This is a genomic window from Neobacillus vireti, from assembly GCF_036962465.1.
Classification (GTDB): domain Bacteria; phylum Bacillota; class Bacilli; order Bacillales; family Cytobacillaceae; genus Neobacillus; species Neobacillus vireti_B.
The window spans coordinates 5,641-49,756 of sequence record NZ_JBALNF010000030.1 but is presented as its reverse complement, the minus strand read 5'-3'; the positions used below and the strand labels follow the sequence as shown (position 1 = coordinate 49,756).

At 40.4% G+C, this 44,116-nt stretch carries 37 protein-coding genes; 31 read left to right on the top strand and 6 right to left on the bottom strand.

Annotated elements, in window-relative coordinates; translation table 11 throughout:
* Positions 1–124 precede the first annotated feature (124 nt).
* The gene (locus V7077_RS13260; RefSeq protein ID WP_335502242.1) at positions 125–973 is read left to right on the top strand and encodes an MBL fold metallo-hydrolase; all 849 of its coding nucleotides are present in this window, start codon (positions 125–127) and stop codon (positions 971–973) included.
* Positions 974–1,123: 150 nt separating this feature from the next.
* Positions 1,124–2,041, top strand: a complete 918-nt coding sequence (locus V7077_RS13255) for an ArsR/SmtB family transcription factor (RefSeq protein ID WP_335502240.1) — start codon at positions 1,124–1,126, stop codon at positions 2,039–2,041.
* A gap of 72 nt (positions 2,042–2,113) precedes the next feature.
* On the opposite strand, the gene V7077_RS13250 is transcribed toward V7077_RS13255, so the two are convergent.
* Positions 2,114–4,669, bottom strand: a complete 2,556-nt coding sequence (locus V7077_RS13250) for a LamG-like jellyroll fold domain-containing protein (protein ID WP_335502238.1) — start codon at positions 4,667–4,669, stop codon at positions 2,114–2,116.
* Between the two features lie 321 nt (positions 4,670–4,990).
* On the opposite strand from V7077_RS13250, the gene V7077_RS13245 reads away from it, so the two are divergent.
* The 3 genes from V7077_RS13245 to V7077_RS13235 all read left to right on the top strand — a co-directional run bounded on the left by V7077_RS13245 (position 4,991) and on the right by V7077_RS13235 (position 7,194).
* Positions 4,991–5,932: a family 43 glycosylhydrolase gene (locus tag V7077_RS13245; protein WP_335502235.1), complete on the top strand. Its 942-nt coding sequence runs from the start codon at positions 4,991–4,993 to the stop codon at positions 5,930–5,932.
* 147 nt (positions 5,933–6,079) lie between these two features.
* A complete protein-coding gene (locus V7077_RS13240) occupies positions 6,080–6,784 on the top strand; it encodes a DsbA family protein (protein ID WP_335502233.1) in 705 nt (234 codons plus the stop codon).
* Positions 6,785–6,786: 2 nt separating this feature from the next.
* Positions 6,787–7,194: a disulfide oxidoreductase gene (locus V7077_RS13235; RefSeq protein WP_335502231.1), complete on the top strand. Its 408-nt coding sequence runs from the start codon at positions 6,787–6,789 to the stop codon at positions 7,192–7,194.
* Positions 7,195–7,267: 73 nt separating this feature from the next.
* On the opposite strand, the gene V7077_RS13230 is transcribed toward V7077_RS13235, so the two are convergent.
* The gene (locus V7077_RS13230) at positions 7,268–7,357 is read right to left on the bottom strand and encodes a YjcZ family sporulation protein (protein WP_144566239.1); all 90 of its coding nucleotides are present in this window, start codon (positions 7,355–7,357) and stop codon (positions 7,268–7,270) included.
* 232 nt (positions 7,358–7,589) lie between these two features.
* On the opposite strand from V7077_RS13230, the gene V7077_RS13225 reads away from it, so the two are divergent.
* Positions 7,590–7,868: an AbrB/MazE/SpoVT family DNA-binding domain-containing protein gene (locus V7077_RS13225; protein ID WP_335502227.1), complete on the top strand. Its 279-nt coding sequence runs from the start codon at positions 7,590–7,592 to the stop codon at positions 7,866–7,868.
* Between the two features lie 75 nt (positions 7,869–7,943).
* The gene (locus tag V7077_RS13220; RefSeq protein WP_335502225.1) at positions 7,944–9,623 is read left to right on the top strand and encodes an ABC1 kinase family protein; all 1,680 of its coding nucleotides are present in this window, start codon (positions 7,944–7,946) and stop codon (positions 9,621–9,623) included.
* 65 nt (positions 9,624–9,688) lie between these two features.
* Here the strand turns inward: V7077_RS13220 and V7077_RS13215 are convergent, their stop codons facing one another.
* Positions 9,689–10,135, bottom strand: a complete 447-nt coding sequence (locus V7077_RS13215; RefSeq protein WP_335502223.1) for a Dps family protein — start codon at positions 10,133–10,135, stop codon at positions 9,689–9,691.
* A gap of 379 nt (positions 10,136–10,514) precedes the next feature.
* Here V7077_RS13215 and V7077_RS13210 point away from each other — a divergent pair, with 379 nt between their 5' ends.
* The 13 genes from V7077_RS13210 (at position 10,515) to thrB (ending at position 27,224) form a co-directional block, all read left to right on the top strand.
* Positions 10,515–11,111 (top strand): cell wall hydrolase, encoded by a 597-nt coding sequence (locus tag V7077_RS13210; RefSeq protein WP_335502221.1) that lies wholly within the window; start codon positions 10,515–10,517, stop codon positions 11,109–11,111.
* A 345-nt stretch (positions 11,112–11,456) separates the two neighbouring features.
* Complete coding sequence (locus tag V7077_RS13205) at positions 11,457–12,809, top strand: APC family permease (RefSeq protein ID WP_335502219.1); 1,353 nt, start codon at positions 11,457–11,459, stop codon at positions 12,807–12,809.
* A gap of 240 nt (positions 12,810–13,049) precedes the next feature.
* A complete protein-coding gene (locus V7077_RS13200) occupies positions 13,050–14,333 on the top strand; it encodes a Glu/Leu/Phe/Val family dehydrogenase (RefSeq protein ID WP_335502469.1) in 1,284 nt (427 codons plus the stop codon).
* A 25-nt stretch (positions 14,334–14,358) separates the two neighbouring features.
* Positions 14,359–14,655 carry an SAV0927 family protein gene (locus V7077_RS13195; RefSeq protein ID WP_335502218.1) on the top strand — a complete coding sequence of 99 codons (297 nt, stop codon included), beginning with the start codon at positions 14,359–14,361 and terminating at the stop codon, positions 14,653–14,655.
* A gap of 11 nt (positions 14,656–14,666) precedes the next feature.
* Positions 14,667–14,915 carry a biotin/lipoyl-binding protein gene (locus V7077_RS13190; protein WP_335502216.1) on the top strand — a complete coding sequence of 83 codons (249 nt, stop codon included), beginning with the start codon at positions 14,667–14,669 and terminating at the stop codon, positions 14,913–14,915.
* Between the two features lie 103 nt (positions 14,916–15,018).
* Entirely contained in the window at positions 15,019–17,142 is a 2,124-nt protein-coding gene (locus V7077_RS13185; protein ID WP_335502214.1) for a sigma 54-interacting transcriptional regulator, read from the top strand.
* Between the two features lie 178 nt (positions 17,143–17,320).
* The gene (locus V7077_RS13180; protein WP_335502212.1) at positions 17,321–18,814 is read left to right on the top strand and encodes an aldehyde dehydrogenase family protein; all 1,494 of its coding nucleotides are present in this window, start codon (positions 17,321–17,323) and stop codon (positions 18,812–18,814) included.
* 55 nt (positions 18,815–18,869) lie between these two features.
* Positions 18,870–20,243 (top strand): putrescine aminotransferase, encoded by a 1,374-nt coding sequence (locus V7077_RS13175; protein WP_335502209.1) that lies wholly within the window; start codon positions 18,870–18,872, stop codon positions 20,241–20,243.
* An 80-nt stretch (positions 20,244–20,323) separates the two neighbouring features.
* Entirely contained in the window at positions 20,324–21,694 is a 1,371-nt protein-coding gene (gene gabT / locus V7077_RS13170; RefSeq protein ID WP_335502207.1) for a 4-aminobutyrate--2-oxoglutarate transaminase, read from the top strand.
* A 40-nt stretch (positions 21,695–21,734) separates the two neighbouring features.
* The gene (locus tag V7077_RS13165) at positions 21,735–23,156 is read left to right on the top strand and encodes an NAD-dependent succinate-semialdehyde dehydrogenase (RefSeq protein WP_335502466.1); all 1,422 of its coding nucleotides are present in this window, start codon (positions 21,735–21,737) and stop codon (positions 23,154–23,156) included.
* A 425-nt stretch (positions 23,157–23,581) separates the two neighbouring features.
* A complete protein-coding gene (locus tag V7077_RS13160) occupies positions 23,582–24,706 on the top strand; it encodes an HAD family hydrolase (protein WP_335502205.1) in 1,125 nt (374 codons plus the stop codon).
* Between the two features lie 220 nt (positions 24,707–24,926).
* Positions 24,927–26,222, top strand: coding sequence for a homoserine dehydrogenase (locus tag V7077_RS13155; RefSeq protein WP_335502203.1), 1,296 nt, complete (start codon positions 24,927–24,929; stop codon positions 26,220–26,222).
* Positions 26,223–26,315: 93 nt separating this feature from the next.
* The gene (gene thrB, locus V7077_RS13150; RefSeq protein WP_335502201.1) at positions 26,316–27,224 is read left to right on the top strand and encodes a homoserine kinase; all 909 of its coding nucleotides are present in this window, start codon (positions 26,316–26,318) and stop codon (positions 27,222–27,224) included.
* A gap of 26 nt (positions 27,225–27,250) precedes the next feature.
* Here the strand turns inward: thrB and V7077_RS13145 are convergent, their stop codons facing one another.
* Both V7077_RS13145 and V7077_RS13140 read right to left on the bottom strand, forming a co-directional pair.
* Positions 27,251–29,797: a putative bifunctional diguanylate cyclase/phosphodiesterase gene (locus tag V7077_RS13145; protein WP_335502200.1), complete on the bottom strand. Its 2,547-nt coding sequence runs from the start codon at positions 29,795–29,797 to the stop codon at positions 27,251–27,253.
* A 65-nt stretch (positions 29,798–29,862) separates the two neighbouring features.
* Complete coding sequence (locus V7077_RS13140) at positions 29,863–30,006, bottom strand: hypothetical protein (RefSeq protein ID WP_335502198.1); 144 nt, start codon at positions 30,004–30,006, stop codon at positions 29,863–29,865.
* Between the two features lie 158 nt (positions 30,007–30,164).
* On the opposite strand from V7077_RS13140, the gene V7077_RS13135 reads away from it, so the two are divergent.
* The 11 genes from V7077_RS13135 to V7077_RS13085 all read left to right on the top strand — a co-directional run bounded on the left by V7077_RS13135 (position 30,165) and on the right by V7077_RS13085 (position 43,050).
* The gene (locus V7077_RS13135) at positions 30,165–30,917 is read left to right on the top strand and encodes a glucose 1-dehydrogenase (protein WP_335502196.1); all 753 of its coding nucleotides are present in this window, start codon (positions 30,165–30,167) and stop codon (positions 30,915–30,917) included.
* A 106-nt stretch (positions 30,918–31,023) separates the two neighbouring features.
* On the top strand, positions 31,024–34,272 hold the full coding sequence (locus V7077_RS13130; RefSeq protein WP_335502194.1) for a BTAD domain-containing putative transcriptional regulator: 3,249 nt from the start codon (positions 31,024–31,026) through the stop codon (positions 34,270–34,272).
* Between the two features lie 316 nt (positions 34,273–34,588).
* Positions 34,589–35,764 carry a substrate-binding domain-containing protein gene (locus V7077_RS13125; RefSeq protein ID WP_335502462.1) on the top strand — a complete coding sequence of 392 codons (1,176 nt, stop codon included), beginning with the start codon at positions 34,589–34,591 and terminating at the stop codon, positions 35,762–35,764.
* 86 nt (positions 35,765–35,850) lie between these two features.
* On the top strand, positions 35,851–36,624 hold the full coding sequence (locus tag V7077_RS13120) for an ABC transporter ATP-binding protein (RefSeq protein ID WP_335502192.1): 774 nt from the start codon (positions 35,851–35,853) through the stop codon (positions 36,622–36,624).
* Complete coding sequence (locus V7077_RS13115; protein ID WP_335502189.1) at positions 36,602–37,309, top strand: ABC transporter ATP-binding protein; 708 nt, start codon at positions 36,602–36,604, stop codon at positions 37,307–37,309. Before V7077_RS13120 ends, V7077_RS13115 begins: the two co-directional genes overlap by 23 nt.
* A 16-nt stretch (positions 37,310–37,325) precedes the next feature.
* Positions 37,326–38,195: a branched-chain amino acid ABC transporter permease gene (locus V7077_RS13110; protein WP_335502187.1), complete on the top strand. Its 870-nt coding sequence runs from the start codon at positions 37,326–37,328 to the stop codon at positions 38,193–38,195.
* Complete coding sequence (locus V7077_RS13105; RefSeq protein WP_335502185.1) at positions 38,192–39,190, top strand: branched-chain amino acid ABC transporter permease; 999 nt, start codon at positions 38,192–38,194, stop codon at positions 39,188–39,190. Before V7077_RS13110 ends, V7077_RS13105 begins: the two co-directional genes overlap by 4 nt.
* A gap of 12 nt (positions 39,191–39,202) precedes the next feature.
* Positions 39,203–39,382, top strand: coding sequence for a hypothetical protein (locus V7077_RS13100; protein ID WP_335502183.1), 180 nt, complete (start codon positions 39,203–39,205; stop codon positions 39,380–39,382).
* 17 nt (positions 39,383–39,399) lie between these two features.
* Positions 39,400–40,410, top strand: coding sequence for a 3-oxoacyl-ACP synthase (locus V7077_RS13095; RefSeq protein WP_335502181.1), 1,011 nt, complete (start codon positions 39,400–39,402; stop codon positions 40,408–40,410).
* Positions 40,410–41,306: an intracellular short-chain-length polyhydroxyalkanoate depolymerase gene (phaZ, locus tag V7077_RS13090; protein WP_335502179.1), complete on the top strand. Its 897-nt coding sequence runs from the start codon at positions 40,410–40,412 to the stop codon at positions 41,304–41,306. The genes V7077_RS13095 and phaZ overlap by 1 nt, the downstream gene beginning before the upstream one ends.
* A 244-nt stretch (positions 41,307–41,550) precedes the next feature.
* Positions 41,551–43,050 carry an acyl-CoA synthetase gene (locus V7077_RS13085; protein ID WP_335502177.1) on the top strand — a complete coding sequence of 500 codons (1,500 nt, stop codon included), beginning with the start codon at positions 41,551–41,553 and terminating at the stop codon, positions 43,048–43,050.
* 62 nt (positions 43,051–43,112) lie between these two features.
* Here the strand turns inward: V7077_RS13085 and V7077_RS13080 are convergent, their stop codons facing one another.
* Positions 43,113–43,997: a selenium metabolism-associated LysR family transcriptional regulator gene (locus V7077_RS13080; protein ID WP_335502174.1), complete on the bottom strand. Its 885-nt coding sequence runs from the start codon at positions 43,995–43,997 to the stop codon at positions 43,113–43,115.
* Between the last annotated feature and the right edge of the window lie 119 nt (positions 43,998–44,116).

Genomic DNA, 44,116 nt, shown 5'->3' with positions numbered 1-44,116 from the left:
GGAAAACTGTCCAATAGCAGGCTTTCTATTAGACAAAATCAATAGGCCCCCAAAGTAATTTGTCCAATAGAAGTGGACCTCTCAATTGAGCAACAAGACTAAAATAGGAAAAAAGGTGGAATCTATGACAGCCAATTATAAGAGTGAAGAAGAATTAATAAATGAGGTAAGGAAGACAAAGATTTATGGAGAATCTGTTTCCTTTTGGAATTTAGGACAGGCGGGAATCCTCCTAAAAGGAACAAAAGAGGATGGGCTTATTTGTATTGATCCTTATTTAAGCAGCAGTATTGAAGAAAGGGACCCGAAGACTGAATTCAAGAGAGCTTTTCCACCGGTTGTTGCCCCGGGAATGCTTCAAGATTTAGACGGTGTTTTAGTTACACATGGACACGATGATCATTTAGATCAATTAAGCATTAAAGAGATTGCAAGAGCGTCTGACTCCATGTTTGCAATCCCGGCACCGCTCATCTCGTTAGTCCAAGAACATGTAGAAAAGAAATATATACACTCCGCTAAAGATGGTGAATCATTTACCATTAAAGGCTTTACAATTACACCTATTCCTGCAGCCCATACGGAATATGAAAAAGATTCATTAGGGAACCATGCATTTTTAGGCTATTTGATAGAGGTTAACGGAATTCGTCTTTTTCACGGCGGGGATACAGTAGTTACACCTGAGTTGATTGAAAAAGTAAAAGCGTTTAGACCACATGTTGCTTTCTTGCCAATCAATGGGGGAGACTATTTCCGCACTGCACGGGGAATTGTCGGAAACATGAGTTTTAGAGAAGCAGCGGACCTTTCGGCAGCCGTTGGGGTAGATCTGATTGTTCCGATTCATTATGATCTGTTTCCAAATAACCGCGAGAACCCTGCTTATTTTGTCGATTACTTATTTCATCAATATCCTAACCAAAAATTCCACATGATGGTTCCGGGTGAACGATTTATTTATCATAAATAATTTTCAAAAAAGGGCATGCAGCCATTTGCATGCTTTTTTCATTAGACAAACTAAATAAATTTACAGTCCTGTATTGTAAGTATAGGAAATTAGTAGTAATGTTATAATTGTTAATAAATTTATTAATGATTATTAAGGTGGAAGAACTACATGAATTTAGATATATCGGAACAATCACTGCCTGTTTTCGAGGCCCTAGCCAGTAAGGTAAGAATGAAAATTATTCACCTTTTGGCGGAACAGCCTCGAAATGTAAAGGAACTCGCCCAAAGCTTAGAGCTCACCAGCGCAATCATGACCATGCATGTAAAGAAATTAGAGAAAGCGGGAATCATCCAGTCGGAATTAGTCTCTGGTAAAGGCGGATTGCAAAAAAAGTGCTATCTGGTAACTGAAAAAATGGAAATATTATTTCCTTCAAAGGAACGGGAACTAAAGAAATTTCACGAAACAGAAGTGTCAGTTGGTCACTATACTGATTTTTCCATCGAACCAACCTGTGGTATTGCAACCACGGATACGATTATTGGGGAATTTGATGATCCAAGATATTTTCTCTATCCTAACAGAATGAATGCTAAGATCTTGTGGTTTGGGAAAGGGTACGTGGAATATAAGCTGCCAAACTTTCTGCTGGGCAATCAAGAACCAAGCGAACTGGAAATATCTGTGGAGCTGTCTTCTGAGGCGCCATTTACGAATAGTAATTGGCCATCAGATATCCATTTTTACCTAAATAATGTCGTATTGGGTAAATGGACTAGTCCCGGAGATTTCGGCGATAGCAGGGGCAATTTCACACCTGACTGGTGGCCGAGTGAAGTCAATCAATATGGATTGCTTAAACGGCTCCGTATTACATCAGATGGTACCTATATTGATGGACTAAGGATTTCAGATGTTACTCTCGAGGATGTTGACATTCGTGAGAAGCAATGGACGTTTCGGATTGCCGTCCTTGAAGAAAGTCAAAATGTCGGCGGGGTCACCCTTTTTGGGACAGGCTTTGGGAATTATAACCAAGATATACTATTCCGCCTCTATTATAACGATAGTGAAATAAATTAAGAAGACTAGAAAAAATTTCAAACCAATAAAAAAATCGTATGGATATCGGATATCCATACGATTTTTTGTATCCTATTTTGCTAAGTTCGTTACTTGAGAAGGAGTAAGGGCGCCATTATATATTTTCAATTCATCCATTAAGCCTTTGAATGGAGGATCCCACCAGTTAACTCCCAAGCTGAAGCTGGCATTGTTTGTCGTAAAAATATTCGAGAAGTTGGTGCCTGTAAACTTTTCAACACCGTTCACATAAACCTTAATCGTCCCGTTATCAACCGTAAATGCTAAATGTGTCCATTCACCAGTCTTAATCGTTAAACCTGAAGAAGCGTCGTACCATTTGGCGCTGCCAGACCAGACCATCGTATTCCCGCCAACTGGACCATTTGGAACAAGGCTGACCCAGCTATTAGAGTTTGCAGCCCCAAAGAAGGTGGTTGTATACATGGTTAATTGTTCAGGTTTTAACCATAAAGATACAGAATATTGGTTGCTTGAAATTAATCCGTTTGGTAAACGAATACCTGAGGCACCATTAAAGACAGCCGCTTCGCCGCTTTTACCAGCAGCGTAAGAAATAGTCCCGCCCGTATTATCAATTCGATTACCAGTAATGCTTCCTGACCCAAATGTACCCGTTTTCTCATTCAGGTTATTTTCAAAGGAATATTGAGCGGCTAATCCAGCCTCTTGGTAAGGCAATACCTTAATCGTAAAGACTTTTTTGTCGGTTATATCTCCTTTGGTAATTGTTGCCGTAAGGGTAGCTGCCGCAGGTTCTGAACCAGCTTGCGGGCGAGTAATAACCCCAGTATTCGTTACAACATTTGCATTTGTAGTTTCCCAAGAAATCGTTGTATGGCGAGTACCTTCGGTTGGGAGTGATAAATTGGAAATTACATTTTCTGTATCACCGAGATTTAGGTCACCCACAACATCTGCTACTACTTCCTGATCAGTTTTATCTGCTAGTTTACTTCCCCAAACCGAAATACCTTCATTTGAAAGGGCTGTAAATGTCATTACATTACTTTTTGAAACAGGATCCCATTCTCTAACGAATACTCCGTTATAAGTATGTCCATCAACAGTTATTGCCGCTTGATTATGGCTGGTTTTCTTCCAAGTACCAGTTACATCGCCAGTAATTGTACCATCCTCATTTAATCGAATGTAAACAGATTTATTAATTGCAGCCGAATAATCTTTTCCTTGGTTAATAAATAGATAATCGCCAATTAGGTCTTGTCTATTTACCTTGTCTAACGTTTCACCTGTATAGCGATACGGTGCAACCACTGGCCAGCCGTCGTTATTCATAAACATTTGGTGAACACGAACTTCATGATACTCTCCTGATTGTGGAAACCGGCTATGGAAAACCAAAAATTGCTGCCCCGTTTTTGGATCTAAGTAAACAGAGTTGTGTCCTGGAGAAAGATAGCCTACACCAATTCCTGTACCAGGGTCGCCCACTTTTCGTTCAAACAAGAAGTTGCCCATGATTTTATTTCCATAAGGAGTATTGGCGACATCACTTGGTAAAACAGCATTTTGACCTGAAGCATCCAAATAAGGGCCATCTGGGCTCTTAGAGCGGAACTGTCTCATGTTATAGCCTCCGTCAGCCCCTAACCATCCATACGTGACATATAAATAATAGTAGCCAGTGCTCTTATCATAAATCACATAAGGTCCTTCGCCGGATTTGTAATATCCGCCGGCAATTTTTGTTCCAAAATAACGGTCAACCAGACGACCGTCTACGGTTTTTCCATCCTTGCCAGGATAAATCGCTTTCCCTGTTTTTTCATCAATCTGCAGGACATAAATGCCGCCAGACCAAGAACCATAAGTCATCCACAGTTTTCCCTCTTTATCATAGAAGACAGTGGAGTCAATTGCATTTGGGAAATTGTAATTATTGAAAGAGCCATCCCTATTAAACCAACCATCTCTTGGACCTTCTAACGTACCGTTATCTACAAGTGGCCCGATGTTTGTATTGGTCCATTTCTTATTAACAGTACTGTTAGCGTCCTTCGCGTCATTTTTTGTGAAACCGGAATATACGATAGTGTCAACATATTTATAAGGACCTTCAATATTTTGTGATACGGCAAAACCAATCGCAGAACGGATATACGTAGAGGAGGCACTATAATAAATCATATAGGCACCTTTTGTTCCATCAGCATTGACATAGTTTTTGTTATAGAAAACATCCGGAGCCCAAACGGCAAAGCCGCCTTTACTATCAGAATCGTTTTCACCGGCCCATTTAAAAGAACCAGCAAGATTCTTTGATAAATCACCATATATCGCATTATTAGGTGTTGTATACCCATTCGTAAAAGTTTGCCAGTGAATCAAATCAGTTGATTTGGCAGCCTCAATGTGAGAACCGAACACATAGAACGTGTCACCATCTTTTACAATTGATGGGTCATGGACAGATACATTTTGAAAATTTGGATCTACACCTGGATAGTTAAGGTTTGGTTTATTGCTGTTTTCACTAGGCTGGGGACCGGAAAGATTTGTATCCTCCCCAAATACAGCACTTGGGATAATCACTAGGAGCGTTAGGAACATGAATGCAAACTTTTGAAATATGCGTTTACTCATCAGAATTTCTCCTCTCTTTATGTAACTTAAAGAAAAACAAATCCGCGCTTCTGAAATCACCACCTAATAGACTTTTATTTATACGCTTTCAAAATTAATATTAACAAAAATATTAATAAATTAATAGTATTATAAACTAATAAAAAACTCATGGGTAATTTGACTTATTCCGAATAAACAGAGGGAGAAATCCATTTATTGTAAACTAATAAAAGTAATAGAAAAACACATAATGAGCTCTTCTTTTTATAAAGTTAATTTGTTAATATTATTATTAATTTAGTAATTTAATTATTAATAATTAAGAGAGGGGAAAATACCATGACTAAAACAGAACACTTTGACAGCGTTAACTTTTATGAAATAGATTGGAAATTGCAAGGGGATTTATGGGCACATGATCCGGTCATAGCAAAGGAAGATTCACGTTGGTATATCTTTCATACAGGCAGCGGCATTCAAATGAAAACCTCTGAGGATGGTGTGAAATGGAAACAAGTTGGTCCTATTTTTACTTCTTTACCAGAGTGGTCAAAAGAGTTTGTACCGGAAAAAGATGAAGATAGTATTTGGGCACCGGACATTTATTTTCATAATGGGGTGTATTATATCTACTACTCTGTATCTACCTTTGGGAAAAATACTTCTGCGATTGGTTTGGTCACCAATACAACGCTTAATCCTGATAACCCGGCTTACGAGTGGAAGGACAGGGGACACGTGATCCATTCTACAGAAGCGGATGACTATAATGCCATTGATGCTAATTTAATCTTTGACGAAAATGGGCAGCCGTGGTTGAATTTTGGCTCCTTTTGGTCTGGAATTAAAATGATTAAATTAGATCCTGATACGATGAAGCCGGCTGAAAATGCAGAACTACTCTCCATTTCTAGCAGAGCGGAACAGCCTAATACCATTGAAGCTCCGTTTATTGTCTATCGAGAAGGGTATTACTATCAGTTTGTATCATTTGATTTTTGCTGCCGCGGCATTGAAAGTACCTACAAAATTGTGGTTGGCAGAGCAAAGGAGATTACGGGACCTTATTTGGATAAAGACGGCGTATCGATGATGGAAGGGGGCGGAACGTTGATTGATGCAGGAGATGAGCGCTGGATAGGTCCAGGTCATTGTGCTGTTTACTTTTCCGGGGACTCCAGCCTGCTTGTAAATCATGCATACGACGCCTTGAAAAAAGGCAAGCCCACCTTGCAAATTAGACCATTATATTGGGGAGAAGATGGTTGGCCGCATATTTAAGTCGTTCATAAAGTGGAAAAACTCACAAAATTATCTTTTTGTTGAGTTTTTCTTTGATTTTTAATGGTCTCAATTCCTTTTATTTATCAATTTAGTTTAGTAAAATTTAAAGGTAAAAGTAATTGTGATAAATAAAGGAGTTAAAATATGGAAAATAAGAAGAACAACCAAAAAAGTGGAAGTAATTCATCAGCGAAGTTCACCTTTTGGGTAATTGGATTAGTGGTAGTCTGTATTGCCGCGTTTATATTTTTTGGGAATCATAACAAAAAACAAGAGACAACCGCAGCAAATAAGATTGATTATTCCAATCAGCCCTTTTTAGGAGAAAAGACAGCACCTGTGTCGATTATCGAATTTGGCGACTATAAATGTCCTAATTGCAAGAACTTCGCGACCAATGTAGTACCTGTGATAGAAAAAGAGTTGGTTGACACAGGAAAAGCTAAATTTTATTTTATGAATGATTCGTTTATTAATACAGATTCAATTCGCTCAGCTAAATTTGCTGAATCGGTTTTTAAGGAATTAGGAAATGAAACATTTTGGAAATTTCATGAGCTTCTATATCAAAAACAACCAACAGAATCTAAATATGAGAAAATGGATGTTTTTACAGAAGATTTCTTAACGAATACGTTAAAAGAAGTTGCCAGTGATCAAGAAGTTGATAAGGTTGTGAAAAACTTCCAATCGAAAGACAGTGAGGCTGCCTGGAATAAAGATATGGACTATGCTGAAAAATTGGGTGTAACCGGGACACCGACCATTTTTGTGGACGGGCAGATGTTTAAAGGTCAAACCATCGATGATTTAAAGAAAATGGTCGAAGAAGCAGCGAAGGGGAAATAGAAATGAATAAGCCTTTACTTCTATCCTGGGTCGCTGCCCTCATTGCCACACTAGGCAGCTTATATTTTAGTGAAGTCATGCACTTCATCCCTTGTATGCTTTGCTGGTACCAAAGAATCTTTATGTATCCGTTAGCCATTATTTTGGGCATCGCCTTTTACCGTAATGACCAAGGAATTTACCGGTATGTTCTTCCACTTTCCATTGTGGGGATGCTTATTTCAGGATATCATACGCTATTGCAAAAGCTCCCGTATCTACAGCAATTCGAAATGTGTACAACCGGTGTACCCTGTTCCAAGGATTATATAAACTGGCTTGGGTTTATTACCATTCCGTTGTTAGCGTTTATTGCTTTTACGATCATAACGGTCAGCTTATTAATTCTTGCTCGCAGGAAAAGAGCTTAATGGAATAATAAAAAAAGGAGCGAAAAAATTATTTTTTTTCGCTCCTTTTTTCTAAGAAGCTTTTAATCAAAAATTAGTACATCCAAGATGCACCGATGATGATTAAAAGAATGAACAATACAACGATTAACGCGAAGTTATTGTTTCTGCCATCGTATCCCATAGTAATTCCACCTCCTTTGTTTGATATATAATAATTTATGAACGAGCTTTCTAAGGTGAAAGGGACAAGTGCTTATAAATTAGAAAAAATTCAATCTTACTTTTAAAAAGAGGTCCTGTGTCAGCGTTGCAGGACCTTTTTGACCGCCATAAAATCGCCATATGTATATTGTGTGAAATGTATAGGTGGTACGAAAAGTATGATGTATCCTACAAAGGAGAGGTGAGTGATCATGATGAATCATGGGAAAATTTTTGGAACAACTAGTATGGGCGAAAGAGGCCAGGTTGTTATCCCATCAGAAGCACGCGAGGAATTAGGGATTAAATCTGGAGAGAAATTTGTGGTCTTTGGTGATGCTAGGAAAGGTACTGTTATCCTCGTTAAATCAGAAATTATGAATAAGTTTGCTAATTTCTTTTTTAACAAGTCGAAAAGATTTGAGAAAATAGCCAAAGAGATTTTTGAAAAGACTGAAGCAGAAGTTGAAGAAGAGGAAAAGGAAGAATAGTGTTATTTCATTTATAAGACGTCAGAATACCACGCAGGCTTGTCCCGTGGGCAGAAATGGAAGGGGAGGACAAGAATGCGTGAGTTCATGCGCTTACTGTTCAACAAAAGATTTAGGAACACCTTTTTTATGTTCGTTGGGTTCTTTATGCAATTTTGGTGGCTGGGGAAAACAAAGAAATTTTTACATAAACAGACCTCTGCTAAAAGATACAAGGCGGTCTATAAATCACAAGCGGCCAAATTTGCTAAAACTGCCGTTGAAATGGGCGGATTAATTATTAAGCTAGGGCAATTTGTCAGCTCAAGGGTGGATATTTTACCCAAAGAATATACAGATATTCTTGCACAACTCCAAGATTCCGTTGCACCAGTGCCGGCTCATTTAGCAGTCAGCCGGATTGAAGCCGAATTGTCAGGAACCGTTTTAAACCTATTTACCTCGTTTACTCAAGAACCGGTTGCGGCGGCATCACTTGGTCAAGTGCACCGAGCTGTTCTGAAAAACGGTGAAGACGTTGCCGTAAAAGTAATGCGCCCGGGTATTGAAGAGATTGTAGCTTTAGACCTGGCCACATTGAAGGTTTTGACCACCCTGGCCGGTCGTTTTACAAAAGTCGGCAGATTTGTCGATTTAAAAGATGTTTATCAAGAGTTTGATGAGGTCATTACCGAGGAATTGGATTATCAAAAGGAAGCAAAAAATCTCGAGGACTTTCAAGCATCCTTCCATGAGTTTCCCGGTGTTACGACTCCGAAGGTTTATTGGGAGCTGACAACAAGTAAAGTACTTGTTATGGAGTTCATTGAAGGTGTAAAAATCAATGAAATTCCTCGACTAGAGGAAACTTCCATTAATAAGAAAAAATTAGCATCGATTTTGTATCTGTCTTATTTAAAACAGCTGTTAGAAGACGGTGTCTTTCATGCCGATCCCCATCCGGGAAACCTGTTGGTAAAACAGGATGGTACACTTTGTTTTATTGACTTTGGGATGGTCGGAACCATTTCAAATCAGATGAAGGAAAGTATGGTCAAGCTGGCGATGTCAATTTATCTGAAGGACGCAGGCGGGATGGTTGAGGCTTTTAATGAGCTTGGATTTTTAAGAAAGAATGCAGATAAAGGTGTATTAGCAAAGAATGTAAGAGTCATTCTCTCGGTTTTTTCTGATGGAAGTTTTAATTTTGATAAGATTAATAATGAGAGCTTCCTTGAAGAGTTACGCGAATTTTTATATGAGCAGCCGTTTCAAATTCCTTCTCGAATGACATTTTTAGGCAAGGCTATTATGACCGTTTTTAGTATTTGTAATGGCCTGGATAAGGATTTTGATATTGTTGCGAATACAAAACCATATGTGGAAGATATAATGGATAGTACTCGTGCTAATCCTGCTAAAGATACGGTTATCGACCAAGTGAAAAACACACTCTTTCAGGTTATCCCAACTACCCGTAAGCTATTTACGCTGGTTGAGCAGTTTGAAGCGGGTGAAATTCGGATTCAGCCATCAAAATCGTTTGAAAAACAAATACTCAATCATCAGGCAGGACAAACGAGGAAAATCGTGTTGGCTGTGTTGGGGACGGGTGTATTAATTGCCGGTTCACAGATCAACATGCAAAATGAGACAGCAGGACTTATTATGATGGTAGGCGGCGGGTTATTTACCCTGTTACAGGTTAGTAAAAGACCTTCTCCACGGCGAAGAAGGGCACATCCGAGACCTCCGTTTATCGGGGGGGAAAATTAGTGTCTCTGCCTGCAACTATTATGAAAAAGCAAAAAGTCCAACAACTTATCGTTGGACTTTTTGCTTTACAGGGATTTACCAAGAAATGCTGACAGCATCCATACATGTTTTTCTAATCCGGAATGAATAGCAAGCAGCATATCGCCGGTTGTTTCGTCATCTACTTCCTCTGAAAGGCTCATGCCTTCCTTCAGTTCTCCAATGACAATCGAGAAGTCATTGATCACCGATTGAACCATTTCATCTGCGGTTTCACTGCCAGATGCTTCGCGGATGGAAGAAAGTTCCAAACATTCTTTCATTGTTGCAACCGGATTACCTCCAATCGCCAGTAGACGCTCTGCTAATTCATCAACATGAAGGCCTGCTTCATTATAGAACTCTTCAAATTTAGCATGCAGGGTAAAAAACTGACCGCCCTTTACGTACCAATGATAGTTATGTAACTTCATATACAGAACAGACCAATTCGCAATTTGCTTATTAAGTACACTAACCAACTGATTTTCCATGATAGTATATCCTCCTTCAAATTAGCTTCTATCTTATTATTACCAAAGAATTGAAAGGAAATCCTGTTGATTTTAAGGGATTTGATGGCAATTTAGTGAAGAATTTGCTTTAAAATGTTTTCGCTGCGAGTATTTAAGTTTAAATTTGGATTGTTACAGTGTTGAAACCTTTTGTAAAAATAGAACAATAATTTTCCCCCAAATGATATTTATGGAAATGATAGGCTGATGGATAATTTTAACTGATAGTAGATTAGTGGTTTGATAGCAATGGCTAAGAAACCTCAGCGTGAATTGCTAAATTTTGGACGATGAATAGAAGTATTACATCTGATAGCCTAATAGTAGACAAACGAACGACTACTAGGAGGTAATAAATATGAAGAAGTTAAAAAAACTAATAGTAGCCGCTGGATTAATGTTTTCCATTTCAGCATTTACTTTAACAAATCAAACCGAAGCAGCGACAACCACTCACAAAATCCAATATGGAGAAACCTATTGGAAGATCGCAAAGGGGTTCGGTGTACCCGTTAACAGCTTAATGGCGACAAATAAATCGGTTCCTCTTTATGCTGGCAGAAATATGTTAATACCGAATTCTCCTTACACGGCAGCTGAGAAAGACTTGATGGCTCGTCTTGTGCGTGCTGAGGCAGTTGGCGAACCGTATGCAGGAAAAGTTGCTGTTGCCACTGTTATTCTTAATAGAGTAAGAAGTGCGGATTTTCCCAATACTGTAAAGGGTGTAATCTATCAAGTTGCATATGGACATTATGCCTTTACTCCTGTAGAAAACGGACAAATTAATCAGCCAGCTGATGCTGCTTCTAAACGAGCGGTTAATGAAGCAATCGCTCTAACTGGAAAAGGAAATGGATCTTTATACTTCTACAATCCTAAGACGTCAACAAGCTCATGGATTACATCACGTCCTGTAACAGTTACGATTGGAAATCACAGATTCGCACGATAATTAGTATCTCAAACAAAAAATCTAATATACACAAAAAGCAGCAGAATTCATTAATTGGATTTTGCTGTTTTTTTATTTATGCAATACGGGTTAAGTTATGCAAAACTACATAAATTCACGATTATTTTTAAGAACATAATCAACTTAAATCGTCATTCTTATAAAAAGAAAAGTTGGCACAATAATTGCATTATTCTAAATAATAGGTAATTTATTTAAAATGACAGGAGGGAAAGAAAAACGGAAGAATATTGGACCCCAAAGTCCATTATATGGATAAATAAAACACCTTAAATGGATGAATTACTTGTAAGAAATTAAGAATGAAAAGGAGAGTTGATAAAATTGGAGAATACCACTCTTAAACGGTCACTTGGATTATGGGCAATTGTCATGCTTGGACTTGGGTATATGACACCAACGATTGTGTTTGATACATTTGGAATCGTGTCTGACGAGACGAATGGCGTTGTTCCTCTTGCGTATCTTGCAGCATTGGTTGTGATGTTATTTACAGCGATTAGTTACGGTAAAATGGTAAGCGTTTTCCCCAGTGCTGGTTCTGCCTATACGTATACACGGGAAACCATGAGCCCTCATCTCGGTTTTCTGGTGGGCTGGGCGGCATTACTTGATTATATCCTGCTTCCAATGGTAAATGCATTAATCATTCGAATTTATATGGTATCCGTGTTCCCCAATGTTCCCGCATGGATTTGGGTTGTCGTTTATGTGGCAAGCGTTACAGCTCTCAATGCCTGGAGCATGGGCAAAACCTCTAGTTTAAATTCCTTGCTGGTCATATTTGAAGTGGTCTTAATTGCTGCCTTTATTGTATTAGCCTTCATTCAACTTTCCAAAGGGATGGGGCAAGGGACTATTTTAACCAGCCAGCCATTATTCCATTCTAATATCCACCTTGGTGCCGTACTAACGGGAGCAACCGTGGTTTGTTTCTCCTTTATTGGATTTGACGCAGTAACCATGTATGCAGAGGAGGCGATTGATCAAAAGATCATGCCGAGAGCGATCATGATGACCGTCTTTATCGGTGGGGCAATCTTTTTCGTTTGTAGTTATTTTGCCCAAGCCTTATTCCCCGATGTTTCAGGTTTCAAGGTTACCGATGATACTCTGCCGGAAATAGGCTTATATGTCGGTGGAACCTTCTTTAAGCTAATCTTCCTTTCCGGTGCTTTTGCGGCAACAGTAGCTTCGGGACTTGCTTCGCATGCAAGTGTATCCAGGCTTTTATATGTAATGGGCCGAAACGGTGTCTTGCCGAAAAAAGCTTTTGGCTATGTCCACCCAAAATTCCGAACCCCTGTTTTTAATGTCATTCTTGTCGGGGTAGTTTCGTTACTGGCCATTGCTCCTAGCCTGGAATTAATTTCTTCCTTTATTAATTTTGGTGCTTTAATTGCGTTTACCTTTGTTAACCTATCCGTAATTGCTCACTTTATCTTCAAACACAAGCGATATAAAACAGCAAAAGATATTTTTTCTTACCTAATCATGCCCATCCTTGGGGCGGGATTAACAGGAATCTTGTGGTATAACTTGCAAGCGGATGCACTTATTGGCGGGCTTGTTTGGATAGGGATTGGAATTGTTTATATGCTCTTCCAGACACGATTCTTTACGATTAAGATTGCCGATTTAAATTTAGATGAGGCTGAAAGAACGTCTTCCTTATAATATCGATACATTCGTCACTCAGTAATTAAAAAAAATCCGTCACTAAACGCATTCCATTCACGAATGCGTTTTTTATTAGATCACCGCTTCTCCAATTATGCAAAAAGGAATAATCCAATCATATTTTCATAAAACCAGGGGCCATAATTTTAAAAAAGCTCAAGGGAGCGCTTAAGTGAAGTTGGCACGAAAATTGCTATTAGAATAATAACCATAAAAAAATGAGGTGTTAAAGTGTCAATCGAATCCATAGAGGTTAAAAAGAATGAGGCAGGTAAGGAAAAGGATAATTCCTTGATTGAGTTCCAGGAGACGCTTAAGGAAGCGGTTAACATTCTAAATTATCCAGCACAGGTATTTGAGTTATTAAAGAAGCCGATGCGCTTTTTAGAGGTAAGTATCCCTGTTCGCATGGATAACGGAAATACAGAAATTTTCCAAGGTTATCGTGCCCAGCATAATGATGCCCCCGGGCCGACAAAAGGCGGGATCCGTTTTCATCCGGACGTAACACCGGAAGAGGTGAAGGCTCTAGCAGGCTGGATGAGTTTAAAATGCGGTATAACCGGTCTTCCTTACGGTGGTGCTAAAGGCGGCATTGTCTGCGATCCTCGTCATATGAGTTTAGATGAATTAGAACGCCTGAGCAGAGGCTATGTTAGGGCGGTAAGCCAAATAGTTGGGCCGACAAAAGATATTCCCGCACCTGATATGTATACCAATTCTCAAATTATGGCTTGGATGCTAGATGAATATGATCATATTCGTGAATTTGATTCTCCAGGATTTATAACCGGGAAACCAATTGCCTTAGGAGGGTCAATTGGAAGGGAAACAGCAACATCAAAAGGTGTTTTATATACACTTCAAATGGTCTGTGAATTGAAGAAGCTGCAATTAAAGGACACCCGTATCATTATCCAGGGCTTTGGGAATGTCGGCAGCTATCTTGCGAAGTATCTATATGATTTAGGTGTTAAGGTAATCGGGATAAGTGATGTTTTAGGCGGGGTATATGACGAAAATGGTTTAGATATTCCTTATTTGCTGGGAAGAAGGGACTCGTTTGGAATCGTATCTAATCAATTTGACTGCTCGATTACTAACCAGGAATTACTCGAGAAAGATTGTGATATTTTGATACCGGCTGCCATCTCAGGCGTGATTAACAAAAACAATGCCAGTAAATTAAATTGTCAAATTGTCATCGAGGCTGCAAATGGTCCAACAACCAAAGAGGCATTAAAAATCCTGGATCATCGGGACATTCTTGTTGTCCCAGACATTCTGGCCAACTCGGGTGGTGTGATTGTCTCCTATTTCGAATGGTGCCAGAATAATCAAGGTTACTATTGGACTGATGATATGGTAGATTCACGTCTAAAGGAAAAAATCACGGCCAGTTTTTTAAATGTATACAACACGTCAAAAAAATATAGCGTCAATATGAAAATAGCCGCCTATATTGAAGGCATTCAACGGTTAGCGGAATCATCCAGGCTCAGAGGCTGGCTAAAATATTAATTACCGAACATCGGGAGGGATTTTTATGAAAATTGATATCTTATCGGAACAAAAGGAAAATCAACTATTGCACTATTTTTGTTTAATTACGAATCATCATCGCTATGATTTAACGATTGGCCACTCGAGTTATTTTTATGGTAAAGCGATGGTCACCTCGCTCCAGTCGGGTAATATGGTCCTCCTCTGTCAAGAGGATACCCACCAAGAACAGCATTGGGCGGAGCGCCTGGGAATTGAAGAAGAAGATATTGCAGAATTGCAGAATTTCTTCAGCCTAGTTTTACAGACACAGCCTTTTCAGGAACAATATATCGATTAGGAGTGAAAGACATGTATTTTGGATTAGTTCTAAGTCCGTGTTATGGAAAGGTGGAAAGGGTTTCGGTCAAAGATGAAGCAAGAATTTATGAATGGGAACCGTTATTCATGATCAAAACAGAAACAGGCTATTTAGAAACCATCCAAACTGGTGTCAGTGGTAAAATCGAATCCTTAGAGGTCCAGGAGGGTGATGAAGTGATACCCGGGATGGTGCTGGCTTATATTAAAGAAGATATGTTTGTCACGGGCAGTGATTAAAACGCTAAAAAGAAGATGTGGTGATTCCGCATCTTCTTTTTTAAGATAAATTGTGAATAAAATGGTAGTATGATAGTAAGAAGGAGAATAAGGGGGCTTCGTGATGTTTTCCGTGGCAAAAGAAAAGATCAAACCAATCGTATCAGTCGCAGTAGATGAAAGTGAGGGAGTTTTTCGAGCAACTTTAAGTAAACTGAAAGAGCCCTTTTTATTTCTAAAAAAGCACAATCAACTTTTTGCCTATGTACACCTTGACAGCCAGGAAAGAGAATCGGCATCTGTTGAAGTTTTACTTGAACGTGCGAAACCGATGGATAGTATCTGTCACCTTAGTGAACAAGTTTCCCTGCCTGTTTTGTTTCAAATTATTGGTGAACCCTTTGCCATTATCAGAGGGGCCGATGGCAAGCCAGCAGGTTACATACAGCGAGAAGATGTCCTCGCAGAGCTCTTTAAACAGGAAAATAAAAGTGTCGATTTATTAAAAATAATTCTTACCTCGATTCCAATGGGGATTTTCGTTTTAGATAAAGAAAAAACGATTATTAATTGTAATGATGCCGGTCTAAAAATGATTAAATCTACAGCTGAAAAGGTGTTGAATTTCCCGGCAGAAACTATTTTTAGCAAGGAACGCATTCAGCAAGTCTTTTCAACTGGCAAGACGCTGCTAAACCATCTTGAAATAACGAATGAGATGGGGGTCCTTGTTGATTATAGTCCAATCTTAAACTTTGACCATGAGGTGGAAGGCGTCATTATTGTGGTTCAGGATCTTCCTATGGTAGAAGAGATGGCAATGGAAATAGAACATATAAAGGATCTTAATAAGGACTTAAATGCGATTCTGTCCAGTATTTATGATGAAATTCTTGTAGTCAACGCCAAAGGAGAACTAATCCGTTTTAGTGAAAATATCATACACGATTTCTGGAACGTAGATTTAAAGGAATTAATTGGTAAAAACATCTTGGAACTAGAGGACCGGGGCCTGTTCACTCCATCGGTTACCAGGTTGGTCATTGAAAAGAAGAAAAAGGTCTCTGTTGTTCAAGAAACACTTAATGGCCGGAAAATCTTAGCGGTTGGGAATCCAGTCTTTACGGAACAAAATGAACTGGATCGGATTATTGTAGCATCAAGAGATATTACAGAGACAAGCAGATTAAAGAGTGAACTGCAGGAAATGCGGAAAATATCAGAGAAGTATAAGAAGGAATTAGATGATTTTAGGACCAAGGATCGCTTTTTGAAAAAACTCATTTATTGCAGTCCAAAAATGGAAAAAATCATGCATCAGGTAAAAAAAATTGCGGATTTTTCGTCGACTGTCCTTCTCCACGGGGAATCAGGAGTGGGAAAAGAGGTTATTGCACAGGCCATACATCAATTAGGCAAACGTGCCGATCAGCCTTTCCTAAAGTTAAATTGTGGAGCGATTCCGGATAATCTGCTCGAAAGTGAATTGTTCGGCTATGCAAAAGGGGCATTTACGGGAGCTGATAAGAACGGGAAGGATGGATATTTTAAACAGGCTGACGGCGGGATTTTATTCCTTGATGAAATCGGCGAGATGCCGCTCCACCTTCAAGTCAAGTTGTTACGGGTTCTTCAGGAACATGAGGTGATTCCAATTGGAAGTACCCTGCCGATAAAGGTGGATGTCCAAATCATTGCCGCCACAAATAAAAACCTTGCCAAGATGGTCGATGATGGTACCTTCCGGGAAGATTTATATTATCGGTTAAATGTAATTCCACTGAATATCCCGCCATTAAGGGAAAGAACTGAGGATATCTCGCTGTTAGCGTTTCATTTCCTTCAGCAATTAAATGAAAAATATGAACGTAATTATCATCTGACCCCTGATGCAATTAATGTGCTTGAATTTTATTCATGGCCGGGTAATGTAAGGGAACTGCAAAATATTATTGAAAGATTAGTAGTGACCGCTGATCATTCTGCAATTGACGCCGAGTTTGTCGGTCAATTTTTATCACTTGGATATGAACATAAAAAAATGAAGCCTGTGATTACTCGGGTGATTCCATTACAGGACGCTATTGATTATGTAGAGGAACAGTTGATTGTCATGGCGATGAATCAGTACAAGACCACCACGAAAGCGGCCAAAGCCTTGGGAATTAGTCAATCTTCTGTCAGCCGTAAGTATCAAAAAATAATAACCGAAAAAAAAGGTAAAATAGAAGACTATTCATCTCTTTAAATTTAAGCTGATTCAGACAATAATCTGGATCAGCTTTTTTTATTCAGATTGAAATAGGTTTATGCAAAATTGAATAACCTAAGCGATTTTTTGAAAAAAGGGGATAGCATTAGCAGCGTTTATTTGTTGGCACGCTTCTTGCAGTATGTATAGTGAGGGTAAAAAAGGAGGAAATAAAATGGTCGAAGTAAAAAACCAAGTAGTAAACCTGAAGATGTATATTGATGGTGAGTGGAAAGAGGCGGAAAATCAACAAACACGACTAGTTTACAATCCTGCCAATGGAGAAATCATCGCCAAAGCACCTGAAGGGACTATTACTGATGCCCGCGCTGCCATTGATGCCGCCCGCAAAGCTTTTGATACGGGTGTTTGGTCGGGGATTTCAGCTCAGGAAAGAGCTTCTTATTTATTAAAAATTGCCGATAAAATTGATAGCTATGCAGAGGAATTAACAGAGCTGGAGACCATGGATAATGGTAAACCATTGCGAGAGGCAGGCTTTGATGTGGCCGATGCGGCAGCTTGTTTCCGCTATTATGCAGGCTTGATTACAAAACCTGATGGCCAGACCTATCATGTTGCCGACCCGATGCAGGCGATGGTAGTCCGGGAACCTGTCGGAGTTTGCGGTTTAATTGTACCGTGGAATTATCCTTTGTTAATGAGTGTTTGGAAAATAGCCCCTGCCTTAGCGGCAGGAAATACCATTGTCTTTAAACCGTCCGAAGTCACCCCGGTTACACCACAAAAACTATTTGAAATCTTTGAAGAAGTGGGTCTGCCAAAAGGGGCAGCGAATATGGTCATGGGAGCAGGAGCTGTTGTCGGAAATGAAATTGTTTCCCACCCCGATGTAGATATGGTTTCATTTACAGGCGGTACCAAAACAGGAAAGCACATCATGAAGACAGCAGCTGACACCATGAAAAAGGTATCACTGGAGTTAGGTGGGAAATCGCCCAATATTATTTTTGCTGATTCTGATTTTGAAACAGCGGTGGATTATGCCTTATTTGGTATATATGCCGGGTCAGGCCAAGTTTGTTCCGCAGGCTCAAGGATTCTCGTGGAAGAAAGTATTTATGATCAATTTGTAGCCCGCTTCGTCGAAAGGGCACGAAAAATTAAAGTAGGTCCTGGAAATGATCCTTCCACAGAAATGGGGCCGCTTGTCAGTGCAGACCACCTTGAGAAAATTCTTTATTATATAGAACTCGGAAAGCAGGAGGGGGCAACAGTGGCCTGCGGTGGAAATAGGATTGTTACTGCTGGCTTGGAAAAGGGCTACTTTGTTGAACCAACGGTTTTTGTCAATGTTGAGCAAGAGATGAGAATCGTTCAAGAGGAGATTTTTGGACCCGTTGTAGTCATTCAAAAATTTAAGGATGAAGAAGAAGCGATTAAATTGGCTAATGGCACTATTTATGGCTTAGCTGGCGGTGTATTTACAAAGGATGGTGCTAAAGGACTAAGGGTGATTAAGAAGCTCCGTGCCGGGATTACCTGGATAAACTCTTATCATCCAACTTATAATGAGGCTCCTTGGGGCGGTTATAAGCAAAGTGGTATTGGCCGCAGCCTTGGAACATTTGGACTTGAAGAATTCCAAGAAATCAAACAGATAAATATTAATCTGCAGGTAGAACCGGTCGGCTGGTTTTCAAATTGACCTGTATTTGAACAATAAACTAGGATAAAAACATCAAAAAGGGAGGAAGTATTTTATGAGTATTAATTATGAGCAGGAGTTAAAAAGTAAGCAAAATGAACAGGTGTCTGAATATATTAATAAGGTTCTAGATTTAATAGAAAAAGAGGAAATTAATGAAGAAGAAGCAGCTTGGATCACAAAAGAAACGGTCGATGGATTTCGTGAACATGTAAATCCAGGTTTCCTTGCCTACCGGAAAACTGTTACAAAGGACGGCCAATTTGCCGCGGTGGAATGGTCTGATAATGGTTCCTGTTTTAAGGACGTCAATGGCAAGGAATATATTGATTGTCTAGGCGGCTTTGGTATCTACAATGTCGGACATCGTAATCCTAAAGTTTTGAAAGCGGTAACCGATCAGCTGAAACGTCAGGCTCTGCACAGCCAGGACCTGCTAGATCCGCTTCGTGCCATGCTCGCGAAAATTTTAGCTGACATTACACCAGGCGATTTAAAATATGCTTTCTTTACCAACAGTGGGACAGAGAGTGTGGAGGCGGCCTTAAAACTTGCCAAAATGTACAGTGAACGGACTACCTTCATTTCCACTACACGGGCGTTCCATGGAAAAAGCTTAGGATCATTATCAGGGACAGCAAAGGGCATGTTCCGTAAACCGTTTTTACCATTGATTCCAGGCTTTCGGCATGTACCATTCGGCGATATCGACATGATGCGAAAAACCTTTGAAGTATGTGCTTCAGTCGGAGAAGATGTGGCTGCCGTCATTTTAGAGCCGATTCAAGGTGAAGGGGGAATCATCCTTCCGCCGGAAAATTATCTCAAACAAGTCCGCGAGCTATGTGACCAATACGGCTCCTTGTTGATTTTTGATGAGGTGCAGACAGGAATGGGAAGGACAGGAAAAATGTTTGCCGCAGAGTTATATGAGGTGGTACCGGATATTATTTGTCTTGCTAAAGCCTTTGGCGGAGGGGTTATGCCTGCAGGGGCGATCGTTGCTAGAGAAGAAGTCTTTAAAAGCTGGTTCCCAAATCCATTCATGCACACAACTACCTTCGGTGGAAACCCGTTAGCCTGTGCAGCCGCAATTGCAACGATTGGTGTGTTGATTGAAGAAAAACTTCCTGAACGGGCTGCCGAAGTCGGTGAATATTTCCTCAAAGAATTAAAACAAGCAGCCAAGGGTCATGAGGATCAGGTTCAGGAAATTCGTGGTCAAGGTTTGATGATTGGCATCGAATTCCATCAGGATGAAATTGGTTATGAGGTTTCTAAAGGAATGTTTGATAGGGGAATTCTCGTGGCGGGTACCTTGATCAACTCAAAAACGATTCGAATCGAGCCTGCATTAACAATTAGTTATGAAGAGGTTGATCGAGTTGTCAGAAATTTTAAAGAAGTGTTAGAGCATGTAAAGGGATAATTGCTTTTTATATAGAAATGAACAAGGGGGGGATTATTTTTCTCCCCTGGGTGTTATTTTTTAAAAAGGAGGAGTAGGGATTGGAAAGGAAATTTGTCAGGCTCCAAACAGAAATACCCGGACCAAAATCGAGAGAAATCTTGGAGCGAAGAAATAAATTTGTTCCAAGAGGGATCAGTAACAACTGCCAATCGTTTGTGAAAAAAGCAGAGGGAGCACTGGTCGAGGATGTCGATGGCAATCATTATATTGATTTTGCCGGTGCAATCGGGACGCTGAATGTCGGCCATTCACATCCGAGAGTGGTTAAAGCCTTGCAGGAACAAGCAAGCCAATTTATCCATACCGGTTTTAATGTGATGATGTATGAATCCTATATAAATTTAGCAGAGCGGCTTTGTGCGCTGGCCCCAGGTCAGTTTGATAAACAGGCCGCTTTCTTTAACAGCGGTGCGGAAGCCGTTGAAAATGCCGTTAAAATTGCCCGCAAGTATACAAAACGTCAAGGAATTGTGTCGTTTACAAGGGGATTCCATGGCAGAACGTTAATGACAATGACGATGACAAGCAAGGTCAAGCCTTATAAATTTGACTTTGGTCCATTTGCCCCGGAAGTATATAAGGCGCCATATCCATATGTATACCACCGTCCTGAAGGAATGACTGAACAGCAATATAGCGGCATGATCATTGAGCAGTTTGAACAGTTTTTAGTGGCAGAAGTCGCTCCAGAAACAATTGCAGCCGTGGTGATGGAGCCTGTGCAGGGAGAGGGCGGCTTTATCGTGCCCGATAAGGCCTTTGTAAAACGGGTAAGAGAGATCTGTTCACAGTATGGAATTTTGTTTATTGCCGATGAAATTCAAACAGGCTTTGCAAGAACAGGAAAATATTTCGCGATTGAACATTTTGAGGTCGTCCCTGACTTAATTACCATTTCAAAATCGATGGGGGCAGGAGTTCCGATCTCAGGTGTCATCGGCAGGGCGGAAATCATGAATACCCCTGGAATTGGCGAGATCGGCGGAACCTACGCTGGGAGCCCGCTGGGATGCCAGGCAGCTCTGACAGTTTTAGATATTATTGAGGATGAGCAATTGAATGATCGAGCGCAAGTAATTGGCGAACGAGTAATTGAAAAAATGCAGCTCCTAGCCGATCGCTTTGAAGGGATTGGCGATGTCCGTGGCCTTGGGGCAATGTGTGCGATGGAAATCGTCAAGGATCGTAAGTCCAAAATACCTGATAAAGAGGCAGTAGGAAAAATGGTCAAAGAGGCAGCAAAACGTGGTCTTATGCTGTTAAGTGCTGGTATCTACAGCAATGTCATTAGGCTGCTTATGCCGATCACCATCACGGATGAGCAGCTTGAGGAAGGATTACAAATACTTGAAGAAGCCGTCGAAGCAGTCTATCAAAATAATCAAGCCTTATCTGTTGGAGGTGAATAATAATATGGATGTACTTAAGCAGAATTATCAAATTTACCCGATGTATGTGAATGGTGAATGGGTGGGTAATGACTACGAGGTATTTACGGATATCATCAACCCAGCTACGAAGGAAGTGATTGGTGCTGTTCCAACAGGCGGCGCCTACGAAGCGAAACAGGCTGTTGATGCAGCCCATAAAGCCTTTAAAAATTGGTCAAAGCGGACAGCAGAAGAACGATATCAGCTTTTGATGAAATGGTTCTATTTAATTGATAAAAATAAAGAAGAACTTGCTAGAATTATGACCATTGAGCAAGGGAAGCCATTAAAGGAAGCCTTAGGTGAAGTTTCATATGCTAATGGCTTTATCTCCTGGTATGCCGAGGAGGCAAAGAGGGTCTATGGTGAGACCATCCCGGCATCTAGTCCAAATAAAAGAATACTAGTAAGAAAAGAACCAGTTGGCGTCATTGCGGCGATTACCCCGTGGAATTTTCCGGCGGCGATGATTACAAGAAAAGTAGCTCCGGCTCTTGCAGCAGGGTGTACAGCTGTCGTGAAGCCGGCTAACCAAACACCACTTACAGCGTTAAAAATGGCGGAGTTGGCACATGAGGCCGGAATACCAGCAGGAGTAATTAACGTCATTACTGGACGATCTTCGGAAATTGGCGATATATGGTTAAAAGACCCCCGCGTAACGAAAATAACGTTTACCGGATCGACAGAGGTTGGAAAGACGTTAATGCGCGGGGCTGCTGAGAATGTAAAAAAAGTTTCGTTAGAGCTTGGCGGAAATGCTCCATTTATCGTGATGGATGATGCGAACCTAGCGAAGGCTGCCAGCGGCCTTGTTCAATCAAAATTCCGCAATGCCGGTCAAACCTGTATTTGTACCAACCGGGTCTATGTACAGGAAAGTGTTGCGGACGAATTCATTAAGCTCTTTCAAGCCGAATTAGAAAAGCTTAAAGTCGGTAATGGACTTGAAGAGGATACAGATATCGGTCCGTTAATTGATAAATCAGCTTATAAAAAAGTAGAGTCATTGGTTCATGATGCCGTTAAAAAAGGCGGTAAGGTTACTTATAGCGGACTTAAGCCAGTAGAGGAAAAGGGTTATTTCTATGCCCCGACGATTCTTACCGATATCCATGATGATATGGAATGTATGAGGGAGGAAATTTTTGGTCCGCTTGCGCCGATTTCGACCTTCAAAACGGAAGAGGAAGTGATTGAACGGGCCAACAATTCCTGTTACGGATTGGCTGCGTATGTCTATACAGAAAATTTAAGCCGCTCTTTTCGGATTACGGAGCAACTGGAGTATGGAATTATCGGTTTAAATGATGCCCTGCCATCAGTAGTTCAAGCTCCGTTTGGCGGCTATAAAGAAAGCGGTCTTGGACGTGAAGGCGGACATTACGGAATTGAGGAGTTTTTAGAAGTAAAGTATATTTCGATTGGATTGGATATCTAATAAAAACCAAGTTTTAAAGCTTGCCGTACGCTGGGTGACTGAGCGCACGGCATTTTTTACTTTCGAGGGCGATTTGGAGGATGGTTACCAATTTTTGTAGAATTAGTTTGGGAATTCGTAGAATTGTGTGGGAGTTTCGTAGAAATCGCCTTCAATTTTGTAGAAAAGAAACGCATTTACGTAGAATTCGGAACCTCAATTCCGCCTGGTCTTAACTTATTAACAAAAATTTGCTGTTTATTAACAAAATATAGATTATATTAACAAAAAAATAGCTTTATTAACAAAATCCTTAAACTTATTAACAAATTCATCGATGATGCCCCTTGTTTTTTTAATAATAGTAGTCAAATACTTCAAAATACAACGCCCGCTGTGGTACGATAACGTATAAAAGTTAACCAAGAAACAAGGGGGTTGGGAATTTGATTAACACCGTATTATTTGATGTAGATGGGGTGCTTTTGAGTGAAGAGCACTATTTTGATGCATCTGCCCTAACTGTATGGGAAATGCTGATTAGCAGCAATTATCTAGCACTCGCACCGCAACAATTTACAACCGAATATACCGAAGCGGACATCAGCCACATCAGGGAAAATGTCTTCCAGAACGACCAGGTCCTTAAATTTATGAAATCGCGAGGGTTAAACGCAAACTGGGATATGATCTACCTTTCCTTCGGCCATCAGCTCATCCACCTCCTCTCGCAAATTAAAGAGGATGAAGCTGCAAAAATAACCCAATGGCTAACAAAGCCAATCAACTATGAAACCTTACGGGATATAGGCACGGTATTAAGTCAGTATCAAGTAGAATTGGATTTTAGTTTGTTCGTAGACGAATTCTCCAGGTCAGATAAGACAAAGCAGGAATTGTTTGAATACTTAAATGTACTAGCCAAAGAGAAGCTAGACGTAGATACTTCGATCTTTCGAAAAGGGGAGCTTTGGTCCATCTGTGAGCATGTATCACAAGAGTGGTATGTAGGCGACGAAAATGTCCTAGCTTCAACCGGAAGACCATCAGTCCAAACCGGTAAAAAGGGATTCCTTGCCAATGAAACAACCCTTGCTCCAGCACAAGAAATAGCCACTTTATTTCAGCAGCTTTCCTCATCTGGAATCACGATTGGAATTGGTACAGGAAGACCGGAGTTAGAAACAATCCAGCCTTTTTACCATTTAGATTGGCTGAAATACTTTGATGAAAAACGAATTATAACGGCGGATGAAGTCTCCAAGGCGGAACAAGAGATAACAGACCCCAAATCCCTATCAAAGCCGCATCCTTTCACCTACATCATGGGGCTAAAAGGAAAAGGAACCTCTGCATTGGACTGCATAAATGCAACTTTGCCCATTCATAATGGGGAAGAAATATTGGTGGTCGGAGATTCGTTGGCAGACCTGCTTGCGGCAAGGCAGCTTGGCTGTCAATTTGCAGCCGTCTTAACAGGTCTTTCCGGGAAAGATGCACGAGCTGATTTTGAACAGCATAAAGCAGATTATATTCTAGACACAGTCCTCGATATCAAAACTATATTATAAAACACAAAAGGGAGTGGCAAGCGCCACTCCCTTATTGATACTTAACTATTCAGAAAAATTTTGCAACTTTGGAACAAACCATTTACAACGAGGAAAGAAGCGGTTACAGTTAAATAAATAAAAAATAAATCTATTGTAAAAAAATAAAGAGAGTCATATAATGTCTACAATAGAAAAACAATTGTACGCTTCAGGTAGACAGTAGTGGGAGGAGAATAACATGGAAGCAATCTCGATTGGTCTCTTAGGGTTAGGTACGGTCGGTTCAGGTGTTGTACAAATTATTAAAAATCACCAAGATAAATTAATTCACCAAGTGGGGTGTCCGGTTGTCATAAAAAAAATTCTTGTACAAGACGTACATAAAAGCAGACCGGTTCATGTTGATCCCGATCTATTAACATCTAATTCGGATGAAATCCTTTTCGATCAGGATATTGACGTAGTAATAGAGGTAATGGGTGGAGTCCATGAAACAAAAGATTATTTAATCACCGCACTAAGACAAGGAAAGCATGTTGTTACGGCGAATAAGGATTTAATGGCCCTGCATGGGTCAGAATTGTTGACTGTCGCTTCAGAACATGGCTGTGATTTATATTATGAAGCAAGTGTGGCTGGAGGAATTCCAATCCTACGCGGGCTGGTTGATGGTCTTGCTTCTGATCGAATTACGCAAATGATGGGGATTGTCAACGGTACAACCAATTATATTTTAACCAAAATGAGTGATGAAGGCCGCTCCTATGAAGAAGTATTAAAGGAGGCACAAGAACTTGGCTTTGCCGAATCTGATCCAACTTCTGATGTAGAAGGATTAGATGCAGCCAGGAAAATGACCATTCTTGCAACCCTTGGTTTCTCGATGCATATTGACTTAGACGACGTGAAGGTCAGCGGTATTTCTAACGTGACAGAGGAAGACTTACGTTACGGGAAACAATTAGGCTATACGATGAAGCTAATTGGATTTGCTCACAGGGACGGAGAAAAGGTGGAAGTAAGTGTCGCCCCTACCTTTTTATCTAATAATCACCCGCTTGCGTCTGTGCAGAATGAATATAATGCTGTTTATGTATATGGGGAAGCCGTGGGTGAAACAATGTTCTATGGACCTGGAGCGGGAAGCCTGCCGACAGCTACTTCGATTGTTTCAGATTTGGTCGGTGTCATTAAGAATTTACGACTCGGTGTAAATGGCAGGAGTGCCGTCTCTCCGCAATATCCTAAAAAGCTTAAGGAAAATAAAGAGAAATTTTCTAAATACTTTTTACGGATTCATGTGCAGGATGAGGTTGGCGTATTTGCCGATATTACCGCTATATTCGCCAAATACGGTGTAAGCTTTGAAAAAATTCTTCAGCTTCCAATTAAGAAACATGAAACATCTGAAATTGTTCTGGTGACACACAAGGCTTCGTTAACAAATTACGATAAAATTCTGCTAGAATTATATGATCTACATGCAGTTAAAGAAATCAAAAGTGCCTATAGAGTGGTAAGAAAATCACTCTAATTGGGCAAGTCTAATGAATAGAAATTTTACCAACCCAACTCCCTCATCCTTAAAAGGGCAGTTACAGAACAATTTTCAAGGAGTTGTACACGCATGGCACTTCATGACCGAATGTTGATTAAGGTCCCGGCAAGTACAGCGAATCTAGGACCTGGCTTTGATTCAATGGGCCTAGCGCTTGATTTGTACTTGACCTTAGAAATAGAAAAAAGTAAAGAGTGGCTTTGCTATTCCATTTGTGAGGAGTTAAAGGACTTCCCAACGGGCCAGGACAACTTTATCGTTAAGGTTGCTCTTCAAACAGCAGCCCACTATGGTGTGGAACTCCCTCCATGTAAAATCAAGGTTGAGAGCGATATTCCGTTAGCGAGAGGTCTTGGTTCTAGCGCATCGGCTATTATAGCTGGGATTGAGCTGGCAGATGCTGTTGGCGGTTTACATTTAACCAAACAGGAAAAGCTTTTTCATGCGACAGAATGGGAAGGCCATCCCGATAATGTAGGAGCATCGATTTATGGTGGATTTGTTATTGGCTGTTATAAGGATAATCAGGTCGACATGCTTTCATTTACAAACCTTCCAATTGAAGTGGTTGTCCTGATACCTCAGGAAATCTTATTAACGAAGGCGTCTCGGGATGTCTTGCCTGAAACCTACACCCGCCAGGAAGCAATTGAAGCTTCTTCTACAGCCAACCTATTAGTCGGTGCCTTATTAACTCAGAACTGGGAGCTTGCCGGGAAAATGATGGAAAGTGATCGTTTCCATCAGCCATATCGTAAATCGCTTATTCATGGCTATGATGAAATTGAACAAACGGCTAAAGCCAATGGGGCGTTCGGGACAGCATTAAGTGGAGCCGGACCAACGATGATTTGTTTTACGGAAAAAGGCAGAGCAGAAGGTCTTGTGAAGGCCTTTGAAGCAGGATTTCCTGAAATGACTGCCAGAAAACTATTAATCGATTATATTGGCAGCAGTGTGATAGAATTAGTAAAATAAAAAGGGCAGCTTATGGGCTGTCCTTTTTATTTGGGTGGATTACCTGACTCAAAATCAGCAAGAAACTTCTCAAACTCAGGACTGCTTAAAGGCTTACTAAACAAATACCCTTGCATGAGGACGCAATTCTTTGAAAGTAAAAATTCCTTTTGATACTCTTTTTCAACACCTTCCGCAATAACATCCAAATGAAGGCCCCGGGCCAAACTAATAATTGCTTCAGGTATTTCTGTATTTTCTAAGCTCTCATTAATATTCTGGATAAAGGTTTTGTCAATCTTTAATGTGTTAATGGGAAGATCTTTTATATAACTTAGTGATGAATAGCCTGTCCCAAAGTCATCAATAGAAATGGAGATGCCTTGGTTTTGCAGTGTTTGAAGTGATTGAACAATTTCAGACGAATTATTTAGCAAGATGCTTTCCGTTATTTCAATCTCAAAAAGGTGCGGCGGGAGATTTTTTTCTGCAAGAATTCTCTTAACCGTCTCCAGCATTAGGTCTGGTTCTTGAAATTGCCGGGCTGAAAAGTTAACCGAGACCGATAAAGGCTGCGAATGAGTTTGATTCCATTTACTCACTTGTTTACAGGCCTTTGCCATGACAAGTTCCCAAAGTGGCTGGATAAATCCAGTTTCCTCAGCTATAGGGATAAAAATAACCGGTGAAACATTTCCAAACTCCTCATCTGTCCACCTCACCAAAGCTTCTGCCCCAAAAACTACGCCTGTATCTACTTTAATTTTAGGTTGATAGAACACATCAATCTGTTTATTCTCAATCGCCCTTCGTAGGTGGGCTTCAAGCCGTGGTCGATTAATAGTTGAATGCATCGATTTTTCTGAATAGAAGATGGCCTTATTTCCGCCATTCTTCTTAGCATTGTACATCGCCATATCCGCATAGCTGATCAGTGTATCCATGTTGGTTGTATGCTCAGGGTAGCGGCTAATTCCTATGCTGGCGCCGAGGTAAAATTCATTACCGTCTATCATGTAAGGCCTTTTTAAGGTATCAATTAATCTTTCGGCAGCCGCTTTTGTTTCCTCTTGATCATGGCGGAGGAGAAGGATAATAAATTCATCTCCACCTTGCCTTATTAAGAAACTGTTATCCGAATCAAGACCATTTTTTATCCTCGTGGCAATCATGTTTAAGAGCTCGTCACCCTTGTTATGTCCATAGGAGTCGTTTACTTGTTTAAAACGATCCATGTCAATGAACAAAACAGACACAGATTCACTATTTTGATCAGCCTGACTCATAATGCTGCTCAGCTTTTCTTGTAAAAATCGTCTATTTAATAACCCGGTTAATGGATCGTGATTTGCCTGATATTCTATCAGAGTCTTGCTTTGCTGTAAGTCCTCCACATAGCGATGTAAATCGGTCGACATCGCATTCACATTTTCAGTAAGAAGGCCTAATTCATCTTTTCTGTTTAAGTGCAGGTGCTTCCCGAAGTTTCCCTGAGCAATCTCATTCACTTGTTCAACAATATACCCAATAGGCTCCGTGATGGAACGAGAAAAGATAAAACTGACTATTAGAACGACCAGCATGATAGCAAGCGAAAGGAGAATATGCATAAATAGTTCATGTCGAAGCTCATCCTGAATAAGGCCATAATTATAGACAAGGCCAATAACAAAGGGCTGCCCTGATTTCGGAGACACAGGAACAAAGGTTTTTAAAACACTTTTCTTGTTGAGGGTATCATTGTATGATTGCACTTTCTTTGTCTTGATTGCTTTCTTAATATAGGCGGCATCTGTCGCGATATTGCGGAATTTATAGGAACCATACCAAATCGGTCTAGCTGAAATGCGAATATAACTATTTCCGTTTAGGTGAACCACTTCACTCTTTTTCCCAAAGTTCTTGGGATTAAAGACGGATATTTCTAAAATGCCTCGTTCCTTTGTGTAACCTTCGATGATTTTCCCAGGACCAAATCGTTGCTCAAACTCTAAAACTTCGTTATCCCGAAAATAAGGGTTGATGATATAATTCGTTGTCCCGTCATAATAATAGCCCCATTTATCAATATGATCAGGATCGGATGAAGCTATTTCAATTGGGCCCGACCAATAGTGAGGAAGCGTTAACCCTTTTCCGACATTGACAGGTTTTAATGCCAACAATTGTTGATAGGCGTCATACCAATAACCCCACCCTTTTGTCGACATATTGATTTCCTGAGGATCTGATGATCGGACCCCGATAATATCGTCCGGAGTTTTCGCTAATAAGGTGATGTGAGATACCCGGACCTCACCCGCTAGTTTTTTTAATTGATTGTTGGAAATTTCCTGATAAGTTGGAGGAAGAGATTGTTTGATAGCCAGGGATGCAATTCTCAAGTCTCTACCTAGAATATTCTCTACATATAATGAACCTTCTCTAGTCTTTTCCACCTGGAACGACACTTCATGGGTAATGACAGAGATTTCCCGTTTGTTATATTCCAGCAGCTGGTTTTTTGACCAAAAATAATGAAAGGTATTATTCGCAAGTAATATAAACAAAACGAGCAGAAAGAAGATTAACGGCAGCTTTTTCTTAATGGACAATGATGCAACACTCCAATAACTGACTTATAAAAGGATAATGACAAACTTGTGCTTAGATGCAGCAGTTACCCTTTTATCCCATGCAGCCATTCCCGGTAGCATTCATCACACAGAGCTTCATCTCTTTCTTGATTCATAGAAACAAAGGGTACATAGTGTAATTGTCTTTCCTCAATATCCTCTGTACAATAAAAACATTTTTCAGCCATAATCGAGTCTCCTTTCATATCATTTCTATTTTGTAGTTTTTTCCGGTTTAGAGGTTTTATTACTTGGGAAAATCATCCATTATATATTCAAAAACTTTGTGTCTATATTTCTGACTATGCTATAAAGAAAGTTAGAGCTTAATAAGGAGGTAAATTTAGTGGATTATCTGAATAAAGTTGTCGTGATAACTGGTGCAGCGAAAGGAATTGGCCGAGGAGTAGCCGAAGCCTATTCCATAAAAGGGGCAAAAGTCGTTATAGCTGATGCAGATTCTGAAGCAGGTGAACAAACCATGACAGAAATTAGAAAGCAGGGGGGAGAGGCTCTTTATCTCAAAACAGATGTTAGAAGTGAGACGGACATTATTCGATTGATTGAGGTTGCCATACAGACATTTGGCCGAATTGACATCCTAATCAATAATGCTGGAAAAGGTGTATTCAAATCACCCTATGATTTAACCATTGAGGAGTGGGACGATTGTTTGAACACCAATTTACGCAGTGTTTTCCTTTGCTCACGTGAAGCAGCAAAATATATGAGGAAAAACCAAACTGGAGGTGCAATTGTGAACATCGCATCCACCCGTGCCTTAATGTCAGAGCCTAACTCCGAGGCATATGGGGCTTCAAAGGGCGGAATTGTTGCAATTACACATGCACTGGCTGCCTCTTTTAGTCAAGATCGGATAACGGTAAATGCCATTTCTCCAGGCTGGATCCATAATGGTGATGAGGCTGACCTTTCGGATGCTGACCATGAGCAGCATTTATCAAAACGAGTCGGAAAACCAAGCGATATTGCAAAGGCATGCCTCTATTTAACGAATCCTACTAATGATTTTGTAACTGGCATTAATTTGGTCGTTGATGGAGGAATGACCAGAAAAATGATTTATGTAGAGGAATAACAACACCTCCTACAGCACGCATTCTAAAAGGGTTTCCCCTGCTTGTTCTAAATATGGTAAAATAGTGTAAATAGTTTAAATAGTAAGAAAAAAGGGAGGGGCAAAGATGAAGCTGCCGATTATTAAATCAAAGCTAAGTATTCCTGTTGTTAAGGATGATTTTATTAGGAGGGCGCAGCTTACCCAGAAGCTGCAAAGGATTCCGGAATATTCCTTGACTCTCCTTCATTCCGGCGCTGGTTTTGGTAAGAGTACGGCACTTGCACTGTTTTTGAGGGATGAAAGGCTTCCTGGATGCTGGTACTCCATTTCATCCTTAGATGACGACATCCTAACCTTCCTATCCTATCTGATTCAAACGATCCGCCAGGAAGATCCATCTTTTGGAACAGCGTTATCAGTCTACATGGACAAAATGAACCATTATATTCGTGAAGAGGAACTGAGTATTTTATGTTCCCTTTTTATTAACGAAATAATTGAGTCCAAGGCCGAGATTACGCTTATTCTGGATGATTTCCACCAAATTGAACATTCTTATACGATTAATAGCTGGATGGAAAAACTGATCGAGCATATCCCAGCTAATTTACATATGGTTATTTCGAGCCGCCGCCGTCCTAACTGGAGGTGTTTAACCAAAATGAAGGTGTGCGGTCAATTACTTGAAATAACAAGGGAAGATTTAGTTTTAACGATGGAAGAAATGGAATTACTGTTGACGGACCTCTATGGATTAAAGATGGAGGCAGAGTACCTGCAGTCCATTTATGAAATAACAGAGGGCTGGATCATTGCCCTTTGCATGATTGCCACGCAAATACCATTACAAAACGACAAACCTAAGATTTTTAAACATTCCTCTCAATCTCTCCAAGATTTTTTTCAGTATTTAGTCATGGAAGTCTTTTCGAAACAGCCGCCTATGATTCAACAATTTCTCGAGCAAACTTCCATTTTTGAGGAAATAGAGAAAGAAATGTGTGATGAAGTGATGGGAATAAACGGATCCTTAAATTTACTAGAGCAGCTGAAAGACCGCAATTTATTTATCCAGAAGATTGGGCGAACCCATTATCGTTACCATGCCTTATTCAAAGAATTCCTTGAAGAGATTTTTCAAAAAAATAATCTAACTGCTTATATGAGTCTTCACGAACGCTGTGCCCGTTATTATGAGCGTAAACAACAACCGGAGAAGGCGCTTCATCACTATAAAAAAATAAATTACCACAAGGCAATCTGCTCCATTTTACAAGAAAATGGTCTGCGGATGCTCGAAAGTGGAAAATTGGAAAGCTTGTACGATCATTTAATCCTCCTGTCAGAAACGGAAATGGAGCTTTATTATTTTCTCTATTATTTAAAAGCGGAAATTCATCGCTATCGCTCACATTACCAAGAGGCCCAGCAATGTTACGATAAGGCGTTTAATGGTGCGGAAAAAATGCAAGACCATCTTGGAATGAGCTTAGCGTTAGAGGGAAAAGCAAAGATATTCCTGGATACCATCCAACCACATCAGGCAGAAAACCTTTTATATGAGGCAATTTTTCATCGGGAAAAAACGTTAGGAGATGATGTTGAAAAAGGGAAATTATATCAATTGTTATCCGAGAATCTACTAAACTCTGGAAAGGCATCTGAGGCGGAGAGCTGGATTCAAAAAGCTAAGGAAGCAAAACTGTCTCAACCAGATGGGAACTTAGAAGCTAGATTATACTTAAGAACGGGCCGTTTTGAGGCTGCAAGGAAGGTTCTTTTCCTGAAAAAAGATGAATTAAAGGATTCAACGATCCATACACTGCCGCAATCGCACCGCGAAACCGATTTATTACTCGCTTTAATCGAAGCCTTTATGGGAGAAGGTTTAAAAGCAAAGGAACTTGCCCAAGCAGGGATCCAGCAGGGAATTAGCTATAAATCCGCTTATGTAGAAGCATGCGGTTGGATTCGCATGGGTCATGCCGTACAAATATTGAATAAGTATGAATCGAGTTTAGCGGAAAGCTGTTATCAAACAGCATTAGAAATTATGGAACAAATCCATGTTGATCGAGGGAAAGCAGAACCGCTTATGGGCTTGTGTATTTTATATGGGACAAGGGGAGAACTGGAACGGGCATTAGAGGCCGGCAAGAATGCACTAATGGAGACTGAAAAAGTTCATGATGTGTGGCTTTCATCGCTTATAACACTTGGTATGGGCATTACCTGCATATATAATGAGCGGGTTCCTAAGGCCCATGATTTTTTAATAAAAGCTGATGCCCTCTTTGGACAATGTGAGGATGGCTATGGACAAATGTTAGGGAAGTTCTGGCTTGCCTATGTTTATTACCTTGAAAAACAGCAAGGGTTGTTTAAAGAAGCAATAAATGCCTTTTTAAATTTGGTGCAAATCTACGAATATGAGTTCTTTTTTCACAAACGGACTGTATTTGGCCCAAGAGATTTGCAAATATATGTGCCATTGCTCAATGAATGTTTGAAAGAAGAGATTCAGCCAGCCTATGTCAAAAAGATTCTCCAGGATATGGGGATAACTGCTCATGATTCACATCCGGGGTATTCCATCAGAGTTCAAACCTTGGGACATTTCAAGTTATGGCTTGGTGAAAAAGAGGTGGGCGACAAAGAATGGCAAAGAGAAAAGGCTAAGGAGCTTTTTCAATTATTCATTACGGTGAGTGAATTCATAGCCAAGGATGAAATTATTGCGCTCCTTTGGCCTAATCAAGAGAAAAAAAACGCAGACCGCGATTTTAAAGTGGCTCTTAATTGTCTCCATCATGTGCTTGAACCCCACCGTAAGCCCCGTGAAGCTCCCTTTTTCATCATTAGGGAAGGGATGTTTTATGGATTAAACCCTTATGCAGTTATTGAAATGGATAACACTCCATTTAAGGAATTCATTGAAGCTGGACTTGAAGAAACCAAATTGGATCAGGCTATTCCTTTCCTAGAAAGAGGATTATCCTTATATCATGGTGATTATCTCCCAGATCGTCGTTATGATGATTGGTGTATTAGTAAAAGAGAGAGCATGGCTGTTTATTTTTTACGGGGGGCGGAGAAAATGGCGCAGTTAATGGTCCGCTCTGAAAAATATGATGCTGCAATTAATTGGTGTGAAAAAATCTTGGAACGCGACCGAACTTGGGAAGAGGCCTACCGCTTATTAATGTATTGTTATTATCGAAAAAATAACCGCCCGCAAGCGATGAGGTGGTATCAAAGATGTAAAAAGGTTCTTGAGGAAGAACTCGGAGTTACCCCTTTGGAACCGACCAGGCATATGTATCAAATGATTATTGAATCTGAAGGAATTTTAAATTCGATAGAACAGCCTTAAGACTAGGGCTGTTTTTTTTTGCGTTCAGCCCCTGTTCAAGGCGCTTCCGCTTTTCTTGTTGTCCAGCTCCAGCGCCTAGCCCCTCGAAGGTCTACAGCCAAGCCGTCCAAAAGGTCAAAAAGCACCTTTCGGCCGGCTTGTCTTATGCTTGTCGGGGCTGTTCAAGGCGCTTCCGCTTTTCTTGTTTGTAACTCTTTTGTAACTACTCTCTCCTATCATAGATTTAAAGCTTAACAAGTTGTTGAAAACATATTAAGGGGGAAATAGAGTGAAGGGGTATAAGGGGAAATGGGGACTAGCAGGCTTACTTATTATTATGGTGATTTTTGCGAGCGCTTGCAGCTTGGACAAAACATCATCGGGGGGCACAAGCACAGATAAAAAGGAACCAATTAAAATTGGTGTCCTTGCCTCCAAAACAGGCGCTCTTGAAGCATATGGAAAACAAACATTAAGAGGTTTTGAGCTTGGCCTAGATTATGCCACAGATGGTAAACGTGAAGTGGCCGGCCGAAAGATTGAGTTTATTGTTGAAGATACAGAAACAAAGCCGGAGGTCGCTGTTCAAAAAGCTACCAAGCTATTAGAAGAAGATAAAGTCGACTTCCTAGTCGGATCATCTAGCTCAGCTGATACGTTAGCTGTTTTACCTCTAGCAGAAGAATATCAAAAAGTAATGGTAGTTGAACCGGCTGCTGCTGATAGTATTACCGGTTCGGAGTTTAATAAATATATTTTCCATTCCGCTCGTAACTCCTCACAAGATGCTGTTGCTGGTGCAGCGGCAATTGCTAAAAAAGGAGTAAAGATTGCTACTCTGGCACCTGATTATTCTTTTGGCCGTGATGGCGTGGCAGCCTTTAAAGAGGCAGCGAAAAAGCTCGGAGCTGAAATTGTAAAAGAAGAATATGCAGATCCTGCCGCGACAGACTTTACTTCCAATATTCAAAAAATCATTGATGCTAAGCCTGATTATTTATTTGTCGTCTGGGCCGGAGCAAACTCTCCATGGAAGCAGCTTTCCGACATGAAGGTTCAAGAAAAAGGCATTAAGATTTCAACTGGTGCACCTGATATTGCTGCTCTCTCCACAATGGAGCCGCTGATTGGGATGGAGGGCTTTACCGTTTACTACCATGACCTGCCAAAAAACAAAATTAACGACTGGCTTGTTGCTGAACATAAAAAGCGGTTTGACGGAGACGTACCTGATTTATTTACACCTGGCGGCATGAGTGCAGCGATTTCGATTGTTGAGGCATTGAAAAAGACCAATGGGAACGCCGATGCTGACAAATTAATCACAACAATGGAAGGGATGAGCTTTGAGACACCAAAAGGGAAAATGACCTACCGAAAAGAAGACCACCAGGCCCTGCAATCGTTGTATGCCATTAAACTGGAAAAGAAAGATGGTGTTCCATACCCAGTTCCAGTTCTGATTCGAGAGCTAACTCCTGAGGAAACAGCCCCACCAATCCGGAATAAGTAAAATTTAAAAAACAGGAGGGTTCGACCTAGTTATACCAGGTCACCCTCTTACCTTTTTCTAACGCTAAAAAATCAGGTGGTGAAAGTGTGTCAACTCTTATTGAAACGAGAGATTTATCAATTACCTTTGGCGGTCATACCGCAGTAGATTCTGTCAGCATTGCCGTCCCCGAAAAACATTTTAAATCGATTATTGGACCAAATGGGGCCGGAAAAACAACCTTTTTTAATCTTCTCAGCGGCCAATTAACTCCAACAAACGGAAAAATCTATTATCGAGGAAAAGATATTACCAAATTCTCTACGACACTACGGACGCGGACAGGGATTGGACGTTCCTTTCAAATTACCAATGTCTTTCCGAATCTAACCGTACTAGAAAATGTCAGGCTGGCTGTTCAATCACAAGCTGGAGTTCGTTACCAGATGCTGTTTCATCATAAAAAATACCGGGTGTTTGAAGAAAAGGCGTTGGAATGGCTAAATCTGGTCCTCCTAGATGATAAAAAGAATTCGCTTGCCATCAACCTGGCTCATGGTGAGAAACGGAAGCTTGAAATTGCCATGCTGCTGGCACTTGAAACAGAGGTCCTCTTACTCGATGAACCCACAGCCGGCATGTCGTTAGAGGAAGTACCTGCTATTTTAGAAGTAATCAAAAGAATAAAGAATGAAGGCAACCGGACCATACTCCTCATCGAACACAAAATGGATATGATCTTAGATTTATCGGATTCCGTAATGGTTTTATTTAACGGAGGGCTGCTTGCCGATGGCACCCCTGAAGAAATTATGAAAAATGAAACGGTTCAGTCTGCTTATTTAGGAGGTTATTTGGATGAACGGCCTGTTGAAGCTTGATCAAGTAGAGACACATATTGGTCAATATCATATTCTTCAAGGGATCTCCTTCGAGGTAAAGAAAGGCGAAGTTACAGTTCTGCTTGGAAGAAATGGGGCTGGAAAAACAACCACTTTACGCACGATTATGGGATTAAATCCTGCATCTAAAGGCAGCGTTACCTTTAAGGGAGAACAAATACAAGCCTTGCCAACCTATACGATTGCTAAAAAGGGGATCGGGTATGTCCCGGAAGATCAGGGAATCTTTGCGGGGTTAACGGTAGAAGAAAATATGAAAGTGGCCATTCAAAAAGAAAATGAGGAAACTGCAAAACGCATGGATTGGATTCTAGAATTGTTTCCGGACTTAAAGAAGTTTTGGAAAAAAACCGGCGGCTATTTAAGCGGCGGACAGAAACAAATGTTATCGATTGCCAGGGCCTATATAAATGAAAATGAATTGTTGTTAATTGATGAGCCAAGCAAGGGATTGGCACCCATTGTTGTTGAGAAAGTAATGGAGTCGATTTTACAAATGAAGAATCAAACAACCATCGTCTTAGTGGAGCAGAATTTTATGATGGCGAGCACAATTGGTGACCGTTTTTACATTATTGATGATGGGCGGACAGTAAATCATGGCACCATGAAGCAATTAAAAGAAGATGAAGAAATGAAACGAAAATATCTAGGCATCGCTTAGAAAGGAGGACCGTCAAATGGACTTAATCATCAATTTAACCTTAAATGGCCTGGCAACGGGAATGCTGATTTTTTTACTGGCAGCGGGGCTCACGCTGATTTTCGGTTTGATGGATGTGCTGAATTTTGCCCATGGCGGGCTGTTTGCCTGGGGAGCCTACAGTGGCCTGTGGATTTATCAGCAAACGGGCAGCTTTATCATTGGCATTGCCGGGGCAATTATAACAGGCTGTTTGCTTGGGATCATCACCGAGAAATGGATCATTAAACCCGTTTATGGTAATCACGTGCAGCAAATTTTAATTACTCTGGGCCTTATGCTTGTTTTATCGGAAATGTTAAAGGTTATTTGGGGTCCCAATCAAATAACCGCTTCTCCTCCTGATTATTTAAAGGGCAGCTGGGAACTGGGCGGGGTCATTGTAATTAAATACAGAATCTTTATCATTTTGGTCGGCCTGATCATTTTTTCCGCCGTACAATTTATTCTGAAGAAGACAAAGATTGGTCTTGTTGTCCGGGCCGGTGTTATGAATAAAGAAATGGTTCAAGCACTCGGGATTAATATTCAAAAGGTCTTTATGTTGGTGTTTATGATTGGTGCAGGTATGGCCGCACTTGGCGGTGTACTGCTCGGCCCCTATTCAGGTGTGATTCATGCCGGAATGGGAATGGAATTTGCCATTTTAGCGTTTATTGTCGTTGTGATAGGGGGCATGGGGAATTTTAAGGGTTCCGTCTTAGCGGCTATTTTAGTAGGATTATCCGGATCATTTATGGCGTACTTTGTCCCGGATTTATCACTTGCAGTCAATATGCTTCTAATGGCAGTCGTATTAATTATTCGGCCTCAGGGCTTATTTGGTGCGGGAGGGATGAGAGGATGAGATTAATCCAAGGAAATAAAATGACCGCTTTTATTTTAGTCATCTCAGCCTTTCTTATCCTGCTTCCATTTGTTTATGAGTCCAGAAATCTATTCATCTTATTAACGCAAATATTTGTTTTTGCTATATTTGCGATGAGTTACGATTTGTTAATTGGTTTTACTGGGATTGTTTCGTTTGGTCATGCAATGTTTTTTGGAATTGGCGCCTATTCAATGGGGATTTTTATGAAAAAATTCGAACCGACGATGCCTTACTTTTTCTTGGCGGTTTTGGCGACGATTGTTCTTACCGGATTGGTAAGCTTTATTGTCGGTCTGTTGACACTCCGTCTAAAAAGTCATTTCTATGCCATGTTAACCCTTTCACTTTCGGGACTATTTTTAGTACTGGCGGAAAAATGGCGGTCGATGACATTTGGAAACGATGGATTTACCTTCCGCGTTCCAGAATTTTTGATCGACCGGACTCATTTTTATTGGCTCAGCCTTTGTCTTATGGTGGCTATCTTTTTCTTCTTAAAACGGTTTACCAATTCTCCGCTTGGCCGAGTGCTCCAAGCTATCAGGGAGAACGAACAACGAACCGAGTCACTCGGGTTTCAAGTACTGCATTATAAAATTGCGGCGAGTGTCGTTTCTGGGGTGATCGCTGGGGTAGCGGGGATTTTATATGCCATTTCGCTAAGATATGTGAATACGAGTGTGTTTTCTATGGATATTACGTTAGACGCCTTGTTAATGACGATTATTGGCGGGGTTGGAACATTAGTCGGGGCCATTATTGGAGCCGGGTTAATTGAATTTGCCCATGACTGGCTGACGGAACTTGCCAAGGAACATGTCATCTTTGAACGCTGGATTATTTTCTTCGGGATTATTTATATCTTAGTTGTGATGTTTTTTCCAAAAGGAATTGTCGGGACGATAAACACCTATACGTGGAAACGAAAAAAACAGACTGCTGTAAAAAGTAAAGAAAAAGTGGCAGGATAGAGGGAGGAACTAATGGATAATAATCAAATTGCTTCCTTCGTCGTCCGGTTTCAATTAGCAGCGGTTGAAAAAGACACTGCAAAAAAACAGTGGCGAATCAAAGTTACACATGTCCAACTGGAAAGGGAGACATTATTTGAAAATATGGAGGAAGCAATGGACTATATGAAGGAAATGGCGGAACAAGCGTAAGTTTAGGAGGTGCAACATTGAATATTGGGATTCTGAGTACAGGAATCTATCTGCCGAAGGAATATGTGACGGGGAAGCAGATTGCCCAAATGGCAGGTATCCCTCTGCATATTGTGGAAGAAAAAATGGGGATAAAGAAAAAGTATGTTCCAGGAGCACATGACCATACCTGTGAAATGGGGATTATCGCTGCCAAACAGGCGATAGCAAAAGCAGGGATTAATCCCATGGATATTGACCTTGTCATTTATATCGGCGAGGAGCATAAGGAATATCCGCTTTGGACAGCGGGAATCAAGCTTCAGCAAGAAGTTGGGGCACTAAATGCCTGGGCATTTGATGCGGCATTAAGGTGCGGTACGACCGTTATGGCTTTAAAATTGGCCAAAAGTCTGATGATTGCCGATTCCGGAATTCAGACTGTCTTGCTTGCAGGCGGTTATCGGAACGTCGATTTTATTGATTATCAGAATCCTAGAACTCGTTTTATGTATAATCTGGGTGCCGGTGGTGGAGCCATTCTTTTGAAAAAGGATCATAGTGAAAATGTTTTGCTAGAAACAGAGCTGATTACGGATGGTTCATTTTCCGAGGATGTTGTAGTTGTATCAGGAGGAACAAAGAACCCGATAACGAAGGAGGCGCTTGAACAGCGGCTTAATAGGCTCGATGTTCTCGATCCAGAGGGAATGAAGATTCGTCTCGAACAAAAGTCAATGGCTAACTTTTTGAAGGTGATTAGGGAATCTGTACGGAAAAGCGGTTATCAGGTGAGTGATATTGCTTATTTAGCGATACTTCACATGAAAAAGTCAGCCCATGAATATGTTTTAAGAGACCTGGGGTTGTCTCCTGAACAATCTATTTATCTTGAAGATTATGGGCATATCGGCCAGATCGATCAGATTTTGTCATTGGAGCTTGCCCAGAAGGAAGGGAAAGTAAGGGAAGGAGACGTTGTTGTGCTGGTAAGTGCCGGCATCGGTTATGCCTGGGGAGCAACGACGATTAAATGGGGAAAAGGGTGATGGAAGTGGTGAACGTAACGATGAAAGAAGTTCATTTATCGAATGGTGAGACACTTGCCTACAGAGAAAGAGAGGGAGGGGAACACAAAGTATTATTAGTTCATGGCAATATGACCTCGTCGAAGCACTGGGATTTAGTTTATGAAAATATCGATGCCAAATATAAGCTTTATGCCGTTGATTTACGAGGTTTTGGCCGGTCATCCTATAATAATCTAATTACGTCAATTAAAGACTTTTCCGATGATGTCAAGTTATTCGTTGATGCGATAGGCTTAAAGGACTTTGCCATTGTGGGCTGGTCAACAGGCGGGGCAGTGTCGATGCAATTTGTTGCTGATTACCCGGGCTACTGTAACAAACTGATTTTATTAGCATCCGAATCAACACGAGGCTACCCTTTTGACGGAAAATTGCATGAAAATGATGAACCGCGCCGGTTTGCATTACATGAAGAAATCAAAAAGGATGTAACCAAAACGATTCCAGTGCAGACGGCATATGATACGAATAATACGGAATTATTAAGGTTCATTTGGAATGCGGTGATTTATACTCACAATCAACCGTCTCCGGAACTTTATGAAGAGTATCTGCAGGATATGAGAACGCAGCGGAATTTAGCTGAGGTTCATCATTCCAATAATACGTTTAATATCAGCCATCATCACAACGGACTAGTTGAAGGCAATGGGAAAGTGGATAACATTAATGTCCCTGTCCTGGTTTTGCGGGGAGAACGGGATTATGTGGTAACAGCGGAAATGACTAATGAAATTCTAGAGGATTTAGGTAGTAAGGCAAGGTTTATCGAATTAAAGAATTGCGGGCATTCTCCGCTGGTAGATGATTTGCCGCAGTTATTATCAGCCATAACACAATTTTTGAATGAATAGTTTAGAAGATGTTAGATCAAGGTTACGGCCCTATTTGGGTCGTTTTTTTGTATTTGTTAATATCTTTAAGCAATTTGTTAATATAGCTAAAAATTTGTTAATATCCACCGAAAAATTGTTAATAAAATCAATATTTTGTTAATATCCACTGAAAATTTGTTAATAAAACCATTCTGTAACTCCGATGTAACCAAAAACCGTTAAAATTAAGCTATCTTATTTAGTTGAGAAGGAGCGATTGTTCGTGAGCTGGGAAATGGATTGGCTGGAACATAGAGCAAGAATAACCCCTAGTAAGATTGCCATTATTGATGAAGACAGTAACAAAACCTGGACCTATTCACAACTAAATTATCGTGCATGTGGGACGGCAAACTGGCTTTATGCCCGGGGCATACGAAAAGGCGATCGGATTGCCTTGTTATCCCCTAATCATATTAGCTATTTCGATTTATTATTTGCCTGCGCCAAAATCGGCGCGATTTTGGTACCGTTGAATTGGCGTTTATCCCCGCTTGAATTAAGGGAAATCTTAGCGGACTGTACGCCTGTTTTAATAGGGATCCATCAACATTTCGAAACGCTTGATCCGCAATTAACGAGCGATGGTTTAAGCTCCTTTTTAGTAGGAGAGGCGAGCTATGAAAAACTAGTCTCTTATTCTATCCATACAGTTTCAAAAGAATCGATTTCCGAAACAGACCCACTAGCAATGATCTATACGGGCGGAACGACCGGTAAACCAAAAGGTGTCGTATTAAGTCATCAATCCATCTTCTGGAATGCCCTTAACACCATTATCAGCTGGGGTTTATCAATGGAAGACACAACGATTAACTATTTGCCAATGTTTCATACTGGAGGCTTAAATGCCTTGAGCATTCCGATTTTGCTGGGGGGAGGAACCGTTGTCATCGGAGACCATTTTTCTGGGGAAAAAGCTGTCGGATCTCTACAACAGTATCGATGTACGATTGTCCTCCTCGTCCCGACCATGTACCATACGATGATACAAACAAGAGAGTTCGAAGAGAGCACATTTCCTGATATGAAGGTCTTTTTATCCGGAGCAGCCCCTTGTCCGCTCCAAATTTATGAAGCTTTTTACAAAAAAAGAATAGCCTTTAAAGAAGGGTACGGGTTGACGGAAGCAGGACCGAATAATTTTTATATTAGCCCCGAGGATGCAAAAATTAAGCGGGGTTCTGTTGGTAAGCCAATGTTATTTAATTCAGTCAAATTGGTCAAAGAGGATGGTTCTGAAACAAAGGCTAACGAAGTTGGAGAAATCTTAATTAGTGGCAAACATTCTTATTCGTCTTATTGGAATCAAGAAACTGCTACCCAGGAAACCGTTAAGGAAGGATGGATTCACACCGGTGATTTAGCCAAACAGGATGAGGATGGTTATTTTTATATTGTTGGCCGGAAAAAGGATATGATCATTACCGGAGGAGAAAATGTGTATCCACTCGAAATAGAACATTGGCTTACCGCTCATCCTGCAATTAATGAAGCAGCTGTCATCGGGCTCCCTGATGACCAATGGGGTGAGATTGTAACAGCCTTCATTTCATTACTAAAACCTTTTACATTGGAAGACGACGAAATAAAAGATTATTGTGAGCCGAAATTGGGCCGTTATAAGATTCCTAAACAATTTATTCGTTTGGAGGAACTGCCTAAAACCCACGTTGGAAAAATTGATAAGAAAAAATTAAAAGAAATAGGAATCAATAGATAAAAGGGAGAACCAATGCGTTCTCCCTTGCCTTATTTTGAAGAAATATCCAACTGTATCAAAGCCTATACTAATTCAGGTGCACTTTCAATAAATAATTTAGAAACAATGGATTGGGTTTTGTTAATGTTATAAACAAGGTAAAAATATCGTTCGTCATCAAAATTCTGGATGTTATACATCTTAAGCCTGTTATGGCGGGAATATTCCCGCGCTGCTACCTCTGAAATGATGGAAATACCCACATTTTCAATCACTAACTGTATTAAACTCTGCCCATCTTCAATATAGGAAACGATATTTAACTGGTCCTTGGTAATTTTATTTTTTTTCAAAAATCGTTCTAATAAAGCATTCGTTCCTGAATCCGAATTCCGCATGATAAACGGATAGGATAAGATTTCTTTTATGTTTACTGGTTCCGTTAACCTTATTTCATTAGAGGAAGCAAGAACAAGTTTTTCTTTTAATAAGGGAATATAGTGCAACTTATCATTTTCGAATTTCTGACCTAACACCCCCAAGTCTACAGAACCATTTAGAACCTTCTCGGCAACATGTTTTGAGGAAGATTGGTTGATATGAAAGATAACCTCTGGATATTGCTCCCTAAATTGTTTAATCATCCTTGGAACCATAAACTGCCCTGGAACCGAACTAGTTGCGATTCGAATCATTCCTCGAAGTGTGGTCATTCCTTCCTTTAAATCAAGTAATGCCTGATCTTTAATAAGCAAAAGCTGAAGGGCCCAATGATACAATCGTTCCCCATGTGGTGTAAGGATACTTTCCCGTCCCACCCGGTCAAATAATCTCACTCCCAGCATTTTCTCGAGTCCTTGTATATGGGAACTGACGGTTGATTGACTTAAGAAAATATCCTCCGCAGCTTTGGAAAAACTTTTATGCTCAACAACCTTTGTAAATACATAGAGTTGGTGCAAATCCATTACATCTTCTCCTTAATTGATAGAATAGATGGCTAATAATAGATGATCTAGATAGTTAATAGCTTATCATATATGTACATTTAAGAGAAAATTTGGTCTATTATTTTGGCTGTGTTAAT

Excerpts from the sequence above, each read along its gene's own strand:
- V7077_RS13235 (WP_335502231.1), top strand. The coding sequence starts at position 6,787 with ATGAATAAGCCTTTACTTCTATCCTGGGTCGCTGCCCTCATTGCCACA.
- V7077_RS13155 (WP_335502203.1), top strand. The coding sequence starts at position 24,927 with ATGGAAGCAATCTCGATTGGTCTCTTAGGGTTAGGTACGGTCGGTTCA.
- V7077_RS13190 (WP_335502216.1), top strand. The coding sequence starts at position 14,667 with ATGTATTTTGGATTAGTTCTAAGTCCGTGTTATGGAAAGGTGGAAAGG.
- V7077_RS13250 (WP_335502238.1), bottom strand. The coding sequence starts at position 4,669 with ATGAGTAAACGCATATTTCAAAAGTTTGCATTCATGTTCCTAACGCTC.
- V7077_RS13175 (WP_335502209.1), top strand. The coding sequence starts at position 18,870 with ATGAGTATTAATTATGAGCAGGAGTTAAAAAGTAAGCAAAATGAACAG.
- V7077_RS13105 (WP_335502185.1), top strand. The coding sequence starts at position 38,192 with ATGAGATTAATCCAAGGAAATAAAATGACCGCTTTTATTTTAGTCATC.
- V7077_RS13210 (WP_335502221.1), top strand. The coding sequence starts at position 10,515 with ATGAAGAAGTTAAAAAAACTAATAGTAGCCGCTGGATTAATGTTTTCC.
- V7077_RS13195 (WP_335502218.1), top strand. The coding sequence starts at position 14,359 with ATGAAAATTGATATCTTATCGGAACAAAAGGAAAATCAACTATTGCAC.
- V7077_RS13080 (WP_335502174.1), bottom strand. The coding sequence starts at position 43,997 with ATGGATTTGCACCAACTCTATGTATTTACAAAGGTTGTTGAGCATAAA.
- V7077_RS13245 (WP_335502235.1), top strand. The coding sequence starts at position 4,991 with ATGACTAAAACAGAACACTTTGACAGCGTTAACTTTTATGAAATAGAT.
- V7077_RS13225 (WP_335502227.1), top strand. The coding sequence starts at position 7,590 with ATGATGAATCATGGGAAAATTTTTGGAACAACTAGTATGGGCGAAAGA.
- V7077_RS13180 (WP_335502212.1), top strand. The coding sequence starts at position 17,321 with ATGGTCGAAGTAAAAAACCAAGTAGTAAACCTGAAGATGTATATTGAT.
- V7077_RS13215 (WP_335502223.1), bottom strand. The coding sequence starts at position 10,135 with ATGGAAAATCAGTTGGTTAGTGTACTTAATAAGCAAATTGCGAATTGG.
- phaZ (WP_335502179.1), top strand. The coding sequence starts at position 40,410 with ATGGAAGTGGTGAACGTAACGATGAAAGAAGTTCATTTATCGAATGGT.
- V7077_RS13260 (WP_335502242.1), top strand. The coding sequence starts at position 125 with ATGACAGCCAATTATAAGAGTGAAGAAGAATTAATAAATGAGGTAAGG.
- thrB (WP_335502201.1), top strand. The coding sequence starts at position 26,316 with ATGGCACTTCATGACCGAATGTTGATTAAGGTCCCGGCAAGTACAGCG.
- V7077_RS13115 (WP_335502189.1), top strand. The coding sequence starts at position 36,602 with ATGAACGGCCTGTTGAAGCTTGATCAAGTAGAGACACATATTGGTCAA.
- V7077_RS13185 (WP_335502214.1), top strand. The coding sequence starts at position 15,019 with ATGTTTTCCGTGGCAAAAGAAAAGATCAAACCAATCGTATCAGTCGCA.
- V7077_RS13240 (WP_335502233.1), top strand. The coding sequence starts at position 6,080 with ATGGAAAATAAGAAGAACAACCAAAAAAGTGGAAGTAATTCATCAGCG.
- V7077_RS13125 (WP_335502462.1), top strand. The coding sequence starts at position 34,589 with ATGGTGATTTTTGCGAGCGCTTGCAGCTTGGACAAAACATCATCGGGG.
- V7077_RS13220 (WP_335502225.1), top strand. The coding sequence starts at position 7,944 with ATGCGTGAGTTCATGCGCTTACTGTTCAACAAAAGATTTAGGAACACC.
- V7077_RS13130 (WP_335502194.1), top strand. The coding sequence starts at position 31,024 with ATGAAGCTGCCGATTATTAAATCAAAGCTAAGTATTCCTGTTGTTAAG.
- V7077_RS13165 (WP_335502466.1), top strand. The coding sequence starts at position 21,735 with ATGTATGTGAATGGTGAATGGGTGGGTAATGACTACGAGGTATTTACG.
- V7077_RS13100 (WP_335502183.1), top strand. The coding sequence starts at position 39,203 with ATGGATAATAATCAAATTGCTTCCTTCGTCGTCCGGTTTCAATTAGCA.
- V7077_RS13230 (WP_144566239.1), bottom strand. The coding sequence starts at position 7,357 with ATGGGATACGATGGCAGAAACAATAACTTCGCGTTAATCGTTGTATTG.
- V7077_RS13255 (WP_335502240.1), top strand. The coding sequence starts at position 1,124 with ATGAATTTAGATATATCGGAACAATCACTGCCTGTTTTCGAGGCCCTA.
- V7077_RS13140 (WP_335502198.1), bottom strand. The coding sequence starts at position 30,006 with ATGGCTGAAAAATGTTTTTATTGTACAGAGGATATTGAGGAAAGACAA.
- V7077_RS13110 (WP_335502187.1), top strand. The coding sequence starts at position 37,326 with ATGGACTTAATCATCAATTTAACCTTAAATGGCCTGGCAACGGGAATG.